Consider the following 46,274-nt stretch of genomic DNA (forward strand, 5'->3'; position numbering starts at 1 on the left):
CCGGATAGCCTTCAGTTCTTTGGTGGTTAAAGCAAAAGAATCACGAAGCCGAGCGACTTCATGATTCTTGTCAGCAATATGCTGTTTCTTAATGGATAGATCTGGCCCTACTAATAGGTAAGCAGGAGCGATGGCAATTCCGCTACTCGCTGCCAACCCATCTAGTAGTAAAGACATTAGTCAGTCAATCCTTCCTTCTTCATCGTTTCAGCAACGGCATCTAAGGCTTCCTTCTCGTCGTCACCGTTAGCCGTGATGGTAACGTCAGCGTTTTGGCCAACACCAAGAGACATAACACCCATGATGGACTTCAGGTTAACGCTCTTGCCCTCGTAGGACAGGGTTACATCTGAGTTGTACTTGGATGCAGTTTGTACCAAAATCGTTGCTGGACGTGCGTGAATACCAGTCTCAGCAGTAATTGTAAAGTCACGTTTTTCCATACTTAATCAGTCTCCTTCGAGCAGATTTACTTAATTATCAGCGGCCATACACCTCTGATACACCTCGATACGTATATTTTAGCAATTGTAAGCGTTAAATACAAGATCATGGAAAATTTAACTCACCCTTTTAGCGAATTCCTTAACGTTCCCGCAAATGATAGGTAATCTTACCACCGATATTGGCCTTACCTTCGATCTGGGTCCGGTACGGATAGGTGTGGAAGACCCGCTGGAACTCCTGGAAGTTCTCCGGGGTAATCTCGAAGTGGTCGATCTTTCCGGCGCGCAGGTCGTCGAGTTGCTGTTCAAAGTTCTCCATATTATTACCTCCACCAGAATTCTACCATAAATCAACTCCGGGTCACTCATTTTAGCATTCTAATATAAAGAGTGCTAAAATCTAAATAGACATTGAACAGTTACGTACGCCGCCAAGTCTTTAGGATTTTCGTAAGTCAGTACTTCTGACTTGCTTTACGACTAAAAGTAAGTATAATGTAATCAATGGTCAAGAAAGGTCAAACAATTTCCGACCTTTCACCCATACTTCTTAAGGAGGTATTTTATTAGATGCTCTGTCAAAATTGTCATCAAAATCCCGCGACGATTCACCTACAGATGAACTTCAATGGTCAGCGGGTTCAAATCGACCTCTGCCAAGATTGCTATCAAAAATTACAAAACCTTCAAACCAATATGATGAACGGGGGGAACGGAATGAATAACTTCAATTTTGGAAGCCTCGAAGACTTCATGAACGCAATGAACAACATGCAAAGCCAAGCTGCTGGTGCTAACGGTCAAGCTGCCGGTGCCCAGGGCCAACGTCAAGGCGGCCGGCGCGGCGGCAAGGGAGTTCTCGGTCAATACGGGATCAACCTCACCGACATGGCTCGCCAAGGCAAGATCGACCCCGTGATCGGTCGGGACAACGAAATCAAGCGGGTCATCGAAATCCTCAACCGGCGGACCAAGAACAACCCAGTCCTGATCGGGGAAGCCGGGGTTGGTAAAACGGCCGTTGTCGAAGGTCTCGCCCAGGCCATCGTCTCTGGTGAAGTGCCAGAAAAGCTGGCCAACAAGGAGATTATCCGGCTCGACGTCGTTTCCCTGGTTCAAGGCACGGGAATCCGTGGCCAATTCGAAAAGCGGATGCAGCAACTGATGCAGGAAGTGCAGAAGAACCAGAACATCATCCTCTTCATTGACGAAATCCACGAAATCATGGGGGCCGGTAATGCCGAGGGCGGCATGGACGCCGGTAACGTCTTGAAGCCAGCCCTCGCCCGGGGTGACTTCCAACTCATCGGGGCCACGACCCTTAACGAATACCGGAAGATTGAAAAGGATGCCGCCCTCGCTCGGCGGTTCCAACCAGTCGAGGTTGACGAACCATCCGTCGAGGAAACCATCAAGATTCTTAACGGAATCAAGGGTCGTTACCAAGATTACCACCACGTTAAGTACACGGATGACGCCATCGTGGCCGCTGCTAAGCTCTCTGACCGTTACATCCAGGACCGGTTCCTGCCGGACAAGGCGATCGACCTGCTCGATGAAGCTGGTTCCCGGAAGAACCTCACTCTGAAGATGGCTGATCCAAACACGATTGAAAATGAGATCCACACGGCTGAAGCCCACAAGCAGCAAGCTGTTGACAACCAAGACTACGAAAAGGCCGCCTTCTACCGTGACCAAGTTACTAAGCTGGAGAAGGCCAAGAAGGCAGCGGAAGAAAACCACACTGAGGACTCCGCTACGGTTACGGTTGCTGACATGCAAAAGATTGTCGAAGAGAAGACCAACATCCCTGTCGGCGGCCTTCAGAAGCAAGAAGAAAACCAGTTGCGGGACCTCGACAAGAAGCTTGAGGAACACGTCATCGGCCAAAACGAGGCGGTTGATAAGATTGCCCGGGCCATTCGGCGGAACCGGATTGGGCTGAACAAGTCTGGTCGGCCAATTGGTTCCTTCCTCTTCGTCGGCCCAACTGGTGTCGGTAAGACCGAAACCGCTAAGCAGCTTGCTAAGCAGCTCTTCGGTTCCAAGGATGCTATGATCCGGTTCGACATGTCCGAATACATGGACAAGACATCAACTTCTAAGCTGATCGGGGCCGCTCCTGGTTACGTTGGTTACGAGGAAGCCGGTCAATTGACCGAACAAGTTCGACGGCACCCATACAGTCTGATCCTACTCGATGAAGTTGAAAAGGCCCACCCAGATGTTATGCACATGTTCCTGCAGATCCTCGATGACGGCCGCCTGACCGATTCACAAGGCCGGACCGTTTCCTTCAAGGACACGATCATCATCATGACGTCTAACGCCGGGACTGGGGATGCCGTTGCCAGTGTTGGTTTCGGTGCCGAGGCCAGCGGCAACACCCACTCCATCATTGACAAGCTGACCAACTACTTCAAGCCGGAATTCCTTAACCGGTTCGACGACATCGTTCAGTTCAACGCCCTCACCAAGGACGACCTGATGAAGATCGTTAACTTGATGATCAACGACGTCAACACGATGCTCAACGACCGTGGTCTCCACATCGATGTCCCAGAAGACGTCGAAGCCAAGCTGGTTGACCTCGGCTTCGATCCAAAGATGGGTGCTCGTCCACTGCGCCGGGTCATCCAGGAACAGATCGAAGACCGGATCGCTGACTACGTACTTGACCACAATGACGTCAAGCAGCTAGCCGCTAAGCTCGACGACGATGGCAACATCACCGTAACTGCAGCTACGGCTCCTGCCACTACCAGCGACGTTAACAAGCAAGAAGACTAAATAAAGGAACCGCAACACCGGTCCCCTAATAAATAGATAACCCGTCCGGAATACGTACAATGATATTCCGAACGGGTTTTTATTATGGATGATACCTTTATTTGTTATTGTCCCAAGCGGCGCCGAACCTCCAGTACCGGCAACGCGATCAGCGGCACGATGATGACGGCCAGGAGAAGCTCCGCCAGGCCATTGGTCGCCATGATCGCCAACAGGGCCGGTAAGAGGTGGCTAACGTTCACCCCGTAAGCGTGGGCCACGGCGGGCGTCCGATAAAAGAGGTAGATCAGTCCCAGGACCAGGCCGGTATTCGTGATGGCTCCGGCGGCCGCTGCCAGGATCGCCGCTAAGCGTTGGGAATGACTGTAATGGACAACCAGACGGAAGAGGTAGCCGGCCACCACACCGATCATGATCCGCGGGAAGATGGCCACCAGCGGATTGGTAAACACCAGCGGAGCGAGCGGACTCGTCGGTGCTACGAAGGCGCGAACCCAGGTCAGGATACCCCAGACACCACCGATGATTGCCCCCTCCCCTGGCCCGAGGGTGATTGCCGCCAGGATAACCGTGACGTGGAGGGTGGTGATACTCAGCGGTCCCAGGGGGATGTTGCCGAAGAACGGAACCAGGTCCTGGAGGATGATAATCGCCATGAAGATTGCCCGTAGCGTATTCCGCCGGATGCGTTGGTGCCGTGTCATTCTCTTCCCTCACTTTCGTTTCGAATAGCTAAATTCTACCAGATCAGGGGTGGCTTGGCTAATTTTAAGGGTGGTTAAAAATAGCAGAGGGAATGCGTGACGGCTAATAAAAAGCGGTATAATAAAAGAAATAGTATCTTTATCGGGGTGAAAATATGTTTGAAAAGTTTAAAACGGGCAACCCAATCTGGGTTTATTATGTCGATATTAATTCTGGCGCTAATCTGATTGTTCCCCAATTGCTACGGGGACGCATTGGCGAAGAATACCAGGTTGATCAGAAAAAATTCCCCAACTACGACTATGTTAAGGCTGAAGGCGAGCTTACCGGGACCTTTGACATGACCCAGCGTAACGTCAAGATCTTTTACCGTAAGAAGTCATGGGGCGAAGTCCAGGACATAGATATGTATCTGGAGCTGGAGGCCCCAACGGTCGTCTACGATACTGTCGAGGGGATGCCGGTCGGCCAACCGCTGCCACAGGATATTATCATCAAGGCCTTCCAGCGGGTCGCCACCAAGGATGGGCAATTCTGGTACGAGATCGGTGCTGACCAGTGGATCAAGTACGAAAAGATGCATATCGTCGACAATCCGTTCGAAGGCGAGAAAAAGATCCCCTCACGTCTGGAAAACCAGCTGACCGTCCTCCGGCTCAATAACGTCAAGGCCACTATTGACTACATCCCCGGCAAGGCAATCGATATCTACGATGCCCCATATGGAAACCGCGTGGACAAGATTGACGATGGCCAGGAAGTTACCCTCACCAACAAGCTCAGCGATAACCAGCTGACCTGGTATGAGATTGGGGACAAGCGGTATGTATCTGGGAATTATGTGAAGATTGATGAGGAGGAATAAGGATACTTATTCCTAACTAAAAAGGCGTTGACTAATTATTACAATATTGGTCAGCGCCTTTGTTTTAGCCTCACATCTTCAAATTATATTTTTTTGACACATCAAAGTATCTTTTACTGAGCATGAGTACTAAATAATATTAGACTATTATTTTACATAAACTTCTATCAACTGGTTTGAACCTTTAGGCACAAAAGTAACTACCGTTTCGCCTCTTGCTGATACTTGTGTTTTTATACCATGCGTTGAATGATTTTCCCCATAATTTAATACCGGTAATACTACCCTACTAGTCTTTCCCTTCTCTAATCCTGTAACTCTATATTGAATTGCATTATACTTTGGAACAATACTCTTTTGGGGTAATTTTACTTGGCAGCCATTCACATTAGCAATATGTTTATGAACATCCAGTTCCGAACGGAATACTTTAGCGTGATCCATGCCTTTTAAGGTTTCAGTCGGCATATAATCGGTATAAACCGCACTCGTGGAGACCCGCTCATAATCACTATCATTACTAATTTTTTGAACAGCTGGCGAATTATAGAGATATTGATGCATATAAGTAAAACTAATCATGCAAATCAGAAATGCCATCAACCCAATAAGCCAACGAGGTTTTCTACTGCATAATTCTGCAAGCACCAACGAGAAGCAGAAAGTGGCTAGGCCTAAAAAGCGCCATGGGAATTGAATAACATGTAGTGGTGTATTCTGAAAAATAAACCATGGAAACAAATTAGTCGCCAAAAAAATGAAAAGTATCCCCAGGGATTCAATAATTCTTAATTCCCTATTTCGTAGTCTAAATGCTACTACACCAGTTATCCCTGCAAGAACAATTACCAATCCCAAGTTAACATCTAAAAGACTATTAGGACTAGCGTTGTTTAGAGAATTATATAATAAATTACTTGGACTAACAGCCTCATTAATTAATACATCTGGAACAATAGGAACAATTACAGAAGCTTTTTCACGTGCTCGAAGCATCGTAATCAGTAATGGTAAACAAAATAGTATTGTAATGCCAACACTAATAATTAGACGTTTAACGACAAGTAAATTAATTTGTTTATACTCTAATAAATATACACACCCTAAAAAGAATGCGAATAAAATGACAGATAATATATGGGTATAGCAAACCAATACCATCCCTATAGGAAGCCATAGCCATTGTTGTGACCACGAATCAAATATTCGCTCCCCACCTAAAAAAATCAAGGGCAATAATAACAAAGCAATATATTCTGCGATGTCCCCACGCATACTTATCTGCAGTAACAAATACCCACTATTGTTATAAAGAATACTAAACAAAAAGGCCGTCTTCTTGGAATTAGTAAGGCTCTTTATTGAAAAGTAAGAAATGAGTAAAGAAGCTAATGTTAATAAAAAGCAGCCGAGGTTATAAGCAACAATTGGATCTAAAATAAATCGCAGTAGAGCAAATAAATATAAAAACAGGTATGGATAAAATCTATTGATGGCAAGGCCAATGCTGGAAAAAGTATAGGTTCCCGTAGAAGAAAAAAGATGGCCGCTTTGAATGCTTCTATACAATTCTTCAATTCGGTTTAAGTGAAACTGTGTATCCCAGCCTAGTGGAATTACTCGTGCCTTAAAAAGATATACATACAAGAGTAATGCGTTAATAGCGAATAACCCTATATAACCGTATTTTCTACAAAATCTACTCATCCGTACCATCCTTTACTGGGTGTTCAATGCGATAGATATCAAAGAAGTATTCACAGACGGTCTTGACCACCGCATAGGTTGGAATACAGAGGATCATCCCCGCAATGCCGGCAATGTGCCCCGCCGCCAGCAGGAGCAGGATGATCGTCAGCGGGTGAATTTTGAGACTGCGCCCGATGATATTCGGGTAGACAATGTTCCCATCAATCTGCTGAACAATCAGGACCACGATGATCACTGGGATCAGCTTCTTGGGTGCCATCGTCAGTGAAACGAACAGGGCCGGAGCGATCCCAATATAAGGTCCGATGTAAGGGATAATGTTGCACAGACCGGCAACAATGCCGAGGACCAGGGCCATTGGCTGCTTAATGATTAGGTAACCAATCGAGGTAAAGGCCCCAACAAAGAGACATTCAATTACCTGCCCCGAGATATAAGAGGACAGGGTATCGTTCATCTTGCGGAGCAGCTGGTCAACTTCCTTAGCGTGGTGTGGTGACAGCCACTTCTGCACGCTCGGCGCCAACTTGGAACCGTCCTTAAGCATGTAAAAGAGCATCACGGGCACGGTAATGGTAACCACTGTGATGTTGGTAACCATCCCGATAATATCGCCAACCCGTGACGATAGCCCCTTCAGGACGATCTGAGCATACTTGGCCAGCTGGTGGTCAAACTGCCGATAGTAGGAGTTCAGGTCCACCTTCTTGAACGGTGAGTGCTGAATCGTATTGTTCAGCAGGCGCTGGATCCCAGTGGCGGTCTGTGGCAAATGAGTCACCAGACTGGTAATTTCCTTGACCACCGGCGGAATCAAGATTGCTAATCCCCCGACAATAATCAAAATCAGCAGTACCACCAGGAGAAGGCTCGCAATTCCCTTATTAAAATGGAAGCGGCCAATCCGTACCTTCATCATCAACTTAAGGATCGGGTTCAGCATGTAATATAAAAAGCCCGACAGGATCAGCGGCACGAAGATTACCGAGATGAAGGTCAAAAAGGGCTTGAAGATAAACTGGATCTTTGTACAGACAAAGATTAACGTCGCAATGACGAGAAGAACCAATGGCCAGAACAGCCAATGGTAGAATTTTTGACTAGACATTATATATCCTCATTTCTGCTTTTAATCTCTAAAAAAGCAATTATAAACAGACAAACAGCCCATACCATTTAGCCTGGTACGGACTGTTCACCTGCTCTGATATTATTTTATTGAACCTTAGTGGCTGTGCCGGTCTGGCTATTGTATTGATAAATACCTACCATATTGGCAACGGTATTATCCTTGTTATTTTGCCGAACTTCAAAGCGGTAGTTGTTTCCGTCTTTATTAATTGGCGTGATGGAGTAGCCATTGTTATTATCAAAGCCCATCTTATTGGCAAAACTATTAACAACGCTAGTACTGGTTTCATTAGCCGTAGTAGTCTGACTAGTTGCTGAGCTGCTTGCAGCGCTACTCGTTGATGCGCTATTTGCAACAGAACTGCTGCTTGAGCTTACCTTCTCAGCATTTGAAATCTTGTTCTGCAAGTCAGTATATGCGCCACGCATTGCTGAACTATTGGACTTCAGAGATGACAAGTTACTGCTTGCCTTATCATAGTTACCATTGTTATATGATTTCTTAGCACTCATGTAACTATGCAAGTCGGCATTCAAGTTGTTGACCTGTTGGGAACGATGATTTACATCGCTAAGCTTATTTGAAGCTGCCTTATATTCGCCTTGACGAATTAAATGCTCAGCGGAATGGTAAGCCCTCGTTGACTCACTCTCTGCTGAAGGCGTATTCGATGAGCTATGACTAGATTGTTGACTAGCTGCTTGCTGTCCACAGGCGGTAAGAAATACGGAGGTTGTTAATGCTGCAATCCCCACAATAGTTTTCTTGAAAAATCTTTCCATACAGACTTCCTCCCTAAATTTACCGGTAAAGTCAATTTAAATCGTATCATGGATAATTAGCACTTTCAAGGCGTTGAAAGCAATAATTAAATAGACTAAGCCTTATTTCATTTTAACACTAAAAAAGCAGTTAAGCGAAAATATAATTTAAGTATTAATCTTCACGTAAGATTTTTCGCTAACCAAAAAGGCCTCCCACAAAGTGTAGGAGACCTTTGGGACTAATTAATAAACGTCCAGAATAAGTCTACCTTATTTTTGTTCAAGGTTAGCATAGTAATCTGCCGATGACATTGCTTCTGGCAGAGTAGTAGGGAATGCCTTATTTGAATCACTATTCAAGTAAGCATACTCACCATTAGGCAATTTCACGGCCAAACCAATCCCGATATTTTGCAGTGACGTACCATTTTCGTACTTGGCACTCCACTCAGTAATCCGAACTGATGGGTCTGGGGCAACGCCAGTGGATGCTGCCTTGGTTGTAAACAGTTCTGGGTACTTCTGTTGTAATTCAGCCAAGTACTTACCACCGTATTCTTCCTGGCCTTTACCGCCACCACGAGTGTATGCAAAGTAAATTTGGTTAGCAAACGTTTTGCCATCAACAGATATTTGATTTCCATAACTATTGCTCCGTGTAACCGTGACGGCCTCTTGGGTAGAGAAACCCATCATTTGGTTCATTACTAAGTCTTCTTGAACCTTCAACCCGGCTGCATGCAGAGCAGCAATAGCGTTGGCTAATTCTTCACCGCTTCCGTACTTGGTTGGGTTGGCGTCCGTCCCTAGGTTGTAACGATCAGTCATTGCATAACCTTCGTTGTACCTGCTCATTCCAAGCGGCGTGTAAGCTGGTGCCATCCAAAAGTCGGTAATTCCCAGTGAGTTAAAGAGTGCAGCGTTGTTAGCAATAATATTGTATGCGTGTTCACTCTTGGATGTTGGTTCTGGCTGGAACAGACTAAAGTCTTCATAGATCATGTGTGAGTCTAATGCTGCATTAGAAGAGTAAGTCTTATTTCCATTATTGGCAATGTCTGTGGCTTTGGTAGTCACATCATTCCCGCCATTTACCGGTACCCATACGCTCAGGTATCCACTAACGTAAGGATTGCTGTAACCCTTCACATTAAGCTTCAAGATACCATTTTCATCTGTCCGAATGGTTGGTGCTGAGTAAGATAGACCAGTATCTGTTGTTCCAATTACCTCTTTGTACTCTTGGTTAGCATGGGCTTTCCCCATATTAACGCTGATAAATTGAGAAGCAAGTTGAGGATCGTTGCCAACAATTACTGCCATCCCTGAGTTTCGACCAACAGGATCCGCGATAGAATCATTTGCATCTACTATTCCTTTACCATAACGAACACTCGTAAGCAAGTGATCATTAATCTTAGTCATGGTCTGGCCACCACTTACATATTCCTTCCGGGCCTTCATCAAAGCCGTGATGGCATCATAGTACATCGACTTTGTCTGCATGTATTGATTGGTCTCATCGTACAGGTCACCGTAGTAAACCTGAGGAACCGTGTCTTTGTTGCTCAGTAACAGAGCGTATTGAGCAGGCAGGTTATATTGAGCGTACTTCTTGTTTGTCTTGGCCTGATCTGCATAGAATTCTTTCCATGCTTGTTGAGCATACTCAGCCTTGTAACCGTCACTCATAATATTTGGCGTATTAGGGTGATTATCAATAATAATCTGGTTAATGACGTTCTTGCGCTGATCATGGTTAGTTACAAACGACCAATTTGGCGTAGCCTGGTTCTCAGTAACGTCATTTTGCCGGTTAACGACACTATTCGTAATTAGATTACCGATATTGTCACGACCAGTAGCCCGACCTAAAACATTTTCAAGCGTGTAGAAGTAACCTGAATCCATGTATAGCTCCGGGTTGCCCTTCTTATTCAGCATTTGAGCAGCTCCAGAATGGTAACCTTCGTTATAAATCAGGTGATCATTAGCGTTAGCCTGATTACCTTTGGTCTTGTACATGCTATCAATCAGTTGTGCAGCCTGATCCAGAACATCTGCATCAATATTATCCGCAGCGTCAATTCTGAAACCGTCAAAGTTTCCGTCAGCATTGTAATGCATTAACTTACCGTAGTTCAGCAGGAAGTATTCCCAGTTAAGGTTTTCTGCTTGAACGACCGGATTAGAGTTATCGATATCATTACCAACCAAAAGTTCAAAACTATTGTCACTATTATCATTACCAGCTTGATTATTAACGGTTCGATTCATTAAGCGGTAATTACTGTCTGCATAGCTCGTATTACCAATTGTTTGATTCTTAGAGTTGTTATTAACAAAGGTAATTTGATCATCGTAGACAGTACCGCTGGGATCCGGAACATAGCCACGGCTGTTAACCACTGACAACTCCGAATCCTTAGACAATTCAGGAACGGTAGCCATAAAGCCATTGATATCATTAGCCAATGCACCAGTTCCCTTGGCTGCAACGATGTGTTGTTCAATAACATATCGTAAGTTTTGTGCCATGTCATCCAACTTGCTGGTTGCAGTATCCTTAGATAAGTCTTTGACAGTATCTGCCGTCAAATTATAGTTGCTGTTTACGTAGCCATGGTTGACAAAATACTTAATGAATTGAGCTTGGACATCCTTGCTTGGCCATGCGTACATCAGAATTGGCCGCCAATCTGCTACGCTAGTCCGGTACCAAGTCTTGCCGTCCTGACTCGTCCCATATGGCCGGTACCAGCCAGTGTAGCTGACGTATCCGTCAACGTTGTTAATTGCACTTGAATCTTCCTTGTAAGCAATGTTTTCCCATGGCCCCTCGGCGACTGTCTTAATCAATGAACCATCGGCGTTATAGATATTTAGCTTACCATTCTCAATCTTTCCGTAACGATTGCCCAGTAGGATACCATTATCACTGAAGTTGTACAGCTTACCATTGATCCACTTCTGGCCGGTTACGGCTGCCTTATCGTTGCCAAAGTAGTAGGTATTCCCATTGACCGTCTTAAATTGGTTGGCAATCTGCTGCCCTTGATCATCAAAGTAGTAAGTATGATTGTCAATATTCATCAGCGTAGAGATAGCTTGGGCACCATCTGGACCATAGTACTTACCATCTACCCACTTATTAGTAACCTTAAGGTAGGTTGTTGGATCGAAGTAATAGTAGCTACCATACCATTCCTTGCGTCCCGTCACAATTCGGCCATCGGGACCAAACATGTACCATAATCCCCACTGGGACTGAACATAATTATTGTCGACACGAAGGTGGGTCACTGGATCAAAGTAGTAGTAAGTTCCAGCCCACTGAGCAACACGACTGGCAGCTGTTCCGTCCTTCGTAAAGAGGTACCAGTTACCATCATTTGCTTGGATGTAATCAGTAGTTACCGCTAAGTAAGTTGCCGGGTCAAAGTAGTACCACTGATTGTTCTTACTCCACTTATACAGGCCGCTGACAATCCGACCATCGTGACCAAACATGTACCACATTCCCCACTGAGATTGACGGTAATCATTGTCGACACGAAGGTAGGTCACTGGGTCAAAGTAGTAGTACGTCCCAGCCCAGCGTTGAACACCCGTTTGAATCCGGCCGTCCTGTCCGAATAAGTACCAGTCGCCCCACTGTGACTGACGATAATCGTTATCAACACGGAGATAGGTGGAAGGATCAAAGTAATAGTAAGATCCGGCCCATGGATAGACCTTAGTAACGATCCGGCCATCATGACCAAACATGTACCATAACCCCCACTGTGATTGACGGTAATCATTGTCAACACGGAGATAAGTTACTGGGTCAAAGTAGTAGTAAGTTCCAGCCCATTGCTGAACGCCTGTTCGGATCCGGCCATCTGGTCCAAATAAGTACCACGATCCCCACTGTGATTGAACATAATTATTATCAACACGGAGATGCGTTACTGGATCAAAGTAATAATACGTTCCGGCCCATTGTTGAACCCCAGACTGAGCCACACCATTATTAGTTAGATACCAGTTAGTACTGCCTTGAGCCCCAGTTTGTGGAATAGTAGGCAGGCTTACATATTGCAAGCCGGATAGTGGCTTACCGTTTTGGTAATACACATTTTGTCCCTGGTCATTTTGCTTCCAACCGCTTTGGACATTGTCACCTGCCAAACGGAATGAAGTTGTTGCCTTTTCCTGCTCACCATTTGTAGTTGATACAGCTGATTGTGGATTTGTAATATTGGCATTAGAAGCAACGTCTTGGGCAGTTTGAGTATCTGCAGTTTGCGATGCCTTATTTGCTTGTTGACTATTACTATTCTGCGTATTGCCACTGTCGCTCTGCGCAGTTGCTTCGTTATTTACCACATTTAAAGCTGCAACATCACTACTCGACTCGTCAGTATTCGTTGCCGCATTAGCCGTGTTTCCCCCAACTGTTAGCAACATTCCTGCTGCAACGGTAGCGACTGCGGCTGTTATCCATTGTTTACCACTTTTGTATAATTTGAAATGCTTTTTTATTTCCATTTTTATTCCTCTCCAATTAATTAAGACCTATTTAATTAATTACGAAATAAATATAGCTCAAAAAGGTAACGTTTTCAATATTCACTGAACTAAACTATAATCGTTCATCTTGACAATTCTGCTTATCTTTATAATTAAAGATTTATTTATGGCAAAAAATGCCTCCCACATTTATGTAGGAGACATTTTGCATTACGCACTCTCAACGCTTGTTAGACACTTAATTTATTCAAATTTTTCTACTATTAGTAATTTACAGAATACGAAGGCGTCCGGTAAGCCCGGTAAAGGCTATCCGCTGATTGTTGTCGACCATAACTGGTGCCTCCCTCACTCTCATCATAGCTAGATGCTCGAGACGAAGAATGTGAACTAGTTACGTAGTCACTACCGTTACCGCTACCCGGATCATTATAGGAAGCGCCACCAGGCAGAATGAAGTCAGTATTGTTGTAACCATCAAAGTTTGGTTGTGACTTGTACATCTTAGTCTCGTGGTTAACCACTGTCTTCGGTTGAAGGCCAAGCTGCTTACGAACCAGCTTAGAAACCCGGTTGATTTCCTTTGGACTAGCAATCTGGAAGGAAACTCCATCGATGGTTGCGTTCTGCCCTTGGAAGTGGTAGGTCTTGACGTTGTTCATAGCACCATGATAGTTCCCGTAAAGGGTCGCGATATCATCGATTGGAATATTAGTCTTGACCCCGTCACCAACGGCATCCAGAATCTTATTGGCAGCACCGATTGAGCCAGATGTCTTGAACTTTTGGATAACGTTTTGCAAGATCTGCTGCTGCCGTTTTTGCCGACCGTAATCATTATTTGGATCATCATACCGCATCCGAGAGTACTTGAGGGCGTTGGTCCCATTCAAGTGTTGCGTTCCCTTCTTGAAGTGGTGGCCTTCATAATCAAAGGCAAACGGGTTATTAACAGTTACCCCGCCGACAGAATTGACGACCTTCTCGAGAACACCCATGTTAATGACTGCGTAGTAATCAATTGGAACGCCCAGCAGTTCTTCTACCTGCTTAACTGATTGCTTAGGTCCGCCGATCGAATAGGCAGCGTTGAGCTTAACGTAATCTGGGCCATCACTTGTGTTGACACGGACCAGAATATCACGCGGAATACTGGTCATCGTAATCGTCTGCTTCTTGGGGTTAATGGTGAAGAGTTCCATTGAATCAGTGTTACCACCCTTATTACCCCGGTTCAGGGCACCAACATCGGTCCCCATTGCAAGGACGGAGACCGGTTCACCCTTTTGCAGCTTCTTACTGATCTTTCCATCGCCATTAGCGAACATCCCATTGGCCGCTGAGTGAATCTTGTGATATTCATAGAACCCACCCAAGGCAACCAAGATGATCAAGATCCAGATGAGAGCGCGCATCCAGTTAGGCATCCGGTAATGGTGCTTAACTGGCGGTTCAAAGTTATCCTGAGGCTCTTGGTAGTTATCATTCGGCTGATAACGTGGCGGTTCCTCAGCCTGTTCTTCTTGTTCACGTTGGCGGTTTTCATTAACCTGCTTTTGAATCCGCTCCTCCATCCGTTTCCGGTACTCTTCGCGGGATTCGCGGTGATTATTATTATCCATAAAGATTAATACCTCGACCAAATAAATTCTAACAGTATCAAATATAGCAAAATTGTCAATGTAAATTCAATGCAATATATATAGTTTAACCTTTCTGTAACTTTTTGGAAAGTTAGACTTTAACAAAAAATTATATTAATATAGTAGAGATATTTCGCGAATACTATATATGAAAGGATTTTATCGATGAAATCAACTAAAGAACTCGCTGAAGCAGTCAATAAGCGACGGACCTTTGCGATCATCTCGCACCCTGACGCCGGGAAGACGACGATTACTGAACAGCTCCTGCTCTTCGGGGGCGTTGTCCGGGAAGCCGGAACGGTTAAGGCCCGGAAGACCGGGAACTTCGCTAAGTCCGACTGGATGGAGATCGAAAAGAAGCGTGGAATCTCTGTTACCTCGTCTGTTATGCAGTTTGACTTCAAGGGCAAGCGGATCAATATCCTGGATACCCCAGGACACGAAGACTTCTCTGAAGACACCTACCGGACCTTGATGGCGGTGGATTCTGCGGTCATGGTGATTGACTCTGCTAAGGGGATCGAGCCTCAGACCAAGAAGCTCTTCCAGATCTGTAAGATGCGGGGGATTCCGATCTTCACATTCATGAATAAGTTCGACCGGGATGCCCGGGAACCACTCGATCTGCTGAATGAGGTTGAGGACGTGCTGGGCATCGAAACTTACCCGATGAACTGGCCAATTGGTTCTGGTCACCAGTTTAAGGGTCTCTATGATCGTTTTAATCGTCGGGTTGCCCTGACGCACCCGTCGGACCCAGATAACCCATACCTGCCACTGGATGACGATGGCAAGGTTAAGGGTGACAACCCGCTGGCCGGCGCTGGTGAATGGCAGGACGCCCTCGACGGGATGGAACTGATCGAGGTGGCTGGGAACCAGCTTGACCGGGACAAGATTGCCCGTGGTGACCAGACTCCTGTGTTCTTCGGTTCAGCCCTGACTAACTTTGGGGTTCAGACCTTCTTGGAGAACTACCTGCAGTTTGCACCGGCACCGGGTGACCACAAGACTGAAGACGGTGAGGTAGTCAAGCCATTAGATAAAGAATTCTCCGGCTTTGTCTTTAAGATTCAGGCCAACATGAACCCGCGGCACCGTGATCGGATTGCCTTTGTCCGGATCTGCTCCGGTGAGTTTGACCGGGGGATAGACGTTACCTTGTCCCGGACCCAGAAGCCGCTCCGGCTTTCCAACGTGACCGAGTTCATGGCCGACACCCGGGAGAATGTCGAGACGGCGGTGGCCGGTGACATTATCGGGCTGTACGATACCGGGAACTTCCAAATTGGCGACTCCATCTACACCGGTAAAAAGAATATTCAATTTGAAAAGCTGCCGCAGTTCACGCCGGAGCTTTTCGTTCGGGTCTCTGCCAAGAACGTCATGAAGCAGAAGTCTTTCCACAAGGGGATCAACCAACTGGTTCAAGAAGGGGCGGTGCAACTCTACCGGAGTTACACTTCTAACGATTACATCTTAGGGGCCGTTGGTCAGCTGCAGTTTGAAGTGTTCAAGTTCCGGATGAAGAACGAATACAATTCTGATGTCATCATGGAACCAATGGGTCACAAGACAGCGCGGTGGATTGATCCTGCCCAGCTGGATGAGAAGATGTCCTCATCCCGGAATATTCTGGTTAAGGATATCCATGACCAGCCACTCTTCCTGTTTGAAAACCAGTTTGCCGAGAACTGGTTCAAGCAAAAATATCCAGACGTTAAGTTGAAGGCTAAACTGTAAAAGCAATTAATTAAATAGTTAATAAATTAATTTATAAGATAATAAAAATGAGTTCTCACACAATATTTCATTGCGTAAGAACTCATTTTATTTAACGACTAATAATAGTCTCATGATTTAACCACATTAGATTAACTAGGCACGGCTGAGATACCCATTGGCATCTGCCCAGTAACGGACACCGCCAACATAAACATATTGATTAGTAACTTTAAGATAGGTCACCGGATCAAAGTAGTATAAGTTGCCTAACCAATTATAAAGACCACTAACAATCCGACCATCCGGGCCAAACATATACCAGTCGCCCCATTGAGACTGCCGATAGCTATTCGTTACCTTCAGATAGGTTACCGGGTCAAAGTAATAATAGGATCCAGCCCACTTCTGTACACCGGTTAGGATCCGACCATCGTTGCCAAAGAGGTACCAATCGCCCCACTGAGATTGACGATAATCATTCGTTACCTTCAAGTAGGTTACTGGGTCAAAGTAATAGTAGGATCCAGCCCATTTTTGTACACCGGTTAAGATTCGACCATCGCTACCAAAGAGATACCAGCTACCCCACTGCGACTGACGATAATCATTTGTTACCTTCAAGTAGGTTACTGGGTCAAAGTAATAGTAGGATCCAGCCCACTTCTGTACACCGGTTAAGATTCGGCCATCATTACCAAAGAGGTACCAATCGCCCCATTGGGATTGAACATAATCATTGTCTACCCGCAAATAGTTCTGCGGATTAAAGTAATAATAGGTTCCGGCCCATTTCTGTACACCAGATTGAACAACACCGTTATCAACAAGGTACCAACTAGTCCCTACACCATTGATTGTCGGCAGCGAAACATATTGGCGCCCTGCTAATGGCTGGTTGTCTTTATAATAAACGTAGTGGTTACCATCACTGGAAATTCGCCAGCCTGTAACGTTATTATCACTTGGTTGATTAGCTCCTGTCTGGTTTGCCCCAGCCCAGATAAAATGCATATCAACATTCAGAAGTTTATATGTAAGAGGAGTCCCATCAGAATAATATCCCTTTCCAGTTCCTTCCGTAAGAGATGGGTAAACTGACATCCGATCAATTGGCTGATAATTCGTCAGGAAGTTTTGAGCATGGCCAAAATTGTCGTCTGCATCCTTGAAGAGCATCAGGGTAACCCCATAGTAGATCATAGCTTGCAGATCGTCCATGTTATTAACACTAAATAGCGGGACGCTATCGGTATTCGCAAAATCACGTCCTAGCGCTTCATCAAACGGCCGTGCCCGTAGTCCAGAAACATTGTCAATGTAAATCTGAAAGGCAGAAATATTCTCCGCATGCCCCTGAAGAATATCCTCATCATGCCAATCACCCTTCAAAAGGCTCTTACCCTTTTCCTGGTATTGATTGGCCATTCCCTTGACGGTATTAACTGAATCCTGGTTCTGAGTAAATGGTGGTTGTGCCTTTAATTCATAACGTACCTGATTAACCAAATTCAACGCATATTGATTCATTTGAATCGTCTTTTCCGGTGTTAAGCTGCTAATATCAACGGTCTCTTGTTCGGCACCGGGATCTTGCTGATAGTTATTATTGTAAACCCCGTTAACGGATGTCTTCTCCAGCTCGTTGGCCTGCTCACTATTTTGAACATTTTTGACTGCGTCCAGAGTATATCCCGCTGGAATATTAATATTCTGAACGCTAACGGCAGCTGCACTAGCCGCTTGTGTTTGCGCCTGAGCTAAATTATTAGAGTATAATTGAACATTATTCTGAGTATAGTTACTCGTACTATTAACCTGTTGTTGAATAGCAGACTGATTATTATTAGCAGTAGTATCGGCCTTTACATTGACGCCACCCAGCATCAATCCTGCCGCAGTCGATACCGCTGCTAGCATTGCTAACTTTGCAATTTTAGTTTTCAAAACCATTTCCTCCTACTCGAAAACTAATTAGTTATCACCTTTTACTTTACCATTTATTAGGCCCTGTTTGTTCAATTAAAATAAAATTCTCCCCCAAATGCTCTTTTGATCTCATGTTTTTCCTCCCCAACATAGTAACAAAATAACACTATTATAATACTACCAAATTGCAAGTAAATCACTGCTTATTTTCTTGCTTCAGAAAATGATGTACTTCTTGAAGCCTAAATTCAAACTCTCGGCGATCCTGACGCTGAATAGAGTCTAAAATTAACCCACTATAAAATGAAATTATTCCCGCAATGACACAAAATCCACAAACAATTAATGTTGGCATATTAGCTACTCTTCCTGTTAAATGATAGGGAATCCATACATGTGGAACAAAGACAATTGCTGCAATAATAAGTAGTAGTAAAGAAAGGAAGCCGTAGAACTTAAAAGGCTTATAGTTTCGATACAGAGTAAAGATAAGCCGCAAAACCTTAAAGCCATCAGAAAATGTATTCAGCTTAGATTCACTACCAGCCGGTCGATCACGATATTCAATAACATGGTTAGCCATTGCCATATTATTAACAATAGCAAAAATACTCATTTCTGTTTCAATTTCAAAGCCATGTGACAAGACGGGATATGTCTTAACAAACTCAGCACTAAAAGCCCGATAGCCAGTCATAATATCCCGAATATCATTTTTAAAGAAGAAATTAATACTTCCTCGCACTAGTTTATTTCCAATGCCATGGAATGGCCGCTTATTTTCTTCAAAATAACTTGAACTAAGGCGATCCCCAACGACCATGTCGTACTTCTGATCTAGAACATAGCTAGCCATCTTAGGAATTTCTTCAGCTGGATATGTATCATCACCATCAATCATGATGTAACATTCCGCATCGATTTCCCGAAACATTCTTCGAATAACATTACCTTTTCCCTGCATGTATTCATGTCTAACAACTGCACCAGCTTTTTTTGCTAGTTCAGCTGTATTATCAGATGAATTATTATCATAAACATAAACTGTTGAATTAGGAATATTGGCAATTGCTTTTTGACAATCCAACACAACTTTCTCTATAGTCTTTCCCTCATTGTAACAAGGAATGAGGACAGCAATTTTATCCATCACAATTATTTCTCCTTTATCATTTGGTCTAAGTTAAACTTTCTTTGCCAAATACATGTAAATACAATCGGTAAAACAGCCAAAGCACCTATTGTATATCTCGTATATCCATTGACTGACACTACCGTAAATAACATACACATAAGTAACAACGGCAATAAAAATCCTATTCCTTTCCAATCTCTAAGCCAAAGCAAAATAAACAAAAGAATTAACGATATCCACATTAATACCGCAGGATTACAAATGATTGCCAAAGGTGGTGTCATCGTAATCATAGATAGAATCTGCCGATACTCGTTACGAACATTATTATTAAATAATGGATGATATTCTTTATACCATGACGGTTGTAAAAATACTGGCATAGGTGGATAGTAGTTAAGGAACAGACTTGCATCATATTGAATAAATGGATTTAAATATCGTGAATTTGCACCTAAATAAATTTTTAAATATTCATTTGGATACTTTATTCCGGTCATAAACCATAATTTCAAATAATCAACGGTAGCCTTTTTTTCACTACTGGTCGTCTTTAGTGTTTTCTTTCCAGCTACTACTTCTTTAATTATCTCATCACTATTCAAAAAAGTATCCGATGGAAATAGTGACTTTAAGTTATCACCATTATTTATATCATACTTACCTTTTATTTTAGACAAAGCGGTAATCTTATTAATTTTGTTTAATTCCGATTTAGTAAAGGTATTTGGATGTGTCATGTATACATAACTTAATTGTCGCATTGGAATTGTCAATGCTTCCGAAGGGGAACTTTTTACTACATTTTCATTATTCAGAACATTATTCCATCCTACATGGATACCCAAAATAATTACAAGTGAGCCTAAAATAAAGGCTAATCTCTTCTTTTGCTTTAACACTAGTAAAGTCAAAAGAAGTGTAGCAATAATAACAATCAAAAATGCATCATTTCTGAACAGTCCTACCAAAGTTGAGGAAATTGTATATAACAAAATATCTTTATAATTCCATTTTCCATCCTTAAGTTTCTCAAATAATTTTGCAAAGCAAAGATAGAACCAGGCAGAGAAGGCATAGTAAAGAGTACTCTTATCTACTGTTACTATGTAAGAACTGAAAATAGGTGAGGCAAATAGGATAAAGGACGATATTCCACCAATTTTTCCCATTCTCATCCATACATATCTAATAACAAAAGAATATATAAGACTACTTATAACAAACTGAACAATAATAACTGTAAAGACACCAAAGTTTACCCCAAATAAAGACTTTCCAATATTAAAAAAGGTTCCAAACATAACTGTGGTAAACCATGGATGATGATTGGTTGGACTATATGTGAACCCTAACTGATGAACATATGTCCCTTCGAACTCACAAAATTGTTTTAAACCATCCCAAGAAATCTGGCCAGGCAAGAAACCGATAATCGATATAATCCAAATTAATGATAATATAGCCCAAATCTTAATGATTTTGGGAGTTCCTTCTCCTTTGTTAACTTCTTTTACTCCAAAGTAATTTCTAATATAAGTAAAAGTAATGGTAAAAATGACTGCCCAACTAAGCCAAGAAAAAATAGTAAAGGCTAAATTGATTCCACTATACAAATAATTATTATTTGTAAGACCATTGGTAATAAAGGTAAGGCAATATACTGTAGAAAAAATGATTCCGATAATCCAATCATATTTTAAAATACGATTAATCTTATCCTTTATAATTCCCATATAAATTAGTATTACCCACAAAGCGAAAAGAATAGATTCATATGTATTACTATTAAAACGTGGTACGTTTGCATCTGCAGGATAGGTAATATTGATTCCAACCAAGACAATCAATAATGTTACTAACCAATAGTGTTTTTTTACTTTACTCATCCTTGTTCTCCCAGTTTAAAATAATAAGTCGGTATGCAACTACACACACCGACTTATTATACCTTATTTAACCTATATAATCATATGCAATTAGTTACCAGTAACTGAATTAGCAGTAACATGGTAAGTATGTCCATTACCACTAACTGTCCAATTATTAGTACCATTCTGGGTAGTCGTATAACTATCTATAGAATCAATTGACGGTAAATCACTAGTAGATTGGCCAGCAACTCCCCGATTATTAAGCTGGTTACCAATGTGTTCCTTTACAATGTTCTTTGCATCAGTGGCATTCATGGTTGCCTGCTGTGAGGAAGATTGCTTCTTAACAACGCTCGAAGACTTAGCAACGGCATTACTACTGATGTCACTTTCTGAAGTAGCAGTTACAACGTATTTATCACTACTTGATGAAGCATTGTTTCCATTAACACTAGAACTGTTACTGTTCTTCTGTGAAGAAAGACTGTTGCCAGATGAACTTTCCTTTTGTGAACGTTCACTAGTCTTACCCTTATTACTACTATGCTTCTTAGTAACTTTACTGCTCTGGACAGCTTCAGATTTTGAAGAACTAGTCTTAGTGGTATTACCACATGCAGCCAAACTCAGTACCATTCCGCAAGCGGCAACTGTTGACAACAATTTAGTACTTAATTTCATTTATATTTTCTCCTCGTATTCCTTAGTCAAAGTCATTATAACAAAGTACCATCAAGAATCTACAGTTTTAATTTGAAGATATGTAAATTCTTAACACATTACATGTTAATGAAGTAACTTGGCTTAAAGTACTTAGAGTAACCAATCTTAACAACATCGCCCGGTTCTGGAGCATGAACATAAGTACCATCACCAAGAGAAATAGCTACGTGATATGGAGCAGCATCACTACCAAAGAACAGCAGCGCACCCTTTGGCGCATTGTAGACGTCGTAGTGATGAGCACCCAACGTTGTTTGTTGGTATGTAGTACGGTAGTTAGGACCTAAGCCATATGCCCATTGAACAAGACCTGAGCAGTCAAAACCGGCCGGCGTGTTACCACCCCAAACGTATGCAACACCTCGTTGTGACAAGGCACGGTTAACCTTGGCATCAACGTTGCTGACAGCCTTGGCAACACCATTATTGTCTAAGTGATACTTAGTGCCATTAACAGTTACATCAGAGTTAACAACTTTAGTAAAGGTCGTAGGATTAAAGTAATAAGTTTGACCCTTCCATTGTTGTAAGCCGGAAAGGACGCGACCATCATTACCAAATAAGTACCAGCTACCCCATTGAGATTGACGGTAATCATTAGTAACCTTCAAATACGTTACTGGGTCAAAGTAGTAGTATGAACCAGCCCACTTTTGGACACCGGTTTGGATCTTACCATCATTACCAAAGAGGTACCAACTTCCCCATTGGGATTGACGATAGTCATTATTTACACGTAAGTATGTTACCGGGTCAAAGTAGTAATACGTACCGGCCCACTTTTGAACCTTGGTCTGAATCTGTCCATTGTTATTAAAGAGGTACCAGTCACCCCATTGGGATTGAACATAATTATTATTAACTCGTTGGTAAGTCTTAGCATCAAAGTCGTAGTACGTACCGGCCCACTTTTGAACACCAGATTGAACAACACCATTATCAACTAAATACCAACTGTGGCCTTGACCGTTAATAGTTGGTAAGTAGGAATAACTACGACCAGATTGAACATTACCATTATTGTAATAAGTCCAATGATTGTTTTCATTTACCCAGCCATTCTTCTGCGCAGCTGGTGCAACAGCAGCATGAGCGGTAACTGTAGACGTTGTAACTACCGCTGGTTGAGCAGAAACAGTTTCTGCACTTGTAGCATCGCTTGTTGCAACGGTATTAGTAGCTTGGCTTTGAACATCTGCACTGGAAACAGCAGCTGCTGAGGACTGTACATTAGTGTTATCACTAGCACTTACTTGATTAACATCAGAATTAGCATCAACAACTTGAACAGTCTGAATGTTAGCTGACGCATCACTAGTCACATCGGCATTAGCAACAGTAGTCATGCCAATCATCGTTGCAACAACTGCGACTGCCATAACACACCATTTCTTACCTGCTTTAAATAACTTGAAATGTTTCTTAGTTTCCATCAGAGTTCAAATTTTCCTTTCTTAGTGAGAAGTTTTTAACGTTTCTTAAATTACTTAACGATTTTTAAAATACCAGTTAATCCCACAAGAAACAATGCAAATTGAGCTTTTGTTAACCAACAATAATCTTTGCAACACAAATGTAATTTTTTTGTCACACATATATTAATGAAATACGCAATAATGCTTTCCGAGCGCTGTTCCGGTTGTTTTCTAAGCTTATATATTTACGACTAAAAAAGCAGACTGCGTTGAAGGCCAAACACAGACTGCTTAAAAATCATTCTATTTTTAGAATTAACTAATTTCTTGCTGGATTAATCAAACGATAAACATATTGGTATGGTTGATCATCATCATTCCAGTAATTGTTATAGTAAACTTCTTGAACGGCCGTTCCACGTTCTCCTTCGGTTAAGTAGCAAGTAGAAATTACGGTTTGATAATCACCAGAGCCGGTAACAACCATAGTGTGGCCATTTCCACCAAGACTAGCAGCCTTGTGACCCCAAATAATAACATCACCATAACGAAGATCAACTGGACCACGACCCTCGTATGCTAAGTAATAACCATTATTAAGCAGGTAACCGTGAAGTGTTTCAGTACTGTAAATCATTTGCGGCGCTGAAGCACCAGCAGATCTCAATGCTGCCGTCATTGAGCCAGAACAATCAGCTGTTCCATCTGCCCCGGTCCGTGATCCATACATTGAGTATGTAAGACGACCTTCGCGTTGCAGGAACCAGTTAATTACCCGAGTAGCAAAGCCGCCATTTACTAAACGACCATCCGCACCAAAGTAAAGTCCTTCACGCCATCCATTGTTAACTCGAAGATACGTTACTGGGTCAAAGTAGTAGACGGAACCCATCCAACGGTGAACACCGGTTTGAATACGGCCATCGCCGCCAAAGAGATACCAGGTTCCCCATTGGGATTGACGATAATCATTATCAACGCGCAGGTACGTTACTGGATCAAAGTAATAATAGGTACCAGCCCACTTGTAAACCTTCGTAGCGATCCGGCCATCAGGGCCAAACATGTACCAATCGCCCCATTGGGATTGAACGTAGTTGTTATTAACACGTAAGTATGTCACTGGGTCAAAGTAATAGTAGGTACCAGCCCACTTTTGAACCCTGGTTTGAATGCGGCCATCGTTACCGAAGAGGTACCAGTCGCCCCATTGAGACTGAACATAGTTGTTATTAACACGTAAGTATGTCACTGGGTCAAAGTCATAATAAGTGTCAGCCCATTTTTGGACACCAGACTGAACAACACCATTATCAACTAAATACCAATTGGAACCACTGCCAGCTCCATTAGCAGTAATCGTTGGTAAGTATAAGTAATTTCGTCCAGTTTGATCAACCTGACCATTCTGGTAGAAGGTCCATTCTCCCTGGTCATTTTTCTTCCAACCAGTGAATGGCTTTTGTTCTGGAGTATCTGGAGCAGCGGAGTGTTTCGTAACAGTTTGTGTACTAATAATATTATCAGCTGCTTGCTCACCTGCATTTTGCTTACTGCTTACTTGGTTTGCTTGCCCGTCAGTAGCAGTGTTACTTGCATTGTTTTGAACGTTTGCGTTTGAATTAGTGTTAGTTGTTTGCTCTTGAGCATCGTTTTGAGTAGTTGTCGTCACCTGATCAGCCTTTTGATCACTAACGGCATTTACTGTTGAGTTATTATTTGAATTATTGCTGATTTGAGTAGTTGCAGGCTCGATATTTGTATTTTCATCCGCATTAGCAGTTTGCGTACTTGCCATGCCAAAAGCCATTGTAACAACTGCAATCGCCATTATGCACCATTTCTTACCACTCTTATATAATTTAAAGTGTTTTTTGTGTGTCATAATGTATAAGTTCCTCCTTAATAATCAAGACTTAATATTTATGATAACGGTTTATAAGCAAAAAATAAAGCAGATGTTCTAATTCTCAAGATCATCTGCTTTATTCATTAAAATGCTTGTCGATCCCAGGAATCTAATCCATACGTCCGAATGACATTGTTCAAGCTTGAAGCGTATGCTGGATCTGTTGCATAGCCATCTGCATGAAGATCATTGGTAACGACGGCATAGTTTCGTTGCCATAACAGGTTATGGTAACGGCCATTAGTGGCAAGGAAGCGACCATGATCAACAACACTCTCGTAGTTGCTTGGGTAGCGACGGAAAGCATCATTAATGTAGTAGTAGCCACCATTACCATATTCAGCAGTCCGCATCACAATGGATTGGCCATTGTAATTTCCTTTAATACCGAATAAGTTATGTCCTTCCGTAGCCAGTGCAGATTCACCCCAAGCACTTTCAAGAATAGCTTGCGCAGCTGTAACAGATGGTAATACCCCATACTGGTGCCAACCATCAATTGTAGCTTGGTAAATGCTTATCAAGAACGAAGCATTCCGATTCTGCCCTGTAACTACTCCAGAGTTATCTGCATGAAGAGCCATACCAGCAAACGTAAAGTTAGTATTGGTTTCCTTAAGGTAGGTTGAAGGGTTGAAGTAATAGTAGTTGCCAGCCCACTTTTGTAAGCCAGATAAGATGCAACCATCGTTACCAAAAAGGTACCAGTCGCCCCATTGGGATTGCCGGTAATCATTATCAACACGCAGGTAAGTTACTGGATCAAAGTAATAATAAGTACCAGCCCAATTGTAAACCCTTGTAGCGATTCGGCCATCCTGTCCAAACATATACCAGTTGCCCCATTGGGATTGAACATAGTTGTTATCGACACGCAAGTATGTCACTGGATCAAAGTAATAGTAGGTACCAGCCCATTTTTGAACCTTAGTCTGAATCCGACCATCGTTACCAAAGAGGTACCAGTCACCCCATTGGGATTGAACATAGTTATTGTTAACACGTTGATAAGTTTTGGCATCAAAATCGTAGTAAGTACCAGCCCACTTTTGCACACCGGATTGAACAACACCATTATCAACTAAATACCAACTACGACCCTGGCCGTTAATAGTTGGTAAATAAGAGTAATTGCGTCCTGACTGAACACTACCATTGGTGTAGTAAACCCAATGGTTGTTTTCATTTTGCCAACCGTTTTTAGTGCCATAGGCTGCAGCATGAGCACTAACCGTCCGCACATTATTTACTGTCGCGGTACTTGGTTGTGCTGAAAGAGCATTAGCGCTACTTGCTACTTGTTGTGAATCATTATTATTAGAATTATTTGTCGTCTCTTGAGCAACTGTTGGGGTAGCTGATGTAGCAGCTGATTCATTAGCCTGTGCTGGCTCTGCGCTCTGAACTGCTGCTTCGCTTTGCAAAACTGCAGTGCTCTGTACTGTTGCTGAGCTATCAGCTGCCGAATCACTACTAATTGTTTGTACAGCCACTGGTTCATTAGTATTTACTGAAGCATCAACATTTTTCACGCTCATCATGCCAAACACTGTGGCAATCATTGCGATCGCCATAACACACCATTTCTTGCCATGCTTATAAAGTTTAAAATGTTCTCGTGTTTCCATATAGCTAAAGAATCCCCTTTTTTATTTCGTCACATTAATCAAACCGCTATTTAGTATACTTCACATTTTATGAAAAATTAATGAACTTTCCCAAATGTAAATAAGATGATAAAATACCTACTTCTTTGTAACCTTTATGTAACAATTTGTATGCTATATTAAGCAGTTAGGTAACTCTACCATTTAAACGAAAGAAGGATCATGTATGCCAACGCCTACCATCTCAGTCATTACTCCAGTTTATAATTGTGAGAAAGACATCCAGCCATTCATTGAAAACTTCAATAAGGCAAGTACTGGTCAATCAACAGAACTTATTTTAATTGACGATGGCTCTAGCGATCGTACACTTTCTCTAATCCAGTCTGCAGCTGCCAAGCAGGATAACATTCAAGCACTATCGCAGCATCACCTATTTCAATCGGCTGCCCGTAATAAGGGAATGGCGCATGCTCATGGTAAATACTTTTTCTTCTTGGATGTCGATGATCGTTTTTCATCCAAGATGTTTCAGAAAATGACTGCCAAAACTGAACATAATGATTTAGTTATCTGTGGCATTAACCGGGTTTTACAGAATAACACATTAAATATGAGTCACTCTGTTCTTGAAGGCACCAAATCCAAAGAAGATCTTGCTAAACATTTCTTAATTGACCGCGATCAAATGGATTCCGGGCTCTGGAATAAAATTTTCAAGGCTAAAATCATTAATGAAAATGGCCTGCAGTTCACTAATAAAAATTTCGTTGAAGATATTTTATTTTTGTTTAGGTACTTAATGTGTATCAACCCTCAACGGATCGCTTACATTCATGAGCCGCTATATACGTACTATCAGAATAGTGGAACTACTACTACCACTTATTATCCTGAGCTAGACCAACTTGCCAAATCATATATTGATCAAGTTGACAAATGTCTGGCTTTCCACCACATCGCTAACCGAGCTGAACTAGTCGCAAACACTTTTGTAAGAACGGAAGTTTACGTTTTACACCGACATATTCTTGGTGACACAAACTGGAATGGTGAAAAACAAAAGGAGTTTTTAAGTCACTTAAATAAACAACTTAAAAACTCCTCACAGTTATTACCTCTGAAGTACCGGCTAGGATTAATAGCCATGCGATTAGCTCCACAGCTATACATTGTTACTTACAGGGCATATAAACATGTTCATTAATTGTTAATTATTTTTTTCACTGCGGTCGTTACATAGTAACCTGACCGCATTTTTTCTGCTATCTTTTTGACATTATCATGCATCCGCTGGTATTCAGCCGGAGAAATTGCGTCTAAGCGCTCATCAATTTCGTTCAAGCTGCTAACGGTAATCCCAATACCATTTTCTTCAACAAATGGTGCCAAGGCCGCCTGGTCCCAGATAATTACTGGCAGGCCAGAACTCAAGTAAAGCGAGGTCTTATGAGGGTTATTGTACCGTAAATATTTACCAAACGTTCCATTACACGTGTCGGCGCTGGTCCCGTGCCAGACAAGGCCAAAGTTTTGCGTAAGGTGTTTAGGCAGCTCTTCTGGAGTGTACTGTCCTTCATAATCGATACTATCGTTATAATGGTCAGCCGGATTAGGACCAAAGACAGTCAGTTTGCTCTTTTGATGATATTCATTTAAGAATTTGGCATCAATTAAGTTTCCAGCATAGCAGATTGTCTTATCGTAACTGGTAAACTTTTGCAACGGTTGCGGATTATCATAGTCAAAGATTCCAAGGTTAACCAGTGGTACTGTTACACCGTTAGCTTTTAACCACTGCCGCATTTTTTCATTATGCACAATAATACCATCAGCCAAATTAAATGAGTCTAGTTCTGCCTGCCCACGACTTGGCTCATCTGCATACAGTCGAATTGCTTCTACGTCATGAATGATAAAGAAAAGCTTAGCATTACTATACTTCTTTACAGTATCATGAATTAATTTAACAATCTTATTTGAGTAGAGAGGATACTGAATAATAATATTATCAATATCTGGATGCTGGTGGAAAAAGTGTGGCAAAGCAATATAAGCCATCTTAAACTTATTAATTCGGCCAGTAATTTGGTCCCAAATACTGTAGTGCCACCAAAAGCCCGGTTTCCAACCATAGTCCAACCAATACTCCTTAAAGCCAAGCTTCTTTAGGAACTTAATATTATCCATGTTGGCTTTTGGGCCCCCAACATTACCAGATGGGTCCTTCAATGAAATAATATAATTATTTGCCTTCTGCATTCGTCTTTTCCACCATTCTGTTTACTGCGGTCGTTACATAGTAACCTGACCGCATTTTTTCTGCTATCTTTTTGACATTATCATGCATCCGCTGGTATTCAGCCGAAGAAATTGCGTCTAAGCGCTCATCAATTTCGTTCAAGCTGCTAACGGTAATCCCAATACCATTTTCTTCAACAAATGGTGCCAAGGCCGCCTGGTCCCAGATAATTACTGGCAAACCAGAGCTCAAGTAAAGTGAAGTCTTGTGAGGGTTATTGTACCGTAAGTATTTGCCAAACGTCCCATTACAAGTATCAGCGCTGGTCCCGTGCCAAACAAGGCCAAAGTTTTGCGTAAGGTGTTTAGGCAGCTCTTCTGGAGTGTACTGTCCTTCATAATCGATACTATCATTATAGTGGTCAGCTGGGTTAGGACCAAAGACAGTCAATTTACTCTTTTGATGATATTCATTTAAGAATTTGGCATCAATTAAGTTCCCTGCATAGCAGATTGTCTTATCATAGCTAGTAAACTTTTGCAGTGGTTGCGGATTATCATAGTCAAAGATTCCAAGACTAATTAATGGTACAGTCACTCCGTTATCCTTCAACCATTGATTCATTTTATCATTGTGGCCAATGATACCGTCTGCCCAATTAAATGAATCAATTTCATCTTTTCCTTTTTCAGGCTGATCAACATAAAGACGGATCGATTCTACATCATGAATAATGATAAATAACTTGGCATGGGTATACTTATGCATACAGTCCACAATACGTTTCATCGTAAAGGCGGAATACAAAGGATACTGCAAAATTAAATATTCCATATCACGGTGCTGCTTAAAAAAGTGAGGAAGTGTTATATAAGTAACTCTAAATTTATTAACTCGTGACTTAACAAAATTCTTTATTCCGTGATTATCCCAGAAGTTCCATCCATAATCCAACCAATAGTTCGTAAAATCAAGCTTAGTCAAATTATGAATGTTGTCCATATTGGCTTTTGGTCCCCCAACATTTTGAGCAGGATCTCTTAATGATATAATGTAACGTTCCATTTTATTTCTCCACATCTATTAATTGCTTAACAGCCTTTTTCACATAAAAACCATCACGCATTTTCTTAGCGATTTTATTAACGTTTTGACAAATCTGATCATACTTCTCTTCGCTAAGTGAATCTAAGATAGAATCAAGTTCATCTAAATTATTAATAGCTAGCCCTACATTATTCTTTTCCACAAAGTCAGCCAACGCTGCCTTCTTCCAAATAATTACCGGTAATCCACTACTTAAGTAAAGTGATGTTTTATGCGGGTCATTATACTTCATATATTCACCAAAGACACCATTACAACCATCAGTGGTGGTCCCATCCCACACCAATCCGAAGTTTTCTGTCAGATGATTTGGTAATTCTTCAGGTGAATATTGTCCTTGGTAAACAACATTTTTAGGATAAGATTGAGCAGGATTAGGACCGAAAATCATTAAACGGTGTTTTAAGTTTACTTTCTGTAAAAACTGAGCCTTTTTTAAATTTCCTGCATAGCAAATTTTTCCTTGATAAGAACGCTTCTCAGGTAAAGTGCTTGGATTATCATAATCAAAGATTTCCAAGTTAACTAATTGAGTAGTTACTCCATGCTTACTCAACCAATCATTCATCTTTTCATTATGACCAATTATTCCGTCGGCACGATTAAGAAATGCTAGTTCATCACGATAATATTCTGGCTTATTAATGAAAAGCCGAATTGACTCAACATCATGGATAATAAAGTATAGCTTAGCATTAGTGTATTGCCGAATATTATTCACTACATTATTCATCAAGTAAGTTGAATATAGCGGATATTGCAAAATAATATTATCAATGTCTGAATGCGTCTTAAAAAAATGTGGAATAGTGTAATGTGCCAACCAAAGCTTTTGAAGGCGCGACTTTAACCCTGTATTTGTTTCAAATTTTAGCCAATAATTCTTAAAGCCCAAGTCTGTAAGGAATTTTATATTATCCATATTTGCCTTAGGACCGGCAACATTCTTTGCAGAATCACGTAACGAGATCAAATAATTAGTCATACATTATCACCACCATCAATTGCTTTACCGACGTTCTTCATTGCATGTTTGATAAAGTGTCCACTTCTTAACAAACCACTAAAGCTAATAACATTCTTTTTCATTGCAGCATATTCTTCGGGCGACAAATGATCCAATGTTTCATCTAACTTGGTCAGATCATCAATCAGAATACCTAACTTATTTTCTTGAATAAAGTTAGCTAACGCAGCCTCTCGCCAAATAATTACTGGCACTCCACTGCTCAGATAAAGTGAAACCTTATGCGGATCATTATATTTCATATATTCACCATAGGGCCCTGTACATGATTCAATATCTGGCCCATCCCAAACAAGCCCGAAATTCTGTGTCAACTTTTTCGGTAATACTTCAGGTGGAAACATCCCTTCATATTTAAGATTGGGATGATAATTTTCAGCCGGGTGACTACCGAAAAGAATCAACGAATGTTTTAACCGCAAAGTATTTAAGAAGCTTGACTTCTCCAGATTACCAGCAAAGCAGATTGAGCCATCATATTTACTATCAGTATTGACGGTTTGCGGATTATCATAGTCAAAGATACCAAGGCTAACAATTGGTACGGTTACCCCTTGCTGACGTAACCACTTAGTCATTTCTTCGTTATGAGAAATGATCCCATCACAATTTTGCAATAATTCTAGTTCTTCCGCGTTATCCTTCTCACGTCCTGGTTCGTGATTTAATCGCAAGCTTTCAATATCGTGGATCAGCACTATCAATCTATTATCACTATTTCGAACACTTTCCATCATTTTCTTTCTTAAGAACGGTTTCCCCGATGGAAACTGAAAAAGGATTGTACTATGATGGATTCTTTTAATAATTTGTGGGAACTTCAAATAGACGAATAGAACCTTGCTAAGGTTATTGGTTGGCGTATCAATTTCTCGATACCCTTCTTCTTTTAAGAAGTTTTCGACATCTTGCTTTGCTTTACTCCCCCCATGATTAACAGTATCATGCCAGGAAATTACATAATTGGCATTAGCCATGATATAAATCTCTCCCTAAATGTCTTATTTGTTTACGGCAAAATATATTTAGTCAAAGGCAGTTTCTTAAACCAATAAATTAAAGGAACTAAGATGAGATAGATGATAATTGGAAATACAAAAATGTGAATTGGATTTTCTAACACCGTTAAATACCCCGTCCAATGTTCTGAGGTCTGTTTAAACAGCAACCAATCAAATAGAGCAATTAACATTGGATGCAGAATATAAATTCCTAAACTGGTAGAAGCCAATTTAGCAACCATCTTTGCCACACGAGCGTTATTATTACGATCAGCTAACCGCTTAAGCAATAGGTAAATTGCTAACGCATACGGGAAATCACTGATGTTCTGTAAAAAGAGATGATGTCCTCCAATGACATCATTCGCAATGTTTAATCCAAGCGTAACTAGACCAAAAATTATTATTCCGTTCTCAACCGATTTTGAAAAATATTTTTCCTTAAATAAATAACCAAAAATAAAGTATTGAATCCATGATGATGCCAAAAGAGGTTGCGTTAAGAGGCTCTGCTCAATATGTAAATGCAAAATACCATCGAGATAAGAAAAAACATCACTGCTGATGAAAGCAACGGTAGCAATATAGAGTAAAAACTCCTTATGCTTTTTTGAAAGAAGCGAAAATACAGGTGTCGCAATATACAACTGAATAATAATAAAGAAAAACCAAAAGAGACTATTTATTTTATTATCTACGAAGGCAGTTACAAAGTCTCGAAGGCCAAATAATGAGTGATGAAAGATTCCCGGAAAAGTATAGTAGTAATAACCGTAAATATAATAAAAGATACTCCAAATCAATAGCGGTACAACTACACGTAAAAACCGCCGCTTAGCAAAGTGCACGGTACTTTGTCTTTCTCGGTAATCTAGTAGCATCGCACCAGAATTCATAAAGAATATTCCTACAGCTGGCAGGAACAGTGTCTGAATGACTTTTCCAACAACCGTAATGGTATCATTGGTTGGCCCTACATGAGCAATTTGCGCAGTATGTTGAATCAATACTCCAAAAATTGCAATGCAATTTAAGAGATCAATATAAAATAGTCTTTTTGAGTTCTGACTTTTTATCATTAAATACTCCTCACAATTAACGATTTACTTTTTTAAGATCTTCTTTGCCTGATCTAAAACTGGTGCCTTAATAAAGAATAATGCTACAAGATAGATCAATGCCCCAATCGCAATTTGAACTGCTAAGTTGACAATCGTCATATTCATAATTTGATTAAGACTATGTACAACAAAATACATCGCCAAAGCTGAGCAGAAATACTTCCACATTGCAGAGAATAGCTTTCTTCTCTTTATCGTAGTTCGAATAGCATGCAGCTGATATGCAGTAACACAGAATTCAGAAATAACAGTTGCCATAGCAGCACCATTAGCGGCATACAGGTGAATTAAGAAGAAGTTGGCAATAACGTTAATAATCGCTCCTACAGTCACTGAGGTTGTATATTCTCGAATACGATTAACTGGCATCAAATACTGATTTCCAGTTACTGTACTCCAAGCGATGAAAACAATAATTGGCGATTCGATTACCATAATTTGACCAGTATTTATATACTGATCTCCTAAAAACCATGGAGCAAACTTCTCAGCAATTGCCATCAAACCAAACATCATTGGGAAAGAAATCGCACTGACAAAATCGAATGAATCATATAAACTATTACGAACTCCAGAAATATCGTGGTCGGCAAATTTTTTGGTCACATTTGGCAACATCACTGAACCAGTTGCAGTTGCCAAAGCCAGAATCAGCTTAACTAGCCGATCCGCATATGTGAAATTACCTAAGTCTGAAGGTATAGCCATTCTTCCCAGCATTAGCCGGTTAACAACTAAGTAGACCTGCGTAGTGATCGTTGGAATAAATAACAGGAAGGCCGGGTAAAAGTGCTTAAATGGGCGTAATTGATTAAGGGGCACCTTACATACAGCTTCTTTTAGATATGGCCAAAGAGTTAGGTTCCCACCAACTTGAGCAACACCGAGCAATAAAATATACTTCCAAAGATCGTTAGAGGTTTTGACAAAGGCGAATATCAGGAAAATTGTGACTAATTTTACCAGTGTATTACGTACAACTGTTTTTCTAAAGTCCTCTAGCCCCATGAAAAACCATGAAACATCAAGAGCCGTCGCACAAATCCACAAGGTTTGCAACAAGAAGTATTCTTTATAAGTAGTACTAAAAATAAATACTGCACACAGGTATGCAATTAAAGTTAATGTCATTGTGCAAGCCTGTAACGATTCGATCTCCCAAAAAGTTTTGGATCGTTTGAAGAGATCATCACGATTATAGGCAATTTCTCGGTTACCATACAGGGTAATCCCAAGCTGCCCAACCAAATAAAAAAAGGTTACCCAACTATTCGTATATTCATTAATACCAGTGTTATGTGCACCTAAGACCCGTGAAACATAGGGAGTGGTAATTAGGGGCGCAAACATCAATAGAATCTGGTATCCCGCATTATACAAATAGTTCTTTATAACCTTCATGAATATCCTCTTCTAAAACTTAATCAAGTAAACTAACGTCTTATTTTATCATTTTTACTATTCAAAACAGTAAATGTTATCAAAATTTAATAAAAAAGAATTGGAGCTCTCCAATTCTTTTTTTTACAATCAATTACTTAAATTCCTGATCAACTGCTTTTAATGCAGCCTCTAAGACTTGATCCATGTTGTAATAACGGTACTGACCCAGACGGCCACCAAAGATAACGTTGTATGCCTTTTCGCTGGCTAATTGAGCGTACTTAGTGTAGAGGTCGTTATTGCGTCGGTTGTTAACTGGGTAGTACGGTTCATCACCACGATGCCAGTCAGCCGGATATTCACGAGTGATAATCGTCTTGTCCTTATCACCCTTGCCGAATTCAAAGTGCTTATGCTCAATAATTCGCGTATATGGTGTCTCGGCATCGGTATAATTGATTACCGCATTTCCTTGGTAGTTGCCAACATTCTTCTCTTCAGTTTCAAAGCGAAGACTACGGTATTGGAGTTCACCCAATTGGTAATCAAAGAACTGGTCAATCATCCCTGTAAAGACAATCTTTGGGTAGTCCTTCAGATATTCATCTTTCTTGTCGAAGAAGTCAACGCCCGTTTCAACATCGATCAGGTCGTTATCTAACATCTTCTCAACAATCTGCGTGTAGCCGCCGATCGGAATACCTTGATAGAGGTCATTAAAGTAGTTGTTATCATAAGTCAATCGAACTGGCAGCCGCCGAATAATGAAAGCTGGTAGTTCCGTTGCCTTTTGTCCCCACTGCTTCTCAGTATATCCCTTGATCAGCTTCTCGTAGATATCTCGGCCAATCAATGAAATAGCTTGCTCTTCCAAGTTTTGTGGTTTCTTGCCAGCCATCTCTTGGCGTTGTTCATTAATCTTGTCTTCCGCCTCTTGTGGTGTCCGAACACCCCACATTTCACTAAAGGTATTCATGTTAAAAGGCAGGTTATACATATGTCCCTTGTAGTTTGCTACCGGACTATTGGTGTAGCGATTAAATTCAGCAAAGTGGTTAACGTAATCCCAGATCTTTTTATTTGAAGTATGGAAAATGTGAGCACCGTACTGGTGAACCTGAATGCCGTCAACTTCCTTAGTATAAATGTTACCAGCAATGTGATCGCGCTTTTCAATCACCTTAACGCTTTTGCCGCGTTTAGCTGCCTCATAGGCAAAGGTTGCACCAAACAGCCCTGCACCAACAACTAAATAATCATACTGCTTTTTCATAATTTTTCTCCTTTAAATTAAATGTTTCCAAGTAGTAATTGAAAATGCAATTACCATTCCCACAAGTAAGCCAACCGCTACACCAAGCAAAGTGTATTTCTTGGTTGATGGTGTAGTATGTGACGCTGCATCTGCTGTCTTTGCTTTAGCAAAAAGCCGAATGGTTCCTGCTGAAGGTACAATTTGCTTAATCTCATTAACAGACGCCTTTGTCACCGTATTAACTAATACCGTTGCATCCTTAGCACTGTCGGTCTCAACGGATACGTTCATAATAGTACTCTGGTCAATTGGACGAGCATTAATCATCGAAGAGATTTGCTTTGCAGAATACTTTTTCTGTAGTTTCTTTGGAAGCTTCTTATGAGCCGCATTGGCAACATCATTACTCTCTACGATCTTAGAATATGTTTTCATCATACCCATATCAGACATAAATTGATCATTAGCCGCTTGACCTGTGTGACGATGGGCAATTAACATATTTCTTTCAGCCTTAAAAGTGGTGGTCTTTTTATGATGAGCATAAAGATAACCACCAGCACCGCCAATAATCGTAAGTATTGCAATTACAATAATGTTTTTCCAAATAACCTTCCAAATATTAGATACTGTTAAATTACTATTCATGATCTCTCTCCATTAATTAACCTTAAATTTTGATCTGTGGCAAGAACTGCCAATAAAAACGGATTATAAATTAATTGCAAAATGTGCGGCTCAAACATAGCATTAATTGCAATCAATATAAAAATTGCCGGTAAAACATATTGCTTCTTCACTGTTTCTTTTACAGTTATATAAATAATTCCACCAATAACAAGGAGGAAAACTATTCCTCCCCATACAAGCAGCATTCTAATATACGAAGAATCAATATAGAAATAATGAGAACTTAATTCATAGAGGTTATTATTAGCAAACTTTACCCCTTTTGCTCCCCCAAATGAGTGCTCCACAATTTGTCTTCCCAATATCGATGCTGGATAACGTTGAAACGCTTCATAGCTTAAGCTAAGCCGTCCAGTAAAAACACTATTCAGCTTTTGATAAATATGATTTGCTGGATCATAGAAATATGCTCCTATAATCGTTATTGCTGTAAGTAACGGCGTCGCCATCCACCAGAAAGACGCAAATATTTGCGAAAACCTTTTCCCTTTTTGTGCACGCTGAGCTAGCCACATTATTGGAATCAGTAATAGCATCTCATAGAAGTCAAGCCGCGTGTTAGTTAATTTTAGCGCGATAAATGCAACAACAATAATTCCTACATAATCTAGCCAGCCTAGTTTGCCAAAACGCAAAAAACAATAGGCAAGAGCTATATACACAATGTGTGAAGCGACAAAAGTTGTATATGCCATTCCAAGTGAGTATCTCGTCGGCCTAAGCTTCGAATAATAAACCAGGTTAGGCACAATTCCAATGATTGCAATAATCGCTAATATCATTAAAAATACTAGGCTTAGGTAAAAATACCACTGAACAATTTTTCGCAGTTGGACATTTTTAGCACCTAATACAAAGATCATCATCATTAGGATCTCGGGGTAATGGGCCGCACGCCAAGCAATTCCCCCAATTCCTAATAGTAAAGTAATCAACAATAAATCAGGCCAATGCCACCTATCAATAACATAAATTTTAAAAACAATTAATGGTATTGAGATATATGTTAATAACCTTAGTTTTGACCAACTCAGGTATTGAGTAAAAGTCGTATCAATTAGAAAGGCCGGTACAAAATAAAAGACAAATGCCAGAAAATATATCTGTTGGCCTGTTATTGGGACGTTAATTATTGTATGAATTCGATCATTAATTTTCGCCACACTAACTATCCTCCTATTGCATACCGATACTTAGTATGCTCCCTCACTCTTAAAAATACTAATAATATTTTTAAACATTATTTCGGCATCAAATGCCAGTGAGGCCTTATCGACGTACTCCAGTTCCACATCACAACGCTCCGGATAAGGAACATTGCTCCGTCCACTGGACTGCCATAAGCCCATAGCGCCAGGCTTGACGGACAAGAACTTGTCCACACGATTTCCATATTCCGCCAGCTCGGCTTTAACAACTGGCCGCGGTCCAATGATACTCATCTCACCGCGCAAAATGTTCAAAAACTGCGGTATTTCATCAATTGAGGTCTTCCGCAACCACCGTCCCAGACGAGTAATCCGTGGATCCTCTTCCGGCTCTAGCTTATAGTTATTGGCAACATACTTTGCATACAGCTCTGGATCATTCTCAAGGATGGTATCTGCATTAACCACCATTGAACGGAACTTATAGATCTTAAATGGCTTACCGTGCCAGCCGATCCGTACCTGCTTATAGAATAATGGTCCCCTATTCTCGCCAAAGCGACTCAGGATAAAGACCACCAAAAAAATCGGGCTAAAGCAGACCAGCGCAATGCAGGACAGCACAATATCAAAGAACCTTTTCCAGAAAAGATATGCTTTCGATTGTTGCTTGATTTCTAGCTTCTCTTCCATACTCCTATGCCTTACTTTTTCTCTTTTATGATATAAATTGGGCGCTTCTTAGTCTGCATATAGATACGGCCGATATAGCGGCCAACAATTCCTAAGCAGAGCAATTGGATACCACCCAGCAACAACATGATGCAGACCAAAGAAGCCCAGCCGTTTACGCTACTTCCCGGAACAACAAAGCGCCGTACAATCACAACAATCAGGCCGATGATTGCAACAAAGGCTGACAGACCGCCAAACCAGGTTGCAATTGCTAGCGGAGCCTCCGAAAAGTCGGTGATTCCATCAAAAGCGTACTTGAATAGCTTCCAGGTCGACCAATCCGTCGTTCCGGCAACCCGTTCGACATTCTTATACGGCAGATACTTCGTCTTGAAGCCAACCCAGTTAAAGATCCCCTTTGAGAATCGATTATACTCGGTCAGCGATAGAACGGCATCGACCATCTGCCGGGTCATCATCCGGTAATCCCGGGCACCAGAGACAATCTTGGTATCCGAAATCTTGTTGATCACGTTGTAGAACTGATCACTCAGGAAGGACTTAAACTTGGCCTCTCCTTTCCGATCAGTTCGCCGCATACCAACACAGTCGTACTCCCCACTTGCGATCTCCTTATACATGATCGGCAAATACTCGGGAGGATCCTGAAGGTCAGCGTCCATGACGACCACATAGTCGCCCGTAGACGCCTGAAGGCCAGCGTAAAGGGCTGCTTCCTTACCAAAGTTACGGGAAAATGATACGTAATGAACCCGTTCCGGGTCAGTCTGGTGGAGCTTACGCATCTCCGCCAACGATTGATCCGCGGACCCATCGTTGATGAACCAGTACTCGATCTCCACCGGCATCTTGCGGACAACCTTTTCGACCGCCGGATAGAAGAGCGGAATTGATTCCTGCTCATTATAGCACGGAACAACGATTGATAACTTTGGCATTATAACACCTCGCTAATTAATGTTCACCGTGGCCAGTAACCTTCCGCTTCAAGAACTTGGCAATCTTAAGCGGCCAATTTTGCTTTTCCAGAAAGACCCGGTTAACTTCAACCGCCTTATACTCTGGATGAGTATTCAGCCAGGTATCCAGCAGGAGTTCACTTAGGAAGCCGAAGACCCGTTGCTCGTAGGGCGTGTAGTCAGAATAATCGACTTGCTGCTCAACCTTCCCCAGCACATCAAAGAGCCACTGACAGTATTCATCCAGCGGCTTCTTCTTCATGATCATCATATTGAAGTAGTGGGCACTGGTCTGCTTCATCACCTGCTCAAAAGCTGGCACATACTCTGGATAGTCCTTCTTCAACACCTGCCGGGTAATCTCCAGCGGGGCGTGCTCGTGGACATGCAGGTAGTGGGACTCGTTGGTCTCGATGTAGTAGTGCCGCTTCTTCGGCAGGATCACATCCGCATCCTGGAAGAGCTTCTCCACCTGTTCCTGATTAAGAATGGTCGAGAGGTCCTTCGAATGGCCAAGCGTCAGGTAGCGCCGGTAGTGGACAAGCCCTAGCGCGTCAACGTCTAAATTCTTCCATCCCCAGTACAGAGCAGTCAGCTCATTGTAATGAGGATTCTTTGCCGAGATATTGTCTCCCGTGTTATCGCCTTGAAAAGTGTGATTTACTGTCGGGTGGATCTCCTTGCCAACAAAGACTGGCAAGTACATCGGATCATCCGGCATTCGATAGTTCTTATGAACGGCGACTAAGATTTTTACTTTCAAGATAGTAAACTCCTATTTTTAGTAAAATACAATCAAATTAAATAATACCAACAATTTCGCCATTAGGAAAGCCCTTCTTGGTGTTGGTCCAGCCATTCCTGCACCCGGTCAAGATCGAAGCCGCGGCGAAACATCCCCTGCTTGAAGTGCTGAACCCGCTCACGTCCGGTGTAGCGCCGGTATCGCCGCCACAGCTTCTCCGCTGTTTTGTCCAGCAGTGCCGCTTGTTCATCAGGATCCTCTTTGGGAGTTACCCGCTCACGGATCTGGTCAAAGATCGCACTTGCATAGCCCTTCGTCAACAGCCCCTGACGCACCTTCTGTTCCTGGCGAATCAGCGGCTGGTTGTGATAGCGGCGGAAAAGTTTCTCCGCCAACTTAGCGGCGTTGACCTGTTGTTGTTCCGTGGTGAACTGGGCCAGGGCATCATCAATGTCGTTTTCGCCAATCTTCTTCATCCGCAGGTGCTGGCGGATCACCCCCGGCCCCTTCAAGCTCGTGATCATGGCCGTCCGCACATAGCTGGCAGCATACTCATGATCGTCCACCAGATGCTGGTCGCGCAGCTTTTGCAGGATCGGGCCGATGAACTGCTCCGGTGTCTCCAAGTCGTGCAGCTTTTTGACGATGTCACTCTCCGTCCGCAACTGGTGGGCCAGGTAGTCCAGCATCTTTGAATAGGCCCGGGCCTGCTGGTCGGCTGTCGTGATCGCCGCGACCTGTTTTTTGTCCAGTTCCAGGCCCTTCATCAGCCTAAATTTGATCAGGACACTTTCGGCCACCGGGAAGGCATACTGGCCATCCATGTAAACGTTATAACGGCCGCGCCTCTTCTGGGCTTCAATCTTAGTTATTTTTCCCACTTCTCAAATCTCCTTTACATCGGCCCTCCCCAAACGTCTGTATAAGTGTAAGCAGTGGCCGCTACTTATCAAATACCAACAAAAAGGAGTGCTCAACATGAGTATGGAACGTCAATTCAAGTCTGCAAAGCTGCAAGTTACTATGGTCGGTGACCAGCATCCCAAGGGGGTTAACCACCTCTTCAACAACGTCACCCAACAGTTCAGCAACGACCAGCTCACCAGCCTGACGGAGGCGGTTGCCCTGTTGACCAACGAAAAATGCGTTGGTGTCAACGTCATCGTTACGGATCACGTCGCCCTCGCCTAAGCAAAGGAAGGTAAATCAGTATGAAGTCATTAAACCTCACATTCAAGACCAACAAGGGCAAGAAGCACCTGCTCAAGCTCAGCTATGCCAACAGCGACCTCGATGCCAAGACCGTCCGCCAGGCAATGGACCTGATTGCCGCCGCCAACCTCTTTGTCAAGGGCGACGAGCAGCTGTGTGCCACCCCGCTGGCTGCCAAGTACGTTGACACGGTCGACACCGTGCTTTTCAATGACACCGAAAAGACCACCAATAAGTAATTCACCGCGAACAAAGCGAGCAGTAGCCATCCCGGTTACTGCTCCTTTTTATTATGCCGATTGTCACCCAGCTGCCAGAAGTGTTCCCGCTCACGAAGCTCCCCCTCATGGGCCTCCTGGAGGGTCGCATTGAGGACGGCCCCCAGCATGATCACGTAGCCGGAGCAGTCCAGCCAAACCATCATGGCGATGAAGGCCCCGATCGTCTGGTAAGAGATGACGCTGTGGCGAAAGATCACCGTATAGAAGGAGAACAACCGCGACAGCCCCATCCAGAGAAGCGCTGCCATGAAAGCCCCGGCCACGGCATAGCGCAGGCGGACCTTGGCATTAGGTACAAAGTAGTAAAGGAGGCAGAGGGCGATAAAGAGGACGGCAAAGGTAACCGGCCACCGCCAGGAGTTGAAGATATAGATATATTCCCGCCGGAAGTTGAAGATCGGCTGAATGCTTTTCAGCACCTGTTCACCGAGACCGTACAGGAGGACAATTACAAAGATAATGGCCAGTACCACAATCATCCAGATGAATGAGATCACCCGGTTGCTGACCGGATTCTGATTACGGGCCACCCCATAGGTTAAGTTAACACTCCGCTGGAAGGCCGCGATCCCCTGGCTGGTCGACCAAAGGGCAATCAGGGCCCCGGTCGTCAGCAGGCCTCCACTCCCCCGCTGAAGGAAGTCGTAGATCAGCGGCTGGAGGAAGCTATAAACGGCATCTGGCACCGCAGTCTGAAGATAGCTCAGGACCGTTTTCGCATCGATTCCCACCATCGGCAGGAGGTTTCCAATCACCAGGACGGCCGGAAAGATCGACAGCAGGGTATAGTAGGCCAATACCGCTGCCGAGCTTGAAATCTGCGCCATCTGGAAGTGCTCCATTAGCAACGCAATAAACCTCTTCATTTTTCCCGGCTCTTCTGTCATGACTACCCTCCCCAAAATATAGGGCTATTATACCAGACCAATGGTAAAAAATAAGGCCCGCTAGCAAATTGTTAGCGAGCCTTAACATAAGGGTTAAATTAACTATTTTTCATTGATATGGTGCTTCTTGGCAGAAACCTGGTAGAAGATCAGGGCAACCGCGGCGAAGAAGATTGGGCCGGCAATCGTCCAGAAGGCCGTCTGCCAATCGTGATCCAGCATTGGTTGAACGAAGGTGAAGATAATCCCGATAATCAGGATAATTTCAACGAACCATACCAAGACATTGGTCCAGAACCGATTCTTGAAGACTACGAACGGCCGATCAAGGTTCTTCTTAGCCTTGAAGAATGGGAAGGCACCCACCAGGAACAGGTATGGGAAACAGGTTGACACGTTGGCCATATCGGTCAGAATCGTGTAGAACTTCTGGGCAGCGGAACCACCGAAGGCCACCAATAAGATGATGATGGAAACGATGGTTACCTGCAGCCACATGGCGTTAGCTGGCATTCCGGCCTTGTTCAGCTTGGTCAGCTTCTTTGGCCAAAGTTCTGGGTTAGACCCCAGGATGAAGGCCTTGATTGGTGAGTACATCAGAACGAAGAGCGCACCCAGGAACCCGAGGGCCTGTGAGAAGGCAACGATCCGCGTCATGGCAGCACCCCAAACCAGCGCCGTGGCGTGGGAGCAACCCAGGGCCAAGCCCAGCTTTACCCCCAGGATGTTGAAGAGCACGTAGGTGGCGTTCCCCAGGTTGGTTGAACCCTTGGCAAAGTCACCGTTGTAGTTGGCAAACCAACCAGCCATGATGATCATGACAACGTAGGCCCCAATCGTGAAGATGGAGGCGATGATCAGGCCACGTGGGAACGTCTTCTCGGGGTTCTCCATACTATCAGTAACGGACCCCAGAGACTCCATCCCCCCATAGGCAAAGATGGCGTAGACAACGAATGAAATAATGGCAATCGGTGTCTGGAACTGTGGATTTGGTGAAAGGATCAGGTCCTTAGCACCGTGGAATGGCTGGGCGATGGCACCCTTGTTAACGATTAAAACAATAATTGCTGCAATAACATAAATGATGTTAACAACCACGGTGAAGATCCCACCGAGGGAACCAACCCGAGCAATCGCGGTCATGCCCCGCGAACTGAAGTAGGTGCAGATCAGCATCAGGATGATCCCAAGGACCCCGATCAGTTCGGTCGAGGTCAGGCCCAAGAAGTGCCACTGCTGGGTCGTGTCCTTACCGAAGATCAGTGCGGAGAAGGTGATCCAGATCCGTGAGGCAGTAGAAACCATCCAGACGATCCAGGATGCTAACCAGACGAAGGTCCCAATGAAGGCCATCCGCTCGCCGATCGAGCCGGCCAGCCAGGAATAGATACCACCCTTGGCATCCTTAAAGGTTGAACCATATTCGGCCATCATTAAACCGCATGGGAAGAAGAAACAGATCCCGGCTAATGCGTACCAAATAATACTACCGTAGCCCATTTGTAGGTAGGCGTTTGAAACATTCCCGAATCCGAAGATTGAGGTGATGATCATCGCCACCAGGCCGAAGGTAGTAATCATTTTCTTTGTATTACCACTTTGATCGTCCAATTTATTAGACCTCCAAATAATTTAACTTTCTTAAATAAAAATAAGAAATCATTTAATAATTTAAGTATAGCCCTTTCTGAGTAAAATAAAAGTGATCCGGGCAGATTCTAATCTTTTTCTCATTCAAAATATACATATCTGTCTGCATATTAGTATTAATCAATGCATATTAAGTGTAAAAATGATTATTCATGCAAAGATGTGTTGCCCTGGAAAACATTTCATCTCTTCTGTGCTATGCAAATTATTCTGAAAAGATTACTTTTAAAATGAGAAATCAACTAGACGCTTTGCTTTATTTAACTAAGCATCCGTGCCGACTTAAGATTATGAAGTTAGTTACCCAAATTTCTCATTTGAATATTTCGTTTTGAAAGTCAATTTAACTAATTTTGTACAAAAAGAAGACGCCCCCAAAAACGGAGGGCGCCTTCCCTTGCTTTTACTTGAATTGTTCGGCGATTTCACGGGCAATCTTGCCGTAGTGGTCGAGGTACTTAGCGTAGTTGTCATCATAAAGGTACTTGGCATCGGCCTCAGGATCCTGCGAAGTTAAGATTTTGGGACCATCATTGGTGATCACCAGCGTGTGCTCGTATTGACAAGACCAACCGCCATCAGCCGTCTTGGCCAGCCAGCCGCTCGGGTCGCTGGTGTCGGCCTCCCAGGTACCGGTGTTGATCATCGGTTCAACGGTGATTGTCATGCCATTCCGCAGGCGGAGACCCTGACCGTGTTCACCGTAGTGCGGTACCATCGGGTCTTCGTGCATCGTTGGCTGGATGCCGTGACCGACGAACTCCCGGACGTCACCGTAGCCGTTCTCATCCTCGGTGTAGTGTTGGATCACGGCACCGACGTCACCGATCCGGTTGCCCGGAACACACTGGTCGATCCCCATGAAGAGGGCCTTCTTAGTGACGTCCATCAGCTTGGCAATCTCCGGCTTAACCTCACCGACCGCATAGGACCAGCAGGAATCACTGAAGAAACCGTCGACGCTGACCACGGTGTCAACCTTGACCAGGTCCCCCTTCTTCAGGACCAGCTTCTTGCGCGGGAAACCATGACAGATTTCGTCGTTGACACTGACACAGGTAGCGTACTTGTAGCCTTCAAAGCCGATCTGCTCAGCCTTGGCGCCAGCCGCCTTGAAGTACTTGCGAGCGAACTCTTCGATCTTCCAGCTGGACATCCCCGGCCGAATAAACTCACGAATCCCGAGGTGCATTCCCGCCAGTGCGGCCCCGGCCTTTTCCATCGCTTCAATTTCACGAGGTGATTTTAACGTAATCATTCTCTCAATATGTCTCCTTTTTTGACATTTCTATCTTTAACAGTATACCACTAGTTCCCCCGTTCTGCCCAAAGCATGCTATACTATGAAACTGTTATAATTAAGTAGCAATATCGATACTATGGAGGAATAATCAATGAAAGCTCTTGTGGTCTACGCGACAATCACCGGTAATAACGAGGACGTGGCCGACATCATCACCGATGCCCTGGAGGACCTGAACGTCGACGTCGAGGAAACTGAAATAACAATGGCCGACCCTGCCGACTTCAATGATGTTGATATCTGCGTCATCTGCCCATACACCTACGACGAGGGGGCCCTGCCCGAGGAAGGCCTCGACTTCTATGACGACCTCCAGGAGGAACAGCTGGATGGCAAGGTCTACGGGGTGGCCGGTTCTGGCGACACCTTCTACGGCGACGACTTCTGCGTGGCTGTCGATAAGTTCGGTGAGGCCCTGGCTAAAACTGGTGCTAGCAAGGGGGCTGAGAACGTTCACGTCAACCTGGCACCGGACGAGGACGACATCAAGAAGCTGGACGCCTTTGCCAAGCAGCTGGTAGAAAAGGCGGCGCAGGCCAATGACTAAGCTCGTCGCCCTCTTCAACAGGTACCGCTCGGTCATCGCCTATCTCTTCTGGGGCGTGGTCACCACGGTCGTCAACATTGTGGTCTTCCAGTTTCTCAGCTCCGGGGTCCATTGGAACTACCAGCTGGCT

At 43.0% G+C, this 46,274-nt stretch carries 39 protein-coding genes and 1 pseudogene; 8 read left to right on the plus strand and 32 right to left on the minus strand.

Annotated features, from left to right (window positions below; translation table 11 throughout):
• The 3 genes from ACEYV4_RS02550 to ACEYV4_RS02560 all read right to left on the minus strand — a co-directional run.
• A partial coding sequence (locus ACEYV4_RS02550) for a phosphoenolpyruvate-utilizing N-terminal domain-containing protein (RefSeq protein ID WP_373841909.1) occupies nt 1-177 on the minus strand: 177 nt, incomplete at its 3' end.
• Complete coding sequence (locus ACEYV4_RS02555) at nt 177-443, minus strand: phosphocarrier protein HPr (RefSeq protein WP_289577332.1); 267 nt, start codon at nt 441-443, stop codon at nt 177-179. The genes ACEYV4_RS02555 and ACEYV4_RS02550, both read right to left, overlap by 1 nt.
• Nucleotides 444-585: 142 nt before the next feature.
• Nucleotides 586-765 (minus strand): hypothetical protein, encoded by a 180-nt coding sequence (locus ACEYV4_RS02560; protein ID WP_373841877.1) that lies wholly within the window; start codon nt 763-765, stop codon nt 586-588.
• Between the two features lie 251 nt (nt 766-1,016).
• Here ACEYV4_RS02560 and ACEYV4_RS02565 point away from each other — a divergent pair, with 251 nt between their 5' ends.
• Complete coding sequence (locus tag ACEYV4_RS02565) at nt 1,017-3,236, plus strand: AAA family ATPase (protein ID WP_373841878.1); 2,220 nt, start codon at nt 1,017-1,019, stop codon at nt 3,234-3,236.
• A 104-nt stretch (nt 3,237-3,340) separates the two neighbouring features.
• Here the strand turns inward: ACEYV4_RS02565 and ACEYV4_RS02570 are convergent, their stop codons facing one another.
• The gene (locus tag ACEYV4_RS02570) at nt 3,341-3,940 is read right to left on the minus strand and encodes an ECF transporter S component (RefSeq protein WP_373841879.1); all 600 of its coding nucleotides are present in this window, start codon (nt 3,938-3,940) and stop codon (nt 3,341-3,343) included.
• A gap of 155 nt (nt 3,941-4,095) precedes the next feature.
• Here ACEYV4_RS02570 and ACEYV4_RS02575 point away from each other — a divergent pair, with 155 nt between their 5' ends.
• Nucleotides 4,096-4,806, plus strand: a complete 711-nt coding sequence (locus ACEYV4_RS02575) for a MucBP domain-containing protein (protein WP_373841880.1) — start codon at nt 4,096-4,098, stop codon at nt 4,804-4,806.
• Nucleotides 4,807-4,953: 147 nt separating this feature from the next.
• On the opposite strand, the gene ACEYV4_RS02580 is transcribed toward ACEYV4_RS02575, so the two are convergent.
• From ACEYV4_RS02580 to ACEYV4_RS02600, 5 genes are all read right to left on the minus strand, one after another.
• A complete protein-coding gene (locus ACEYV4_RS02580; RefSeq protein ID WP_373841881.1) occupies nt 4,954-6,513 on the minus strand; it encodes a hypothetical protein in 1,560 nt (519 codons plus the stop codon).
• A complete protein-coding gene (locus tag ACEYV4_RS02585; RefSeq protein ID WP_373841882.1) occupies nt 6,506-7,624 on the minus strand; it encodes an AI-2E family transporter in 1,119 nt (372 codons plus the stop codon). Before ACEYV4_RS02585 ends, ACEYV4_RS02580 begins: the two co-directional genes overlap by 8 nt.
• Before the next feature lie 107 nt (nt 7,625-7,731).
• A complete protein-coding gene (locus ACEYV4_RS02590; protein ID WP_289577323.1) occupies nt 7,732-8,430 on the minus strand; it encodes a hypothetical protein in 699 nt (232 codons plus the stop codon).
• 252 nt (nt 8,431-8,682) lie between these two features.
• The gene (locus ACEYV4_RS02595; RefSeq protein WP_373841883.1) at nt 8,683-12,945 is read right to left on the minus strand and encodes a glycoside hydrolase family 70 protein; all 4,263 of its coding nucleotides are present in this window, start codon (nt 12,943-12,945) and stop codon (nt 8,683-8,685) included.
• A gap of 245 nt (nt 12,946-13,190) precedes the next feature.
• Nucleotides 13,191-14,549: an LCP family protein gene (locus tag ACEYV4_RS02600; RefSeq protein WP_373841884.1), complete on the minus strand. Its 1,359-nt coding sequence runs from the start codon at nt 14,547-14,549 to the stop codon at nt 13,191-13,193.
• A gap of 186 nt (nt 14,550-14,735) precedes the next feature.
• On the opposite strand from ACEYV4_RS02600, the gene ACEYV4_RS02605 reads away from it, so the two are divergent.
• Nucleotides 14,736-16,316, plus strand: coding sequence for a peptide chain release factor 3 (locus ACEYV4_RS02605; RefSeq protein ID WP_373841885.1), 1,581 nt, complete (start codon nt 14,736-14,738; stop codon nt 16,314-16,316).
• A 135-nt stretch (nt 16,317-16,451) separates the two neighbouring features.
• On the opposite strand, the gene ACEYV4_RS02610 is transcribed toward ACEYV4_RS02605, so the two are convergent.
• From ACEYV4_RS02610 to ACEYV4_RS02640, 7 genes are all read right to left on the minus strand, one after another.
• Nucleotides 16,452-18,242, minus strand: a complete 1,791-nt coding sequence (locus ACEYV4_RS02610; protein ID WP_373841886.1) for an SEC10/PgrA surface exclusion domain-containing protein — start codon at nt 18,240-18,242, stop codon at nt 16,452-16,454.
• A 178-nt stretch (nt 18,243-18,420) separates the two neighbouring features.
• Nucleotides 18,421-19,374, minus strand: a complete 954-nt coding sequence (locus ACEYV4_RS02615; protein ID WP_373841887.1) for a glycosyltransferase family 2 protein — start codon at nt 19,372-19,374, stop codon at nt 18,421-18,423.
• 5 nt (nt 19,375-19,379) lie between these two features.
• Complete coding sequence (locus tag ACEYV4_RS02620; RefSeq protein ID WP_373841888.1) at nt 19,380-21,248, minus strand: DUF6020 family protein; 1,869 nt, start codon at nt 21,246-21,248, stop codon at nt 19,380-19,382.
• A 90-nt stretch (nt 21,249-21,338) separates the two neighbouring features.
• On the minus strand, nt 21,339-21,914 hold the full coding sequence (locus tag ACEYV4_RS02625) for a hypothetical protein (RefSeq protein ID WP_373841889.1): 576 nt from the start codon (nt 21,912-21,914) through the stop codon (nt 21,339-21,341).
• A 98-nt stretch (nt 21,915-22,012) separates the two neighbouring features.
• Entirely contained in the window at nt 22,013-23,389 is a 1,377-nt protein-coding gene (locus tag ACEYV4_RS02630; RefSeq protein ID WP_373841890.1) for an NlpC/P60 family protein, read from the minus strand.
• A 301-nt stretch (nt 23,390-23,690) separates the two neighbouring features.
• Nucleotides 23,691-25,256 (minus strand): peptidoglycan amidohydrolase family protein, encoded by a 1,566-nt coding sequence (locus ACEYV4_RS02635; RefSeq protein ID WP_373841891.1) that lies wholly within the window; start codon nt 25,254-25,256, stop codon nt 23,691-23,693.
• A gap of 107 nt (nt 25,257-25,363) precedes the next feature.
• Complete coding sequence (locus ACEYV4_RS02640) at nt 25,364-26,908, minus strand: glucosaminidase domain-containing protein (protein WP_373841892.1); 1,545 nt, start codon at nt 26,906-26,908, stop codon at nt 25,364-25,366.
• A gap of 205 nt (nt 26,909-27,113) precedes the next feature.
• On the opposite strand from ACEYV4_RS02640, the gene ACEYV4_RS02645 reads away from it, so the two are divergent.
• Nucleotides 27,114-28,094 (plus strand): glycosyltransferase family 2 protein, encoded by a 981-nt coding sequence (locus ACEYV4_RS02645; RefSeq protein ID WP_373841893.1) that lies wholly within the window; start codon nt 27,114-27,116, stop codon nt 28,092-28,094.
• On the opposite strand, the gene ACEYV4_RS02650 is transcribed toward ACEYV4_RS02645, so the two are convergent.
• From ACEYV4_RS02650 to recX, 13 genes are all read right to left on the minus strand, one after another.
• Nucleotides 28,091-29,149, minus strand: coding sequence for a sugar transferase (locus tag ACEYV4_RS02650; RefSeq protein WP_373841894.1), 1,059 nt, complete (start codon nt 29,147-29,149; stop codon nt 28,091-28,093). The two genes, ACEYV4_RS02645 and ACEYV4_RS02650, sit on opposite strands and share 4 nt — an antisense overlap.
• Nucleotides 29,133-30,194 carry a galactofuranosyltransferase gene (locus ACEYV4_RS02655; protein WP_373841895.1) on the minus strand — a complete coding sequence of 354 codons (1,062 nt, stop codon included), beginning with the start codon at nt 30,192-30,194 and terminating at the stop codon, nt 29,133-29,135. Before ACEYV4_RS02655 ends, ACEYV4_RS02650 begins: the two co-directional genes overlap by 17 nt.
• A gap of 1 nt (nt 30,195) precedes the next feature.
• The gene (locus ACEYV4_RS02660) at nt 30,196-31,221 is read right to left on the minus strand and encodes a beta-1,6-galactofuranosyltransferase (protein WP_373841896.1); all 1,026 of its coding nucleotides are present in this window, start codon (nt 31,219-31,221) and stop codon (nt 30,196-30,198) included.
• Complete coding sequence (locus ACEYV4_RS02665; protein ID WP_373841897.1) at nt 31,218-32,240, minus strand: beta-1,6-galactofuranosyltransferase; 1,023 nt, start codon at nt 32,238-32,240, stop codon at nt 31,218-31,220. Before ACEYV4_RS02665 ends, ACEYV4_RS02660 begins: the two co-directional genes overlap by 4 nt.
• Before the next feature lie 32 nt (nt 32,241-32,272).
• The gene (locus ACEYV4_RS02670; RefSeq protein WP_373841898.1) at nt 32,273-33,343 is read right to left on the minus strand and encodes an acyltransferase; all 1,071 of its coding nucleotides are present in this window, start codon (nt 33,341-33,343) and stop codon (nt 32,273-32,275) included.
• 24 nt (nt 33,344-33,367) lie between these two features.
• Nucleotides 33,368-34,786: a flippase gene (locus ACEYV4_RS02675; protein WP_373841899.1), complete on the minus strand. Its 1,419-nt coding sequence runs from the start codon at nt 34,784-34,786 to the stop codon at nt 33,368-33,370.
• 133 nt (nt 34,787-34,919) lie between these two features.
• The gene (glf, locus tag ACEYV4_RS02680) at nt 34,920-36,041 is read right to left on the minus strand and encodes a UDP-galactopyranose mutase (protein WP_373841900.1); all 1,122 of its coding nucleotides are present in this window, start codon (nt 36,039-36,041) and stop codon (nt 34,920-34,922) included.
• Between the two features lie 12 nt (nt 36,042-36,053).
• Nucleotides 36,054-36,671, minus strand: coding sequence for a Wzz/FepE/Etk N-terminal domain-containing protein (locus tag ACEYV4_RS02685; protein WP_373841901.1), 618 nt, complete (start codon nt 36,669-36,671; stop codon nt 36,054-36,056).
• Nucleotides 36,668-37,876 (minus strand): polymerase, encoded by a 1,209-nt coding sequence (locus tag ACEYV4_RS02690; protein WP_373841902.1) that lies wholly within the window; start codon nt 37,874-37,876, stop codon nt 36,668-36,670. Before ACEYV4_RS02690 ends, ACEYV4_RS02685 begins: the two co-directional genes overlap by 4 nt.
• Before the next feature lie 30 nt (nt 37,877-37,906).
• Entirely contained in the window at nt 37,907-38,554 is a 648-nt protein-coding gene (locus ACEYV4_RS02695; protein WP_373841903.1) for a sugar transferase, read from the minus strand.
• Between the two features lie 11 nt (nt 38,555-38,565).
• Nucleotides 38,566-39,495, minus strand: a complete 930-nt coding sequence (locus ACEYV4_RS02700; protein WP_373841904.1) for a glycosyltransferase family 2 protein — start codon at nt 39,493-39,495, stop codon at nt 38,566-38,568.
• A 16-nt stretch (nt 39,496-39,511) separates the two neighbouring features.
• Nucleotides 39,512-40,279 (minus strand): DUF4422 domain-containing protein, encoded by a 768-nt coding sequence (locus ACEYV4_RS02705; protein ID WP_373841905.1) that lies wholly within the window; start codon nt 40,277-40,279, stop codon nt 39,512-39,514.
• A gap of 62 nt (nt 40,280-40,341) precedes the next feature.
• Nucleotides 40,342-41,142 carry a recombination regulator RecX gene (recX, locus tag ACEYV4_RS02710; protein WP_373841906.1) on the minus strand — a complete coding sequence of 267 codons (801 nt, stop codon included), beginning with the start codon at nt 41,140-41,142 and terminating at the stop codon, nt 40,342-40,344.
• 97 nt (nt 41,143-41,239) lie between these two features.
• On the opposite strand from recX, the gene ACEYV4_RS02715 reads away from it, so the two are divergent.
• Both ACEYV4_RS02715 and ACEYV4_RS02720 read left to right on the plus strand, forming a co-directional pair.
• A complete protein-coding gene (locus ACEYV4_RS02715; RefSeq protein ID WP_283594347.1) occupies nt 41,240-41,452 on the plus strand; it encodes a hypothetical protein in 213 nt (70 codons plus the stop codon).
• A 20-nt stretch (nt 41,453-41,472) separates the two neighbouring features.
• On the plus strand, nt 41,473-41,712 hold the full coding sequence (locus tag ACEYV4_RS02720; protein WP_265890999.1) for a DUF2922 domain-containing protein: 240 nt from the start codon (nt 41,473-41,475) through the stop codon (nt 41,710-41,712).
• A gap of 35 nt (nt 41,713-41,747) precedes the next feature.
• On the opposite strand, the gene ACEYV4_RS02725 is transcribed toward ACEYV4_RS02720, so the two are convergent.
• The 3 genes from ACEYV4_RS02725 to map all read right to left on the minus strand — a co-directional run bounded on the left by ACEYV4_RS02725 (nt 41,748) and on the right by map (nt 45,552).
• Nucleotides 41,748-42,641, minus strand: a complete 894-nt coding sequence (locus ACEYV4_RS02725; RefSeq protein ID WP_057805733.1) for a YihY/virulence factor BrkB family protein — start codon at nt 42,639-42,641, stop codon at nt 41,748-41,750.
• Between the two features lie 102 nt (nt 42,642-42,743).
• Nucleotides 42,744-44,255, minus strand: coding sequence for a glutamate/gamma-aminobutyrate family transporter YjeM (gene yjeM, locus ACEYV4_RS02730; RefSeq protein ID WP_288659470.1), 1,512 nt, complete (start codon nt 44,253-44,255; stop codon nt 42,744-42,746).
• Between the two features lie 442 nt (nt 44,256-44,697).
• On the minus strand, nt 44,698-45,552 hold the full coding sequence (map, locus tag ACEYV4_RS02735) for a type I methionyl aminopeptidase (protein WP_373841907.1): 855 nt from the start codon (nt 45,550-45,552) through the stop codon (nt 44,698-44,700).
• A 136-nt stretch (nt 45,553-45,688) separates the two neighbouring features.
• On the opposite strand from map, the gene ACEYV4_RS02740 reads away from it, so the two are divergent.
• Both ACEYV4_RS02740 and ACEYV4_RS02745 read left to right on the plus strand, forming a co-directional pair.
• Nucleotides 45,689-46,144 (plus strand): flavodoxin, encoded by a 456-nt coding sequence (locus ACEYV4_RS02740; RefSeq protein WP_373841908.1) that lies wholly within the window; start codon nt 45,689-45,691, stop codon nt 46,142-46,144.
• Nucleotides 46,137-46,274, plus strand: a pseudogene (locus tag ACEYV4_RS02745) (GtrA family protein); the annotation flags it as partial. The gene ACEYV4_RS02740 and the pseudogene ACEYV4_RS02745, both read left to right, overlap by 8 nt.

The organism is Limosilactobacillus sp., from assembly GCF_041859915.1.
In the GTDB taxonomy this organism is placed as follows: Bacteria; Bacillota; Bacilli; order Lactobacillales; family Lactobacillaceae; genus Limosilactobacillus.

Coding starts and splice junctions, on each gene's coding strand:
- map (WP_373841907.1), bottom strand. CDS start 45,552: ATGATTACGTTAAAATCACCTCGTGAAATTGAAGCGATGGAAAAGGCC.
- ACEYV4_RS02595 (WP_373841883.1), bottom strand. CDS start 12,945: ATGGAAATAAAAAAGCATTTCAAATTATACAAAAGTGGTAAACAATGG.
- ACEYV4_RS02670 (WP_373841898.1), bottom strand. CDS start 33,343: ATGATAAAAAGTCAGAACTCAAAAAGACTATTTTATATTGATCTCTTA.
- ACEYV4_RS02660 (WP_373841896.1), bottom strand. CDS start 31,221: ATGACTAATTATTTGATCTCGTTACGTGATTCTGCAAAGAATGTTGCC.
- ACEYV4_RS02695 (WP_373841903.1), bottom strand. CDS start 38,554: ATGGAAGAGAAGCTAGAAATCAAGCAACAATCGAAAGCATATCTTTTC.
- ACEYV4_RS02630 (WP_373841890.1), bottom strand. CDS start 23,389: ATGGAAACTAAGAAACATTTCAAGTTATTTAAAGCAGGTAAGAAATGG.
- ACEYV4_RS02560 (WP_373841877.1), bottom strand. CDS start 765: ATGGAGAACTTTGAACAGCAACTCGACGACCTGCGCGCCGGAAAGATC.
- ACEYV4_RS02570 (WP_373841879.1), bottom strand. CDS start 3,940: ATGACACGGCACCAACGCATCCGGCGGAATACGCTACGGGCAATCTTC.
- ACEYV4_RS02615 (WP_373841887.1), bottom strand. CDS start 19,374: ATGGATAAAATTGCTGTCCTCATTCCTTGTTACAATGAGGGAAAGACT.
- ACEYV4_RS02635 (WP_373841891.1), bottom strand. CDS start 25,256: ATGACACACAAAAAACACTTTAAATTATATAAGAGTGGTAAGAAATGG.
- ACEYV4_RS02585 (WP_373841882.1), bottom strand. CDS start 7,624: ATGTCTAGTCAAAAATTCTACCATTGGCTGTTCTGGCCATTGGTTCTT.
- ACEYV4_RS02600 (WP_373841884.1), bottom strand. CDS start 14,549: ATGGATAATAATAATCACCGCGAATCCCGCGAAGAGTACCGGAAACGG.
- ACEYV4_RS02625 (WP_373841889.1), bottom strand. CDS start 21,914: ATGAAATTAAGTACTAAATTGTTGTCAACAGTTGCCGCTTGCGGAATG.
- ACEYV4_RS02555 (WP_289577332.1), bottom strand. CDS start 443: ATGGAAAAACGTGACTTTACAATTACTGCTGAGACTGGTATTCACGCA.
- ACEYV4_RS02580 (WP_373841881.1), bottom strand. CDS start 6,513: ATGAGTAGATTTTGTAGAAAATACGGTTATATAGGGTTATTCGCTATT.
- ACEYV4_RS02715 (WP_283594347.1), top strand. CDS start 41,240: ATGAGTATGGAACGTCAATTCAAGTCTGCAAAGCTGCAAGTTACTATG.
- ACEYV4_RS02675 (WP_373841899.1), bottom strand. CDS start 34,786: ATGAAGGTTATAAAGAACTATTTGTATAATGCGGGATACCAGATTCTA.
- ACEYV4_RS02740 (WP_373841908.1), top strand. CDS start 45,689: ATGAAAGCTCTTGTGGTCTACGCGACAATCACCGGTAATAACGAGGAC.
- ACEYV4_RS02655 (WP_373841895.1), bottom strand. CDS start 30,194: ATGGAACGTTACATTATATCATTAAGAGATCCTGCTCAAAATGTTGGG.
- ACEYV4_RS02640 (WP_373841892.1), bottom strand. CDS start 26,908: ATGGAAACACGAGAACATTTTAAACTTTATAAGCATGGCAAGAAATGG.
- ACEYV4_RS02645 (WP_373841893.1), top strand. CDS start 27,114: ATGCCAACGCCTACCATCTCAGTCATTACTCCAGTTTATAATTGTGAG.
- glf (WP_373841900.1), bottom strand. CDS start 36,041: ATGAAAAAGCAGTATGATTATTTAGTTGTTGGTGCAGGGCTGTTTGGT.
- ACEYV4_RS02605 (WP_373841885.1), top strand. CDS start 14,736: ATGAAATCAACTAAAGAACTCGCTGAAGCAGTCAATAAGCGACGGACC.
- ACEYV4_RS02650 (WP_373841894.1), bottom strand. CDS start 29,149: ATGCAGAAGGCAAATAATTATATTATTTCATTGAAGGACCCATCTGGT.
- ACEYV4_RS02575 (WP_373841880.1), top strand. CDS start 4,096: ATGTTTGAAAAGTTTAAAACGGGCAACCCAATCTGGGTTTATTATGTC.
- ACEYV4_RS02620 (WP_373841888.1), bottom strand. CDS start 21,248: ATGAGTAAAGTAAAAAAACACTATTGGTTAGTAACATTATTGATTGTC.
- ACEYV4_RS02590 (WP_289577323.1), bottom strand. CDS start 8,430: ATGGAAAGATTTTTCAAGAAAACTATTGTGGGGATTGCAGCATTAACA.
- ACEYV4_RS02565 (WP_373841878.1), top strand. CDS start 1,017: ATGCTCTGTCAAAATTGTCATCAAAATCCCGCGACGATTCACCTACAG.
- ACEYV4_RS02685 (WP_373841901.1), bottom strand. CDS start 36,671: ATGAATAGTAATTTAACAGTATCTAATATTTGGAAGGTTATTTGGAAA.
- ACEYV4_RS02725 (WP_057805733.1), bottom strand. CDS start 42,641: ATGACAGAAGAGCCGGGAAAAATGAAGAGGTTTATTGCGTTGCTAATG.
- ACEYV4_RS02720 (WP_265890999.1), top strand. CDS start 41,473: ATGAAGTCATTAAACCTCACATTCAAGACCAACAAGGGCAAGAAGCAC.
- ACEYV4_RS02700 (WP_373841904.1), bottom strand. CDS start 39,495: ATGCCAAAGTTATCAATCGTTGTTCCGTGCTATAATGAGCAGGAATCA.
- ACEYV4_RS02665 (WP_373841897.1), bottom strand. CDS start 32,240: ATGGCTAATGCCAATTATGTAATTTCCTGGCATGATACTGTTAATCAT.